Genomic DNA, 57671 nt, shown 5'->3' with positions numbered 1-57671 from the left:
GGCCGGCCACGCGGGACGCCTCGGCGTGGACCCCGCCCACGCCGGCGATCCGCTGCGGATGCTCGACGCGGTCGAGGCCGACCTGCGCGAGGTCTTCGGCGGCGGCAGCCCCGGCCACCCGCTGGTGCGCTCGCTCGCCGCCCCCGCCGAGCGCGGGACCCTGACACTCGCCCCCTTCCTCGACCTGATCGCGGCCAACCGCCAGGACCAGCACATCGGGCGCTACGAGACCCACGACGACCTGGTGGCGTACTGCGCCCTCTCGGCCAACCCCATCGGCCGCCTCGTCCTCGCCATCACCGGCACGGAGACCCCCGAGCGCATCCGCCGCTCGGACGCCGTCTGCACCGCCCTGCAGATCGTCGAGCACATCCAGGACGTCGCCGAGGATCTCCGGCGCGACCGCATCTATCTGCCGATCGAGGACATGAAGCGCTTCCACGTCACCGAGACGGATCTGGCCGCGGCCACCGCAGGCGCGTCGGTGCGCGCATTGGTCGCGTACGAAACGGAACGCGCCCGCTGCCTCCTGAATGAAGGCACCCCCCTGGTGGGTAGCGTCCACGGCAGGCTGAAGCTGCTGCTCGCCGGGTTCGTCGCCGGCGGGAGGGCGACGGTCCGGGCGATCGTCGACGCGGGGTACGACGTACTGCCAGGACCGCCCAAGCCCGCCAAGTCCCGCCTGCTGCGCGAGGCCGGAGCGGTTCTGCGAGGAGAGGGGTGAGCCGGACCGTGGAAACAGACCCGCAGATGTCCGCACCGGTGCTCGCCGCGTACAGCTACTGCGAGACCGTCACCGGACAGCAGGCACGCAACTTCGCCTACGGCATCAGGCTTCTCCCGGCGCCGAAGCGGCGCGCGATGTCCGCGCTCTACGCGCTCTCGCGGCGCGTGGACGACATCGGCGACGGCAACCTCGCGCCGGACGTCAAGGCGGACCGGCTCGACGAGACCCGCAAGCTCCTGACCCGCATCGACGAGGGCGCGGTCGACGAGGACGACACCGACCCGGTCGCGGTCGCCCTCGCCCACGCCGCCGCGCGCTTCCCCATCCCGATGGGCGGCCTCGACGAACTGATCGACGGCGTCCAGATGGACGTACGCGGCGAGACGTACGAGACCTGGGAGGACCTGAAGGTCTACTGCCGCTGTGTGGCCGGTGCCATCGGCCGGCTCTCGCTCGGTGTGTTCGGCACGGAGCGGGGAGCGCTCCACGCCGAGCGGGCGCCGGAGTACGCCGACACCCTCGGTCTCGCGCTCCAGCTCACCAACATCCTGCGCGACGTGCGCGAGGACGCCGGGGACGGGCGTATCTACCTGCCCGCGGAGGACCTCGCCAAGTTCGGCTGCTCCGCCGGTTTCTCCGGCTCCGAGCCGCCCGCGGGCTCCGACTTCGCCGGGCTCGTGCACTTCGAGGTCCGCAGGGCACGCGCCCTGTTCGCCGAGGGCTACCGCCTGCTGCCCATGCTGGACCGGCGCAGCGGCGCCTGCGTCGCGGCCATGGCAGGCATCTACCGCCGCCTGCTCGACCGCATCGAGCGCGAGCCGGAGGCCGTCCTGCGCGGCCGCGTCTCGCTGCCGGGCCGCGAGAAGGCGTACGTCGCCGTACGCGGCCTGTCCGGCCTCGATACGCGGCACGTGTCACGCCGGACTCTCAGGAGGCGCGCGTGAGATGGGTCCCGGGCGTGGAGGAGGCGGCTGTGGCGGTCTCCGCGAAGCGGTGGGCAACCCTCCGCTCCACGACGGCGTCCCAGACTGCGACGGCCGAAGGAGAGGGTGCGTGAACAGCGACGACATGCGGCCCGACGGGTCGCGCGAGAACCTTGGAGGCCGCCCCGACGGGGCGGCCGTAGTGATCGGCGGCGGGCTCGCGGGGGTCACCGCCGCGCTCTCCCTCGCCGACGCCGGACTGCGCGTGACGCTCCTCGAAGGACGGCCGCGGCTCGGCGGGCTCGCCTTCTCCTTCCGGCGCGGCGACCTGACCGTCGACAACGGCCAGCACGTCTACCTCCGCTGCTGCACCGCCTACCGCTGGTTCCTCGACCGCGTCGGCGGCGCACACCTCGCGCCCTTGCAGGAACGTCTCGACGTACCCGTGCTCGACGCCGACCGCAACCGGCTCGGACGGCTGCGCCGCACCGAACTGCCCGTCCCGCTGCACCTGGCGGCGAGCCTCGCCACGTATCCCCACCTCTCGCTGGCCGAGCGCGCCAAGGTCGGGCGTGCCGCGCTCGCCCTCAAGGGCCTCGACCCGGCCGACCCGCTGCTCGACACGCAGGACTTCGGGAGCTGGCTCGCCAGGCACGGCCAGTCGCCGCGCGCCATCGAAGCCCTCTGGGACCTCGTGGGCGTCGCCACGCTCAACGCCGTCGCCGGCGACGCCTCCCTCGGGCTCGCCGCCATGGTGTTCAAGACCGGGCTGCTCTCCGATCCCGGCGCTGCCGACATCGGCTGGTCCCGGGTGCCGCTCGGCGACCTGCACGACACGCTGGCCCGCAGGGCGCTCGACGCCGCGGGGGTCCGCACCGAGGTGAAGGCGCGCGTCACCTCCATCTCCCGTGCCGGTGACGGCGGTTGGCGCGTCGAGGTGCCCGGCGAGACCATCGACGCCGACACCGTCGTGCTCGCCGTGCCGCAGCGCGAGGCCCACGACCTGCTCCCGGACGGGGCGCTCGACCAGCCCGACCGGCTGCTCGACATCGACGACGCGCCGATCCTCAACGTGCACGTCGTGTACGACAGGAAGGTCCTGAAGCGGCCGTTCTTCGCCGCCCTCGGCACGCCCATCCAGTGGGTCTTCGACCGCACCGACGCCTCGGGGCTCACCGAGGGGCAGTACCTCGCGCTCTCGCAGTCCGCCGCGCAGGACGAGATCGACGCGCCCGTCGCCGCGCTGCGCGAGCACTACCTTCCCGAGCTCGAACGGCTGCTGCCCGCCGCGCACGGCGCGAAGGTCCGGGACTTCTTCGTGACCCGCGAGCGCACCGCCACCTTCGCGCCCACCCCGGGCGTCGGACGGCTCAGGCCCGGGGCGCGCACCAGGGCCCGCGGCCTGTACCTCGCGGGCGCGTGGACCGCCACCGGCTGGCCCGCGACCATGGAGAGCGCCGTGCGCAGCGGCATCAGCGCGGCCGAGGCCGCCCTCTTCGCACTCGACCGCCCCCGTGACCATCTCTTCGCATTCGAGGAGGCGGCGGCGTGAAGCTCGACCTCCTGGGGTCAGCTCCCCAGGGAACAAGCACCGGAATCAGAGGAGAAACTGTGCCGACTGTGCCCTCGGCCGAAACGGCTGCCGACACGGTGGACGTGACCTCACTGCTCGAGCGCGGAAGGACCCTGGCCACCCCGGTGCTGCGGGCCGCTGTGGACCGCCTCGCGCCCCCCATGAACACCGTGGCCGCCTACCACTTCGGCTGGATCGACGCCGCGGGCAACCCGTCCGACGGCGACGGCGGCAAGGCCGTGCGTCCCGCGCTCGCGCTGCTCTCCGCGGAGGCCGCGGGCGCGGCCCCCGAGGTCGGCGTGCCCGGCGCGGTCGCCGTGGAGCTCGTGCACAACTTCTCGCTCCTGCACGACGACCTGATGGACGGCGACGAGCAGCGCCGCCACCGCGACACGGTGTGGAAGGTGCACGGCCCCGCGCAGGCCATCCTCGTCGGCGACGCCCTCTTCGCGCTCGCCAACGAGATCCTCCTCGAGATCGGCACCGTCGAGGCGGGCCGCGCCACACGCCGCCTCACCGCGGCCACGCGCGCGCTGATCGACGGCCAGGCGCAGGACATCTCGTACGAGCACCGCGAGCGGGTCACCGTCGAGGAGTGCCTGGAGATGGAGGGCAACAAGACGGGTGCCCTGCTCGCCTGCGCCGTCTCCATCGGCGCCGTGCTCGGCGGCGCTGACGACCGCACCGCCGACGTCCTGGAGAAGTACGGCTACCACCTCGGCCTCGCCTTCCAGGCCGTGGACGACCTGCTCGGCATCTGGGGCGACCCGGAGGCCACCGGCAAGCGGACCTGGAGCGACCTGCGCCAGCGCAAGAAGTCCCTGCCGGTGGTGGCCGCGCTCGCCGCGGGCGGTCCCGCCTCCGAGCAGCTCGGGGAGCTGCTCGCCGCCGATGCCAAGAGCAGCGACTTCGACAGCTTCTCCGAGGAGGAGTTCGCCGTGCGCGCCGCCCTGATCGAAGAGGCGGGCGGACGCCGGTGGACCGCCGAGGAGGCCCGGCGCCAGCACAGTGTCGCCATCGAGGCGCTGGACACCGTATCCATGCCGGACCGGGTGCGGGAGCAGCTCGTCGCACTCGCCGACTTCGTCGTCGTACGAAAGAGATGATCACTATCGGCCGTATATGACTCGCAGTCGCCGGCCGGCGCACCGCGTCGGCCGACGGCGGACCCACAGCAGAGGAAGCACCGCACTGCACGAAGGGGAAGCCATGACAGCGACGACCGACGGAAGCACCGGAGCGGCCCCGCCCCGCGCAGCCTCGGCCAGCCATTCCATCGATACCCGTGCCGCGACGCCACCGACGGCGGGTACCAAGGACGCCGCCACCCGGGCCATACAGCGCTCCACGGACTTCCTGCTCTCCCGGCAGGACACCGAGGGCTGGTGGAAGGGCGACCTCCAGACCAATGTGACCATGGACGCCGAGGATCTCCTCCTGCGGCAGTTCCTCGGCATCAGGGACGAGCGGACCACGCACGCCGCCGCGCTCTTCATCCGCGGCGAGCAGCGCGAGGACGGCACCTGGGCCACCTTCTACGGCGGCCCGGGAGAGCTCTCCACCACCATCGAGGCGTACGTCGCGCTGCGCCTTGCGGGCGACAGCCCCGACGATCCGCACATGGCCAGGGCCGCCGAGTGGATCAGGGACCGGGGCGGCATCGCGGAGAGCAGGGTCTTCACCCGCATCTGGCTCGCCCTCTTCGGCTGGTGGAGCTGGGACGACCTGCCCGAACTCCCGCCGGAACTCATCTACTTCCCCGCGTGGCTCCCGCTCAACATCTACGACTTCGGCTGCTGGGCGCGGCAGACCATCGTGCCGCTCACCGTCGTCTCCGCCAAGCGCCCGGTGCGCCCCGCGCCCTTCGCCCTGGACGAGCTGCACGTCGACGCGCGCGTCCCGCGCCCCGCCAGGCCCCTGGCCCCCGCGACGACCTGGGACGGCGTCTTCGAACGGCTCGACAAGGCACTGCACGTCTACCGCAAGGTCGCACCGCGCCGGCTGCGCAAGGCGGCGATGAACAGCGCCGCCCGCTGGATCATCGAGCGGCAGGAGAACGACGGCTGCTGGGGCGGCATCCAGCCGCCCGCCGTCTACTCGGTCATCGCGCTGCACCTGCTCGGCTACGACCTCGGACACCCGGTCCTGAAGGCCGGACTCGCCTCGCTCGACCGGTTCGCCGTGTGGCGCGAGGACGGCGCCCGGATGATCGAGGCCTGCCAGTCGCCCGTGTGGGACACCTGCCTCGCGACGATCGCGCTCGCGGACGCCGGGCTGCCCGCCGACCACCCGCAGCTCGTCAGGGCGGCGGACTGGATGCTGGGCGAGGAGATCGTGCGCCCCGGCGACTGGGCGGTACGCAGGCCCGGACTGGCGCCCGGCGGCTGGGCTTTCGAGTTCCACAACGACAACTACCCCGACATCGACGACACCGCCGAGGTGGCGCTCGCGCTGCGCAGGGTGGCCCACCCCGACCAGGAGCGGGTGGAGAACGCCATCGAGCGCGGGGCGCGCTGGACCCTCGGCATGCAGTCGAAGAACGGCGCCTGGGCCGCCTTCGACGCCGACAACACCAGTGCCTTCCCCAACCGGCTGCCGTTCTGCGACTTCGGCGAGGTCATCGACCCGCCGTCCGCCGACGTCACCGGGCACGTGGTGGAGATGCTCGCCGTCGAGGGCAGGGCCCACGACCCGCGCACCCGGCGCGGCATCGAGTGGCTGCTCGCCGAACAGGAGGACAACGGCGCCTGGTTCGGCCGCTGGGGCGTCAACTACCTCTACGGCACGGGCTCGGTGGTGCCCGCGCTGATCACGGCCGGGCTTCCCGCGTCGCACGCCGCGATCCGCCGCGCGGTGCGCTGGGTGGAGTCGGTGCAGAACGACGACGGCGGCTGGGGCGAGGACCTGCGCTCCTACCGCGAACGCGGCTGGGTGGGGCACGGCACGTCGACCGCGTCACAGACCGCGTGGGCGCTGCTCACGCTGCTCTCGGCGGGCGAGCGCGAGGCCAGGTCCGTGGAGCGCGGCATCGCCTGGCTCGCCGAGACCCAGCGCCCGGACGGCTCCTGGGACGAGCCGTACTTCACCGGCACCGGCTTCCCCTGGGACTTCTCCATCAACTACCACCTCTACCGCCAGGTGTTCCCGCTGACCGCCCTCGGCAGGTACGTCAACGGCGACCCCTTCCCGGCCGGCTCCGCGCACGCAGGCAAGGGGAGCTGATGGCGGACGCCCCGGCCCGCGGGGCGGGCACCGCACCGCTGCTGATCGCCTGCGCGCTCGGCATCGAGCGGCTCGCCCTGCGCACCGGCGACCGCGGCGGCGCCCCGGACACCATGACCGTGCTGCGCACCGGCATGGGCCCGGACAACGCCGAGCGCGCCGTCGGCGGGGCGCTCGGCACGGAACCCCTGCGTGACGCGGCGGTGGTGGCCACCGGCTTCTGCGCGGGGCTCGCCCCCGGCATGCACCCCGGTGACCTCGTCGTCGCCGACGAGACCAGGGACGTGCACGGCGCCACGCCGTGCACGGGCACCGACCTGCTGGTCAAGGAGCTGGGCCGGGTCCTGCCCGGGCGGGCCGTGCACATCGGCCCGCTCATCGGCTCCGACCATGTCGTCCGCGGCCCCCAACGCGGTGAACTGCTCGCCGCCGGGGGCATCGCGGTGGACATGGAGTCCGCCGCGACACTGCGCAGCGCGCTGCGCGCCGGGCGGCGGCCCGTTGCCGCCGTCCGGGTGGTCGTGGATGCCCCACAGCACGAACTCGTCCGCATCGGCACGGTACGCGGTGGAATATCGGCTTTCCGCGTTCTCCGTGCCGTACTTCCCGCTTTCTTCGAATGGCACCGTATTTCTTTGCTCCCCCGGAGGTGAGCCAGATGGCCATGCCGCTGCGCCAGTCCATCAAGGTCGCTACGTATCTTGCCGAGCAGAAGCTTCGAAAGCGTGACAAGTTTCCACTGATCGTCGAGTTGGAGCCGCTTTTCGCGTGCAACCTCGCGTGCGAGGGATGCGGCAAGATCCAGCACCCGGCCGGGGTGCTCAAGCAGCGCATGCCGGTGGCCCAGGCCGTGGGCGCCGTCCTCGAGTCCGGTGCGCCGATGGTGTCCATCGCCGGCGGCGAACCGCTGATGCACCCTCAGATCGACGAGATCGTGCGGCAGTTGGTGGCGAAGAAGAAGTACGTCTTCCTCTGCACCAACGCCATGCTGATGCGCAAGAAGATGGACAAGTTCACGCCCTCGCCGTACTTCGCGTTCGCCGTGCACATCGACGGCATGCGTGAGCGGCACGACGAGTCGGTCGCCAAGGAGGGGGTGTTCGACGAGGCGGTGGAGGCCATGAAGGAGGCCAAGCGACGGGGCTTCCGCACCACCACCAACTCGACGTTCTTCAACACCGACACCCCGCAGACCATCATCGAGGTCCTCAACTACCTCAACGACGACCTCCAGGTCGACGAGATGATGCTGTCGCCCGCCTACGCCTACGAGAAGGCCCCCGACCAGGAGCACTTCCTGGGCGTCGAACAGACCCGTGAGCTGTTCAAGAAGGCCTTCGCGGGCGGCAACCGCCGGCGCTGGCGGCTGAACCACTCGCCGCTCTTCCTGGACTTCCTCGAGGGCAAGGCGGACTTCCCGTGCACCGCGTGGGCGATCCCCAACTACTCCCTCTTCGGCTGGCAGCGCCCCTGCTATCTGATGAGCGACGGTTACGTCCCCACGTACCGCGAACTCATCGAGGAGACCGACTGGGACAAGTACGGCCGCGGCAAGGACCCGCGCTGCGCCAACTGCATGGCGCACTGCGGCTACGAACCGACCGCCGTCCTCGCCACGATGGGTTCCCTCAAGGAGTCCATCCGCGCCGCCCGCGAGACGATCGCCGGAAACCGCGGGTGACGTCGTGACCCCTGGAGAGCCCGTTTCCCTGGGCCTTCCCGAGCTGCCGGTCCGGCCCGTCTCGCAGCGCCGCGTCTCGCGGCGCGTCGAGGTGGGGCCGGTGGCGGTGGGCGGGGACGCCCCGGTGTCGGTGCAGTCGATGACGACGACGCGGACGTCGGACATCGGTGCGACGTTGCAGCAGATCGCGGAGCTGACCGCCTCGGGCTGCCAGATCGTACGGGTGGCGTGTCCGACGCAGGACGACGCGGACGCGCTGGCCACGATCGCCCGGAAGTCGCAGATCCCGGTGATCGCGGACATCCACTTCCAGCCGAAGTACGTGTTCGCGGCGATCGACGCCGGGTGCGCGGCGGTGCGGGTGAACCCGGGCAACATCAAGCAGTTCGACGGCCGGGTACGGGAGATCGCCAAGGCGGCGTCGGCCGCGGGCACGCCGATCCGGATCGGCGTCAACGCCGGTTCGCTGGACCGGCGGCTCCTGGAGAAGTACGGCAAGGCGACCCCCGAGGCGCTGGTGGAGTCGGCCCTGTGGGAGGCGTCGCTCTTCGAGGAGCACGGCTTCCGGGACATCAAGATCTCGGTCAAGCACAGCGACCCGGTCGTCATGATCAACGCCTATCGGCAGCTCGCCGCGGCCTGCGACTACCCGCTGCACCTGGGGGTGACGGAGGCGGGTCCGGCGTTCCAGGGCACGATCAAGTCGGCGGTGGCGTTCGGCGCGCTGCTGAGCGAGGGCATCGGCGACACGATCCGGGTCTCGCTGTCGGCTCCTCCGGTGGAGGAGGTCAAGGTCGGCATCCAGATCCTGGAGTCGCTGAACCTGCGCCGGCGCCGTCTGGAGATCGTCTCCTGTCCCTCGTGCGGGCGGGCCCAGGTGGATGTCTACAAGCTGGCCGAGGAGGTCACGGCGGGCCTTGAGGGCATGGAGGTCCCGCTGCGGGTCGCGGTCATGGGCTGTGTGGTGAACGGCCCGGGTGAGGCCCGCGAGGCGGACCTGGGCGTGGCCTCGGGCAACGGCAAGGGCCAGATCTTCGTGAAGGGCGAGGTCATCAAGACCGTCCCGGAATCGAAGATCGTGGAGACGCTGATCGACGAGGCGATGAAGATCGCGGAGCAGATGGAGAAGGACGGGATCCCGTCGGGGTCGCCCGACGTCACCGTGAGCTGAGCAGCAGAGCTGGACAGAGCTGAGAACTGGCAGCCGAGAACTGGCAGAGAGGGGGCCCGAGCATGACGATTCTCGACACCATCCGGGGGCCGCGCGATCTCAAGGCGCTGACCGAGGCCGAGCTCGACACACTGTCGGAGGAGGTCCGCGAGTTCCTGGTGCACGCCGTCGCGAGGACCGGCGGCCATCTCGGGCCCAACCTGGGGGTGGTGGAACTCTCGATAGCCCTGCACCGGGTCTTCGAGTCACCCGTGGACCGCATCGTGTGGGACACCGGCCACCAGAGCTACGTGCACAAACTCGTGACGGGCCGGCAGGACTTCTCCAAGCTGCGCGGCAAGGGCGGCCTCTCGGGCTACCCCTCGCGCGAGGAGTCCGAGCACGACATCGTCGAGAACAGCCACGCCTCGACCGCGCTCGGCTGGGCGGACGGCCTCGCCAAGGCGCGCCAGGTCCTCGGCGAGCGGGGCCACGTGGTCGCCGTCATCGGGGACGGCGCGCTCACCGGCGGCATGGCCTGGGAAGCGCTGAACAACATCGCGGCCGCGAAGAACCGGCCGCTGATCATCGTCGTCAACGACAACGAACGCTCCTACGCCCCCACCATAGGCGGCCTCGCCGACCACCTCGCGACGCTGCGCACCACCGACAGCTACGAGCAGGTCCTGGCCTGGGGCAAGGACATCCTCCAGCGCACGCCCCTCGTCGGGCAGACGCTCTACGAGTCCCTGCACGGCGCCAAGAAGGGCTTCAAGGACGCCTTCGCGCCGCAGGGCATGTTCGAGGACCTGGGGCTGAAGTACGTGGGGCCGATCGACGGCCACGACATGGGCGCCGTCGAGTCGGCGCTGCGACGCGCGAAGCGCTTCCACGGCCCGGTCATCGTCCACTGCCTCACCGAGAAGGGCCGGGGCTATGAACCCGCGCTCGCGGACGAGGCCGACCGCTTCCACACCGTCGGCGTCATGGACCCGCTCACCTGCGAGCCGCTCGCCCCCTCCGGCGGGCCCTCCTGGACCTCGGTGTTCGGCGACGAGATCGTCCGCATCGGCGCCGAGCGCGAGGACGTCGTCGCCATCACCGCCGCCATGCCGGGCCCCGTCGGCCTCTCCAAGTTCGCCGAGGCCTACCCCGACCGGGTCTGGGACGTGGGCATCGCCGAGCAGCACGCCACGGTGTCCGCCGCCGGTCTTGCCACGGGCGGCCTCCACCCGGTCGTCGCGGTCTACGCGACCTTCCTCAACCGCGCCTTCGACCAGGTGCTGATGGACGTCGCGCTGCACCGGTGCGGGGTCACCTTCGTGCTCGACCGCGCCGGGGTCACCGGAGTGGACGGGGCCTCGCACAACGGCGTGTGGGACCTGTCGGTCCTCCAGGTCGTGCCGGGCCTGCGGATCGCCGCGCCGCGCGACGCCGACCAGCTCCGCGCCCAGCTCCGGGAGGCCGTCGCGGTGGACGACGCGCCCACCCTCATCCGCTTCCCCAAGGAGTCCGTGGGCCCCGCGATCCCCGCGGTCGACCGGCTCGGCGGCCTGGACGTACTGCTCAGGGACGCCGACGCCGAGGTGCTGCTCGTGGCCGTCGGCGTGATGGCGCCGGTCTGCCTCCAGGCCGCCGAGCTGCTGAGGGAACGCGGCCTTCGCTGCACCGTCGTCGACCCCCGCTGGGTCAAACCGGTCGACCCCGGACTCCCCGGGCTCGCCGCGCGCCACCGCGTCGTGGCCGTCGTGGAGGACAACAGCCGCTCCGCGGGCGTCGGCTCGGCGGTCGCGCTCGCGCTCGGCGATGCCGAAGTCGACGTACCCGTACGGCGGTTCGGCATCCCCGAGCAGTTCCTCGCGCACGCCAAGCGGGGCGAGGTCCTGGCGGACATCGGCCTCACGCCGGTCGAGATCGCGGGCCGGATCAGCGCCACGCTGGTCCGCAAGGACGAGGCAGGGGCCGAAGAGCAGGGTCCGGGCAAGCAGCGCAGCGGCAAGGAGCACCGTGGCAAGGAGTGCGGCGCATGACCAAGGAGTACAGCGCATGACCAAGGAGTTCGACCTCGGCAGGCTCCTCGCCGAGCGGGGCGCCGAACGGTACGAACTGCACGCGAAGCACCTCAACCACCAGCTTCCGCGCATGCTGCGCACCATCGGCTTCGACAAGGTCTACGAGCGGGCCGAGGGCGCGTACTTCTGGGACACCGAGGGCAACGACTACCTCGACATGCTGGCCGGCTTCGGTGTGATGGGCCTCGGCAGGCACCACCCCGTCGTCCGCAAGGCGCTGCACGACGTCCTGGACGCCTCGCTCGCCGACCTCACCCGCTTCGACTGCCAGCCGCTGCCGGGACTGCTCGCCGAGCAGCTCCTCACCCACAGCCCGCACCTGGACCGGGTGTTCTTCGGCAACAGCGGCACGGAGGCCGTCGAGACCGCCCTGAAGTTCGCCCGGTACGCGACGGGGAGACCGAGGGTGCTCTACTGCTTCCACGCCTTCCACGGGCTGACCACCGGCTCGCTCTCCGTCAACGGCGAGAGCGGATTCCGGGACGGCTTCGCGCCGCTGCTGCCCGACACGGCCGTCCCGCTCGGCGACCTCGACGCGCTGGCGCGGGAGCTCAAGAAGGGCGACGTGGCCGGGCTCATCGTCGAGCCCGTCCAGGGCAAGGGCGTCCTGGAGGCACCGCCCGGCTATCTGCGCGCCGCCCAGGAGCTGCTGCACCGCCACAAGGCGCTGCTCATCGCCGACGAGGTGCAGACCGGCCTCGGCAGGACCGGCGCGTTCTACGCCTACCAGCACGAGGAGGGCGTCGAGCCGGACCTGGTCTGTGTCGCCAAGGCACTGTCGGGCGGCTATGTGCCGGTCGGCGCCACGCTCGGCAAGGACTGGATCTTCAAGAAGGTCTACTCGTCCATGGACCGGGTGCTCGTGCACTCGGCGAGCTTCGGCTCCAACGCGCAGGCCATGGCGGCCGGCCTCGCGGTCCTCGCCGTCATGGAGGACGAGCGGACCGTGGAGAACGCCCGCGTGACGGGGGAGCTGCTGAAGTCCCGCCTCGCCGCGCTCGTCGACCGCTACGAGCTGCTCCACGAGGTGCGGGGCCGGGGCCTCATGATCGGCATCGAGTTCGGGCGTCCCAGGTCGCTCAAGCTGCGCGGGCGCTGGACGATGCTCCAGGCCGCGCGCAAGGGCCTCTTCGCGCAGATGGTGGTCGTGCCGCTGCTCCAGAAGCACCGCATCCTCACGCAGGTCTCCGGCGACCATCTGGAGGTCATCAAGCTGATCCCGCCGCTGACCGTGGGGGAGAAGGAGGTGGACCGCTTCGTCGAGGCGTTCACCGCCGTGATGGACGAGGCGCACAGCGGGGGCGGGCTGATGTGGGACTTCGGCAGGACGCTCGTGAAACAGGCGGTCGCGAACCGCTAGGCACCACGTCGGCGCGCCGGCCGCCTTCAGCCTCCGCCGCCGTTTTTGCCTCTCGGGCAATAAAGTTGCCCGGGAGGCAAGGCTCTGGCTCAATCAAGGCATGAGCACTGCCGAGCCCGTCGAGCCGCCGCAGGCGGCCGAGGCGCTGCCCGCCGTCGCGCCGCAACTGCGTGAGCTGCGGCGCCGTGCCTCGCTCACCCTGGAGGCCGCGGCCCGCACCGCCGGGCTCTCGCCCGCCCATCTGTCCCGCCTGGAGACCGGGCAGCGCCAGCCGTCGCTGCCGATGCTGCTCGCGCTCGCACGTATCTACGGTACGACGGTCTCCGAGCTTCTCGGCGAGACCGTCGCCGACCAGGACTCCGTCATCCGCGCGGCGGACATGGAACCGAGCAGGGCAGGCGGCTGGACCTACTGGCAGGCGGGCGGCCGCAGCCGCTCCATGCAGGCCCTGCGCGTCCACGTGCCGCACGGCGCGCAGGGCGACATCGTCCGCGTCCACCCCGGCGAGGAGTGGCTGCACGTCCTGAAGGGGCGGCTGCGGCTGCGCCTGGGCGACGCCACGCACATCCTCGCGCCGGGGGACGGCGCGCACTTCGACTCGCTGACCCCGCACCGGATCGCCGCCGCCGACCAGGACGGCACCGATCTCCTCTTCGTCCACACGCTGCTGCAGAGCCCCGCCACCGCGGTGTGCCTCGGCGGCCCCACTCCGGGAGAGCCGACATGAGTGACATGGAACCGCAGGGATCGCAGCGGCCCGAGCCGCGGGTCAAGGACATGGAGGAGAAGTTCCCCCGTGCCCTCTGGGTCCGCCTGATCGTCTACGTCGCCGTCGGCCACGTCTTCGCGGCCTTCGTCTACATGCTGTTCGAACTCGGCGCGAACAACCAGTAGAAACTGGTCGGGCCCGCCCTAGTCGAGCAGGCGCTCGCGGAGCCGCTCGCGGGTCTCGGGGGAGATCCCGAGGCCCTCGGTGAGGTAGGCGTCCGTGCCGCCCCAGGTCTGCTCGATCGTCTCGAACGCGGCGGCCAGGTACTCGGCGCGGGCGTCGAAGAGGGGGTTGAGCAGCTCCATGACCTCGGGGGACATCGCGCTCGGGGAGTCGCTCGAACGCCGCACCCGGTAGCGCCGGTGGGCCGCGTTCGACTCCAGGTAGTCCGCCTCGATGGCGTCGCGGTCCACCCCGACGGCCAGGAGCGTCACGGCTATGGAGAGGCCGGCGCGGTCCTTGCCCGCCGCGCAGTGCATCAGCGCGGGCACACTGTCCTCGGCGAGCGCGTGCAGCACCCGGCTGTGCTCGGCGGTGCGGTCCTTGATGATGGTCCGGTACGAGGCCGACATCCGCTCGGCGCCCTTGCCGTCGGACAGGATCGAGCGAAGCTGGTCGAGGTCGCCGTCGCGGACCATCTTCCAGAACTCGGCGCCGTCGGCCGGGTCGCTCAGCGGCAGGTTCACGTTCCGCACGCCGGGCAGCGCGACGTCCGGCCCTTCGAGGCGCTGGTCGGCGGCGTTGCGGAAGTCGAAGACCGTGTGCAGGCCCAGTGAGGTCAGGAAGACGGTGTCGGCCTCGGTGGCGTGCGCGAGGTGGCCGCTGCGGAACAGCCGGCCCGTGCGGACCCGGCGGCCGTCCACGGTCGGCAGTCCGCCCACGTCGCGGAAGTTGCGTACCCCGGCAAGCTCGGGCTCTGTCGACGGGACCTGCTGCGTCACAAGCTCTCCTCGGGCTCCGCGGCCGGCGTCGTTCGCCGGCAAACGCGTCTTCGACGATACGACATGGGTTCCCCGGGCAATCACCCCCGCACGGCGGTTGCCCGACGCGCGGCCCGCCCCCGACGATGTGCGCATGCGTGTCTCTCTGTTCGGTTCGCGGCAGGGCTCGGTGGGGGACTGATGGTCGAGGTCGGCGAGGACGGACGCACCTGGCTGCTCTCCGGACCCGCCAGCAGCTACGCACTGCGGCTCACGGACCGCGACGAGCTGCTCCACCTCTACTGGGGCCCGCGCATCGCGCTCCCCGACGCCGAGGCCCTGGCCGCCGAGCCGCCGCCCCCGGAGCGCGGTTTCGAGTCGCCGCTCGACGGGCGCGAGGAGTACCCCGTGGAGGGCGGCCCCCGCTTCGTACGGCCCGCGCTGTCCGTCCGCGACGACACGGTGTGCGGGACGGAGTGGCGGTACACGTCCAGCGCGGTCGACGAGGACGAACTCCAGGTGCACTTCCGCGACACCCTGCACCAGCTCGGGATCAGCCTCACCTACCGGCTGCGCGGCGACGTCGTCGAACGGTTCGTCGTCCTCGTCCACGAGGGCGGCGTCCACGCGCCCGCCCTCGACCTCCTGCGCGCGGACTCCGCGACCTGGACCCTGCCGGCCCGCGACGCCTGGCGCCTCTCCCAGCTCCACGGCCGCTGGGGCGCGGAGTCGAGGCAGGCGCGCTCCGGTCTCACGTACGGCGAGCAGGTCATCGGCAGCAGGCGCGGCCACACCGGGCACCAGCACCTGCCCTGGGTCGCGCTCGACGCCGAAGGGGCGGGCGAGGAACACGGCGAGGTGTTCAGCTGCGCGCTCGCCTGGTCGGGATCCTGGCGCATCGCCGTACACCGGCTGCCCGACGGGGCCGTGCAGATCACCGGAGGCGTGGGCCACGACGACTCCGGGGTCACCGTCCTCGAACCCGGTACCGCCATCGTCACACCCGTGTTCGCCGGGCTGTGGAGCGGCGGCGGCTTCGGCGGCGCCAGCCGGGCCTGGCACGCCTACCAGCGCGAACACGTCATCCCCGACGCGGAGACCGTGCGGCCCGTCCTCTACAACTCCTGGGAGGCCACCGGGTTCGACATCTGCGAGGAACAGCAGCGGACCCTGGCGCACAAGGCCGCGGGGCTCGGCGTCGAGCTGTTCGTCGTCGACGACGCGTGGTTCGGCGGCCGGGTCGACGACCGGACGGGCCTCGGCGACTGGACGCCGAACCCCGACCGCTTCCCCGAGGGGCTCAAGCCGCTCGCCGACGAGGTGCACGGCCTCGGCATGCGCTTCGGGATCTGGGTGGAGCCCGAGATGGTCAACCCCGACAGCGACCTCTACCGCGCCCACCCCGACTGGGTGCGGCACCAACCGGGCCGTACGCGTACGGAGTTCCGCAACCAGCTCGTCCTCGACCTCTCCCGCGAGGACGTGCGCGCACACCTGTACCGGCGACTGCACCACCTGCTCGACAGCGCCCCCATCGACTACGTGAAGTGGGATTTCAACCGCAGCTTCACCGACGCGGGACGGCCCGGCGCGGACGACCCTTCGTGGGGCCATGTCCACCACCTGTACGGCCTGCTCGACCGGCTGCGCGCCGCGCATCCCGCCGTGGCCTTCGAGTCCTGCTCGGGCGGCGGCGGCCGTGTCGACCTCGGCATCCTCTCCCGTACCGACCAGGTGTGGACCTCCGACAACACCGACCCGCTCGACCGGCTCGCCATCCAGCACGGCTTCAGCCAGCTCCACCCGGCGCGCGTGATGGCCGCCTGGGTCACCGACAGTCCCAACACCCAGCTCAACGGCCGCGTCAGCTCGCTGCGGTTCCGGTTCGTGAGCGCGATGGCCGGGGTGCTCGGCATCGGCGGCGACCTCACCCGGTGGAGCGGGAGCGAGCTCGCCGAGGCCCGTGACTGGGTCGGTCTCTACAAGGAGATCAGACCCGTCGTGCAGCTCGGCGACCTCTACCGGCTGCGCCCGCCGGAGGGCGGACTCAGCGCCGTACAGTACGTGCGCGGCGACGACTCCGTGGTCCTCACCTGGCTGCCGTCCCAGGCGTACGGAGAGGAACAGGCGCCGCTGCGGCTGCGCGGGCTCGACCCGCAGGCGTCGTACGTCTGCCGGGACACGGGGGAGACCCACCGGGGAGCGGTGCTGCTGCACCGGGGGCTGCGGACCGGGCTGAGGGGCGATCTGGACGCGGCGGTGTTCCGGCTGCGGCGGCTCTGACCAGCAGGCGTTTATTCCGGCTTTGGGTGAATCTTGACCGGTGGCTTATCTCACGCCCCGTCAACCCCTCCCTACGGTGGCGTAGGACACTTAGCAAGGTGAAGTATGTGACTCCGTGAGCGCAGAGTCGACAACCTTCATCCACCAGCCCGTCCACCACAACGTATTCACCTCCTACGCGGCCGTCGGCGACAGCTTCACCGAAGGCGTGGGCGACCCCGGCCCCGACGGCACGTTCGTCGGGTGGGCCGACCGCCTCGCGGTCCTGCTCGACGACCGGGTGCCCGAGCACACCTTCCGGTACGCCAACCTCGCCGTGCGCGGGAAGCTCCTCGACCAGATCGTCGAGGACCAGCTGCCCCGCGCCAAGGAGCTCTCGCCCGACCTGGTGACCTTCTGCGCGGGCGGCAACGACATCATCCGCCCCGGCACCGACCCCGACGAGGTCGCCGAGCGCTTCGAGCGGGCCGTCGCCGACCTCACGTCGGCCGTCGGCACGGTCATGGTGACGACCGGCTTCGACACCCGCGGCGTCGCGGTCCTCAAGCATCTGCGCGGCAAGATCGCCACGTACAACATGCACGTCCGGGCGATCGCCGACCGCTACGGCTGCCCCGTGCTCGACCTGTGGTCCCTCAAGACCGTCCAGGACCGCCGCGCCTGGGACGGCGACCGGCTGCACCTCTCGGCCGAGGGGCACACGCGCGTGGCGCTGCGGGCCGGTCAGGTGCTCGGCCTCGAGGTGCCAGCCGACCCCGACCAGGTGTGGCCGCCGCTGCCGCCGCGCGGCACGCTGGATCTGCGGCGCGACGACGTCCACTGGGCGCGGGAGTACCTCGTGCCGTGGATCGGCCGGCGCATCCGCGGCGAGAGCTCCGGCGACCACGTGGCCGCCAAGCGCCCCGACCTGCTGCCCCTGTAGCCACGGGCTCGCGTCGCGCCGCCGGAACCCGGGAAGCGGGGGCTCGGGCGACGTGGCGGCGCGGCCGGTGGACATAATGGGAAGGTCCATCCACCCCCTTCAGGAGGTCCCGTGTCCCGGTCCCTGATTCCCGGGCTCCGCTCACTGCGGACCCTCGCCTTCGGTGCGGATCCGGCGGGCGCGCGGCTGGCGCGGATCCGCCGGTCGCCGAACTTCTCCGTGGCCGAGGGGTCCTTCCAGAACCCCATGGGGGCGCGGACCAGGCCGTCCGGTTCCACCCTGGAGTTCGCGAAGATCTACTTCCGCAAGGAGGAGCGGGTCCGCCGCGGCCCCGCGGGCACGGTGCCCGTGCACCCCACCACGCTCGCCGACCTCGCCGAGCCGCCCGCCGACGGGCTGCGGATCACCTGGATGGGGCATTCGAGCGTGCTCGCCGAGATCGACGGCAGGCGCGTCCTCTTCGACCCGGTGTGGGGCGAGCGGTGCTCACCGTTCTCCTTCGCGGGGCCCAAGCGCCTGCACCCCGCACCGGTGCCCCTCGACGCGCTCGGCCCGGTCGACGTGGTGGTCATCTCGCACGACCACTACGACCACCTGGACCTGCCCACGATCAAGGCTCTGGTCGGCACGGGCACGGTCTTCGCGGTGCCGCTCGGCGTCGGCGCCCACCTGGAGCGCTGGGGCGTGCCCGCGGACCGGCTCCGCGAGCTGGACTGGCACGAGTCGGCGGAGGTGGCCGGGCTGACCCTGACGGCCACGCCCGCGCGCCACTTCTGCGGCCGCGGCCTGCGCAACCAGCAGCACACGCTCTGGGCGTCCTGGGTGGTCGCGGGGCCCGAGCACCGCGTGTTCCACAGCGGGGACACGGGCTACTTCTCCGGCTTCCGCGACATCGGCGCCGAGCACGGCCCCTTCGACGTCACGATGATCCAGATCGGCGCCTACTCGAAGTTCTGGCCCGACATCCACATGACCCCCGAGGAGGGCCTGCGGGCCCACCTGGACCTCCAGGGCGGGCAGCCGCACGGCGTGCTGCTCCCGATCCACTGGGCGACGTTCAACCTCGCGCCGCACCCGTGGTCGGAGCCGGGCGAGGGCACGCTCGCGGCGGCGCGCCGCGCGGGCGCCGAGATCGCTCTTCCCTGCCCCGGCCGGCCCTTCGAGCCCGGGTCGCGGACGGTGCCGGACACGCCCTGGTGGCGCGGCGTCGCCGCCGTACCGCCCGGCGGCTGGACCGAGGCGCCCCCTGCGGCCGAGCCGCGGGCCACAGCCGTGGACAGCGGGGACGCGCAGGCCGGGGAGGCAGAGGCCGCGCCGGTCGCCTGACGCGTGGCGTGGCGGGCCCGTAGCCCTGCCGACCGCTTGTGCAGCGCTGTCCGCTCCTTCGGGAGCGGGCAGCGCTTCTCTGTGTCCGGGTCCGGCGGTGCGCTGCCTCCCGCCGCTTCGTGGCCGCGGGGCGCTGCTCGCGCTTCCGGGGAACTGGCGTACGACCCGGATTCGGACCCGCGTACGACCCGACTCGGACCCCTGTACGAGGCGTCATACCAGAGCGGGACGCTGCCCCGCTGTCTTTGCCAACTGCCCACCGGACCGGCCGCCTTGCCGACTACCGTGTGTGGCCGTCGGGCGACGCAGGGATCACGGGGCGGGGATGGCCTCGGGCCGCCCGCCGGACCCCCGTCGCAACGTACCGAGGACGCAGATGTCGCACCTACGCGCACCGGCCACCCGCGCAGACCGCCGTGAGGGCGGGCGGCACGGCAAGCCGGCCGGCCGTACCGCCACCGCACTCCCCGAGGCCCACATACGGCCCCAGCTCCTGCGGATCGCGGTGCTGCCCGCCGTGGCCGTGGGCCTCAGCGCCTGCGCGGCCGTGCTGTTCACGCTGCGCTCGGCCGGCACCGCCCCCGGCCCCGTCCTGGTCGCCGTACTCGCCGCCGCGGCGCTCGTCGGGCTCAGCGGCATCGTGGTCGCCGCCGTGGCCGCCGACCGCGCCGCGAAGGCCGTACGGGACCGGGTCGGCGCGCTGCGCCGCGCCACCGCGAAGAGCCAGAGCGAGCTGCGGGGAGTCGTCGAGAAGCTGCGCCGGGGCGAGCCGCCGCCCGCGCGCGGCACGCCGCCGAGGACCCGTACCGGCGGCGACGAGTTCGACCTGCTCGCCGACGAGCTGAGCCGCGCGCAGGACGTCGCGGTCACCGCCGTGGTGCAGGCCTCCCAGCTGTCGAGCCACGCGGGCAGCGAACAGAAGGTCGAGGTCTTCGTGAACCTCGCGCGGCGCCTGCAGTCGCTCGTGCACCGCGAGATCTCGCTGCTCGACGAGTTGGAGAACCAGGTCGAGGACCCGGAGCTGCTCAAGGGCCTCTTCCACGTCGACCACCTCGCCACCCGCATCCGCAGGCACGCCGAGAACCTCGCCGTGCTCGGCGGCGCCGTCTCGCGCCGCCAGTGGAGCCACCCCGTCACGACGACCGAGGTGATGCGCTCGGCCATCGCCGAGGTCGAGCAGTACTCCCGCGTCAAACTGGTGCCGCCCATCGACGGCACCCTGCGCGGGCACGCCGTCGCCGACGTCATCCACCTGCTCGCCGAACTCGTCGAGAACGCCACGGTGTTCTCCGCCCCGCACACCCAGGTCCTGCTGCGCGCCAACCTCGTGACGGCGGGCCTCGCCGTGGAGGTCGAGGACCGGGGGCTCGGCATGCCCCTCACCGAGCAGAACAAGATGAACCGCCTGCTCGCCGACCCCGACCAGGTGAACGTGGCGAGCCTGCTGCAGGACGGCCGCATCGGGCTCTTCGTGGTCTCCGCGCTCGCCCGCAGGCACGGCGTTGCCGTCCGGCTCCAGACCAACATCTACGGCGGCGTCCAGGCCGTGGTGATCGTGCCGCAGGAACTCCTCGGCGAGGAACAGGGCACGGCCCCGGCCAAGCGACGCCCGGCCACCGGGGCGGCAGCGCTGGGGGCAGCCCCGAATGGCACACCGGCCCCGGACAGCGCACCGGCCGCGAATGGCACCCCGGCTCCGGATGGCACCCCGGCTCCGGATGGCGCACCGGCCGGGGAACCCGCCGCCCCCGTCCCCGCCGGGCAGCCCCGCCAGGACGTGGTGCCCGTACCGCTCAAGGCGCGGGGCGAGCCGCCCGCGCCCCTGCCCGTGCGCGGCGCCCACCGGGAGCGGCCCACGCCCGCCGAGGCCGTGCCCGGCATCCGCCCCGAGGACCGGCAGGCGGCGGCCCAGCACGCGGGCATGCCCCCCACACCGCTGAACGGAGCCGTGCGCGGGCGGGTCGGCAGGCCCCAACTGCCCAAGCGGCGTGCGCAGGAACACATCGCGCCCCAGCTGCGGGACTCCCCGGCGCCGCGTCCCGACAGCGACGTCGTCGGCCACGACCCCGGCCTCATGGCCGCGTTCCAGCGCGGCATCGGTCTCGCGCAGGCGCAGGACGCGCACGACCCCCCCCCGCGGGAGTACGAGGCCGGCCTCCCGCCCGACGGGAGCGGACAAGACGGCTGACCGACCAGCACCTCACGCCCGATGCCCCGTCACCTCTGCCTCCACCCACCTCTGCCTCCATCCACCTCTGCCCCGGCAGACCTCCGTACGTCCGTACCCCAAGGAGTCGATCCACCATGGCGAGCGATGCGCCGACCGGCGGCCATGTATCCGATCTCGACTGGCTGATGAGTGGCCTCGTGCAGCGTGTGCCGCACACCCACAGCGCCGTCCTGCTCTCCTCCGACGGTCTCGTGAAGTCCGTGCACGGCCTCGACCCCGACAGCGCCGACCACATGGCCGCCCTCGCCTCGGGCCTCTACTCGCTCGGGCGCAGCGCGGGCATCCGCTTCGGCGACGGCGGTGACGTCCGGCAGGTCGTCGTGGAACTGGACTCCACGCTCCTGTTCGTCTCCACCGCGGGCTCCGGCACCTGTCTCGCCGTACTCGCGGGCAGAGACGCCGACGCGGCCGTCCTCGGCTACGAGATGGCGATGCTGGTCAAGAGCGTGCGCCCGTATCTGGTCACCGCGCCCCGGCAGCCGGTCGGCGAACCCGCGCCGATGAGGCACTGACCATGGCGGCCCCGCATGACGGGCCCTGGCTCGACGACGCGGCGGGACGGCTCGTCCGCCCCTACACCGTCAGCAACGGACGGACAAGACCGACCACCCAACTCGACCTGCTCTCCCAGGTCATGGCCACCGGGGCGACCCCCCTCGGCTACCTCGGACCAGAGCATTCCGCGGCCCTCGGCCAGTGCGAGGCACCCACCTCCGTCGCCGAGATCGCGGCCCAGCTGAAGCTGCCCGCGGTCGTCACCAAAGTGATCCTCAGCGATCTCCTCGACTGCGGGGCCCTCACCACGAAGGCCCCGGACTTCTACCACAACCCCACTGACCGTTCCCTGTTGGAGGCAGTGCTCGATGGATTACGACGACAGCTCTGACCCCTTCCCCACCGCGCTGAAGATCTTGGTCGCAGGGGGATTCGGGGTCGGCAAGACCACTTTCGTGGGCGCGGTCAGCGAGATCGCCCCGCTGAGCACCGAGGAGCTGCTCACCACGGTCAGCGAAGGCACCGACGACCTGTCCGGTGTGGAGAACAAGACCACGACGACCGTCGCCATGGACTTCGGACGCATCACGCTCGACCCCGAACACGTGCTGTATCTCTTCGGCACCCCGGGCCAGGAACGGTTCTGGTTCATGTGGGACGAGCTCTCCGAAGGCGCGCTCGGCGCGGTGGTGCTCGCCGACACCCGCCGCCTGCAGGACTGCTTCGCCGCCGTGGACTTCTTCGAACAGCGCGGCATGGGCTTCATCGTCGCCATCAACGAATTCGACGGCGCCCACCGCTACGAACCCGACGAGGTGCGCTCCGCGATCGACCTGGACCCCCGGGTGCCGGTGGTGCGCTGCGACGCGCGGATCTCCAGCTCCGGCATCCAGACGCTCCTCACGCTCGTCAAACACCTGCTCGCCCACGCCCCGGCACCGAGCTACGGAGCCCATACGTGATGCACGACCCGACCGGGCGTCTGCTGCTCACCCCCGTCGACAAGGAGGCCCCCGCGCGCGTGCGCAGACTGCGGGAACTGGACATCGGCCAACGGGCCGATCCGGCCCTCGACGCCTTCGCGGGCCGGCTCGCCGAGCTGACCGGAGCGCCGTACGCGATGGTCAACTTCATCGACGAGGAGCGGCAGTTCTTCGCGGGCCTGCACACCGCCGACGGGCGGGCGATCGGCTCGGTGGGCCGCTACATGGCCCGCGACCACGGCTACTGCCCACACGTGGTGGTGCGCCGCAAGGCCCTCGTCCTGGAGGACGTCCGCGACTTCCCGCGCTTCGCGGGCAACCCCGTGGTCGATGAGATCGGCATCCGCTCCTACCTCGGCGCGCCCCTCGTCGACCGTACGGGGATGGCGCTCGGCACCGTCTGCGTCGTCGACGTCGAGCCGCGCCGCTGGGGCAGGGCGGGCCTCGACACCATCAAGACGCTGGCCGCGGAACTGGTCGGGCAGATCCACCGGAGGGAGGACGGCGGGATCTGACCCCGGCCCGACGGTACGGTCCGGGCTTCGGGCGGCGTCACAGGCGCAGCTCCACCCCGTCGGGGAACCGGACACGGACGCCGCCGTCCTCGTCCACCGCACAGGTGACGGACTCGCGCAGCGCCCGCGGCTGGACGGCGTCCCGTGCCAGGGCGACCAGCGTGACATGGACGCCGCCGCCGTCCGCGGGACCGGTGGACGTCAGGAACGGGGTCGCGGAGTGCGGGCCGTACGCGTTGGCGGCGACCTCGCGGGCCACGTCGGCCTCCTCGTCCCAGCCGTGCAGCGCGACCACCGCGCTGGTGAGCCCCGATGCCGTACGGGCGAGCGCCCAGCCGGGGCCGCGCTCGGCGTGCGGGCGCGCCTCGTCGGCCACCGCGTAGCCGCCTTCGCGCAGGGCCGTGCCGTGCGGGGCGCGCAGGCGGTGCGCCCGGATCTCCCAGGGTCCGTGCAGGGCGCTCGTCGTCTCGACCGGGATGTCGCTGTCCGTGCCGGGCAGTCGGGCGTCGTGCCGGGAGGAGGCGGTGCGGCCCTCGCAGCTCAGCGGGTGGATGCGCAGGCGGCGCGAGGGGGTGCCGTCCGGGGCGAGCAGCGCCAGGTGGCCGTCGACGGAACGCTCCCACGCGCGCGTGGCGGTCTCCGGGGCGGTGGCCGTGGAGTAGGCGAACTTCGCGTAGTGCGGGTCGTCCTGGGCCGGGCCTTCGAGGGGGTTGTGGTCGCTGCCGTGGTTGACCAGGCGCACGATGCCGTCGTGCCGGGTGCCGTGCAGGAGCCAGCCGGGCTCGGGGAGCGCGGTGTACTGGTCGGCCTCCTCGACGGGCAGCGGGACCTCGCGCTCGGTCCACACCGGGTGTCCCGCGGGGAGCAGCAGGCCGAGGAAGCCCTTGCTCGCCCAGTACGGCGAAGCCGGGCCCGAGTAGGCCTGCGTGGCGGGCAGGAACGTGCCGTACCAGCCGAGCGGCAGCAGCCCCCGCTCGTCGGGGACGCCGCGCTCCACGAAGTGCCGTGCGGTGCCGGAGGCGAGGCGCCGCGTCAGGCCGGGGGCCAGCGGGGTGCAGTCCGCCAGGGCGCCGAGCCAGACGGGCGCGGTGGCGGCGAAGCGGTAGGTGAGGGAGCGGCCCTGGTGGACGGGGGCGCCGTCGGCGCCGAAGAAGTGCGGGTAGGTGGTGAGGAACTGGGCCAGGCGCTCCCGGTAGACTTTCGCGCGCCCTCCGTCGCCGTCCGGGCCCGCCATCCGGGCCCACAGCAGCGGGTACAGGTGCATCGCCCAGCCGATGTAGTAGTCGAAGTTGCGCCCGTCGCCGTCGCTGTACCAGCCGTCGCCGCGGTACCAGTCCTCGATCCTGTCCAGGCCGCCGTCGATGTCCGCTTGGCGGTACGGGGCGCCGACCGAGGCGAGGAACTGCTCGGACACCACCTGGAAGAGCCGCCAGTTGTTGTCCCAGGTCCTGCTTCCGACGAAGCCGGAGAGCCAGTCGACCACCCGCTCCTGGACCCGGGCGTCGAGCTTGTCCCAGAGCCAGGGGCGGGTCTCGTGCAGGCCGACCGCGATCGACGCGGCCTCCACCATCTGCTGGGAGCAGTCCGTGAGTTGTGGCCAGGCCTCGCCGCTGCCGCGGTCGGTGCCCGTTGTCAGACCCTCCGCGTAGCGTTCCAGGAGTCGGGGGTCCACCTCGCCGCCCGCCCCCGCGATCCGGAAGGAGGCCAGGAGGAATGACCGCGCGTAGCCTTCGAGGCCGTCCGAGACGATGCCCGACCAACTGCCCCGCCCCGGCAGGCGGTATTGGGCGAAGCCCGGCGTCGCGTAAGGGACGAGCGCTTCGAGCTGCCGGTCGGCGAGCGCCTCCCAGTGTGCCCTGGTCCAGCCGGTGAGCGGGGACAGGACGCGGTCGGTGGGCGGCAGGGTCAGATGCGGTGCGGGCATGGCTTCCGTGCTCCTCGGTGGGCTGGTCGGGCGGCCCCGTGCTCCGGGCGTCGGCGTCACAGCAGTTCGGCGGTATGGGTATGCCCGCGGGAGCCGCCGACATGAACGGTGACGACCGGGCGGCGCCCCGGAGTGACGGTCACCGTGTCATCGGCCCTGACCACTGTCCGTACGGCGAACGGCAGTTCCACGCTGAGGCTGCTCCCCGTGCGGCCCGGGTCGGCGACGGCCACCGAGACGCCCCGCGGCCCGCGGCGCACCAGGACCGTGCCGGGTCCTGACACCGTGAGGCCCGCCGCGGTGCCGGGCCGCCAGAAGTGCGCGGCGAGCAGGCCGGAGCGGCGCGCCTCGACGGCCTGGGCGGTCGCGTCGTTGGCCACGATCCGCACGGGCCTGGCGTGCGCCCACACCGCGGTCGCCGCCGCGCTCGCGCCGGGCAGCAGGACATAGGCGTACGACGCGTTCACCGGGGAGGTGCCGTGGTCCAGCCACAGGGTGAGATAGCGGCGGGTGACCGGTGTCGTGCTGCCGCCGGTGTCGGCGCCCGTGTTGACCTCGCGCCAGGTGCCGGTGCGCTCCTCGCGCAGGGCGTGCAGGCCGAGGTCCGCCGGGGGCCCCGGACGCGTGGGGAAGACATAGCCGCCGGTGCCTTCGAGGTGCGCCCACCGCGCCTCGTCGAACCGCGCGGACCAGCCCTGGCGGTCCGGCTGTCGGTGGCCGTCCACCGTCAGCCGCCGTGCGGGCCCGGTGGCGTGCAGGTTGCGGTTCTCGACGACGGTCTCGACCGGGCGGCCGTCGCTCGCGTCGATGCCGGCGCCGAGCGCGACGACCACGTTGTCGAGGCAGAACCACGCCTTGCGGGCGCGCAGGGTGCTGCCGTCGGCGATCAGCTCCATGGCGGCGGCGCCGTACCGGCCGTCCAGGACAGCGCCGCCCGCCACGGCGTTCTTCGGGCGGTAGGTGCTGGTGCCGCCGCCCGAGCCGATGTCCGCGCGCCTGCGGGTGTCGACGGTCGTGCCCGGCAGGCGGTACGGATCGACGGTGGCCCAGAAACCGTCACCGAACTGCCCGAGGTCGTCGCCGTCGTACAGGTAGGCCATGCCGTCGCCGGTGTACCAGCCGTGCAGGTTCTCGCCGTTGCCCGCCTCGTACGCGGCGATCCGCTTCGACGAGAGCGCGAGGGCCAGGGCCCAGCCGGGGCGGCGGTGCACCACCCGGTCCATGTCGGCGAAGACATGGTGTCCGGTGAGCCGGTCGGCGGCCGGGACGGACGGGTCGTCGAGGACCGCCTTGGCGCGGGCCAGGGCCGGGATGCCGACCAGGCCCGTGTACGGGGTGGTGCGGTTGCGGCGGATCCAGCCCTTGGTGAGCGCCCGCCAGCGCCGGGCGTACGGCTCGGGGGCGCCGGACGCGAGCTGGAGGATGTGGGAGGCCGTCGCCGCCCCGTCGTTGTGGTCGCGCGCCTTCTCCCGGGATATCGCCCGGCCGCGCACGGCGTCCATCATCAGCCCGTCGAGGACCACGGGGGCGAACGTCCGGTCCACCGCCTCGTACAGCACGGACGTCCTCGGGTCGGTGACCGCCCACGGCGAGTCCGCGAGCAGCGCGATGAGCCGGCCGACGCCGCCGAGCAGAACGCTGCCGTACGTGCCGGTGTACGCGACGGAGCCGTGCTGCACGAACGAACCGTCCTCGTAGAAGCCGTCCCCCGAGGTGACGTACCGGAAGAGGCTGTTCCGGCCGTCGTCCCGCAGGTCGGACAGGCCGTCCCGCGCGAGCGCCACGGTGGCCGCCTCCCTGGCCAGGAGTCCGCGCAGGGCCACGATCACGGCCTTGTCCGCGCGGTTGGCGCCGGTCTCCGCGAGTGAGGGGGAGTTGGTGCGGCGGTCCGGGTCGGGGCAGAACCTCGCCACCGTCCTGACGTACGCGGCCAGGTCGTCGGCGGGCATCCGCTCGCGCAGCAGCACGCAGGTGTCCATGAGGGCCTGGGGCGACCCGATCTCCCAGAACCACCAGTTGCCGGACTCGGGGCGGTCGGGGCGGTAGCCGGTGGTGTGCAGGAACCGCAGCGCGTCCAGCACGGCGTCGGCGGCCTCCGCGCCGCCGCTCAGCGAGGTGCCCGGCGTGGCCCAGGCCGTGGCGAGGGTGCGCAGCCGGGTGTAGCTCTGGCCGAAGTTGCCGGGTTCCGAGGCGGGGGAGAGGTCGGACCACAGCGCGGTCCTGCCGGTCGTGCGGTCCAGCCGCTCCCACCAGGTGGCCGCTTGGGCGTCGAGAGCCTTCAGCGCCCCGGCGAAGTCGGGGTCCCCGGCGTCGAACGAGCCGCCGGTCAGTTGCGTCTCGGCACGGGCGAGCAGGGCGTCGAAGCCGGCCTCGGCGGAGGCCGCCGGGGCGGCGCTTTCCGGGCCCTCCGCGCCTTCCGCGGCCCGCGCGGTGCCGCCACCGGCCGACGCCGCGAGGGCGGTGGCCGCGCCGGTGGCGAGAAGCGTGCGGCGGCGGGGGCCGCAGGGGCCGCGGTCGGGGGCAGGCTCGGGCGTCGGCTCGGGCGTTGGCATGCGAACTCCTGGACGTCAGGGCATCGGAGTGGCGGCGCGAGGGCGAGGTGCGGGTGGTGCGCGGCGTACGGGTGCTGATGGGGCGACAGCATGTAAGCGGTTTCTAGAGCGCGCAAGAGGGCGGGGAATCTTTCTACGTTCTTTCTGCGCATCGGCAGTGCACCGGTAGCGCATCGGCAGTGCACCGGCGGGATGGCGCGGGGAAAGCCCAAGCGCCGCAATCAGGCAAGGCTGTTGACGGCGGCAGTAAGCGATTACTACGTTGCCGCCCCATGGCTGAGAAAAGGACCCGAACCACTCGTGCCGTCATCGCGACGGCGGCCGCGGCCGCCACCCTCGCGCTCGCCGCTCCCGCCCCCGCCCAGGCGAACCCCTTCCACCCGACGCCCGGCGCGGACGGCGTGGGAGACCCGCTGTTCCCCACGCTCGGCAACGGCGGCTACGACGTCCGCCACTACGACCTCTCCTTCGACTTCACGCCGGTGACCTACGACTTCGCCGCCACCATGAGGATCCGGGCGAGAGCCACCCAGGACCTCTCCTCGTTCAACCTCGACGTCGACTCGCTCGCCATCGACTCCATCGAGGTCGACGGCGCGGCGGCCACCTGGACCGTCGTCCCCGGCAGGACGGGGCAGGAGCTCGTGGTCACCCCGGCCCGCGCCCTGCGTGACCACCGCGCCTTCGAGGTGGCGGTGGCGTACCACGGCAACGGGAAGACGAAGCCGGCCGGGCTCCCCGGCTGGCGTCACATGTCCGACGGCGGCTTCGCCTCGGCCGCCCAGGCCTCGCGCGCCGACACCTTCGCACCGGTCAACGACCACCCCTCCGACAAGGCGACCTGGACCTTCCACCTCACCGCTCCCAAGGGCTGGACCCCCGCGGCCAACGGCAATCTCAACGGTCGGCGCGAGGCCTCGGACAACCGGCGGACCTGGGACTTCTCCCTGAAGTCACCCATGGCGCCGGAGCTCCTCGGCATCTCCGTCAACAAGCAGAGCTACGTCTACGGACGCGGCCCGCACGGCGTGACGCTGCGCCACGTCATTCCCGAGGACCAGCAGGCGAGGTACCGCCCGATCGTCGAGGAGACCGGCGGGCAACTGGCGTGGCTGGAGCGGACGCTCGGCGTGCGCTACCCCTTCGACACGTACGGCGTGCAGATCGTGCGGGACGGCTACGGCGACGCGCTGGAGAACCAGACCCTCTCCCTCTTCGGCCCGGGCTGGTTCGACCGCCCCACCTACTCCACGACCATGGTCCACGAGCTGACCCACCAGTGGTTCGGCGACTCGGTCACCCCCGTCACCTGGCAGGACGCCTGGCTGAACGAAGGCCCTGCTGTGTACTACGCGGCGCTGTGGGCGGACCAGAAGGGCTTCCAGCCCATCGAGGAGAAGATGAGGGCCGCCTACGCGAAGCTCGACGCGGTCCGCAAGAGCGACGGGCCGCCCGGAAAGCCCACCGGGCTCGGCGGCTTCAACATCTACGACGGCGCGGCGGTCTCGCTGTACGCCCTGAAGCAGCGGATCGGGCAGGGCGACTTCGACGCCGTGATGAAGGCGTGGCTGACCGGCTACCGGCACAAGAACGCCTCCACCGAGGACTTCATCGACAACGCGGTCGAGGTCACGGGGGACGCCTCGGTCGGCACCTTCCTGCGGCACTGGCTCTTCGACCTCGACAATCCGCCGATGCCCGGACACCCGGACTGGGAGGTCACTCGATGAGACGGCTCTCCGCTCTCGCGACGACCGCCGTCGCGCTGACGCTCGCCACCGTGGTCACCCCGCAGAGCGCGGCGGGCGCGATGGGCGCGGCGGGCGCGGGGCCGAAGCAGGCCGCGCCCCGCGTGCTGCACGTGGCGCCGCACGGCGGCGGTGACACCTGTACCGCCGCCCGCCCCTGCACCCCGACCACCGCACGGGACGCGGCCCGCGCGATCGACGGGCGGGACATCCGTATCGAACTGGCGGGCGGCACCTACCGGTTGGCCGAGCCGCTGAAGCTCGGCGCCGCCGACTCCGGGCGCGGCGGGCACACCGTCACCTGGGCCGCCGCCCCCGGTGCGAAGCCGGTGCTGTCCGGCGGCCGCCCGGTCGAGGGCTGGAAGGCGAACGCGGACGGCACCTGGACCGCCACCGCCCCCGCGGGCGTCACCCCGCGCCAGTTGTTCGTGGACGGACGGCGTGCCGTGCGCGCCCGGGGCGCGGCCTGCCCCGCCGCCACCTGTGACGCCACCAAGACCGGCATGACGGGCGCCGAGGCCACCGGCATCGCGCAGTGGCGGCGGCCGACCGGCGCCGAAGCCGTCATCAAGGTGCGCTGGCGCACCTACCGCTGCCGGATCAGCGGCGTCGAGGGCGACCGCCTCACCTTCGCGCGGCCGTGCTGGACCAACGCGGCGAGCGGTACGGACCGCACCGGCCCGGCCTGGGACTCCACCACCGTCGACTCCGCCCGCTACCGCGGCGTCGCCCACTTCGAGAACGCCCGCGAACTCCTCGACGAGCCAGGGGAGTTCGTGTGGGACGCCGGGGACCGTACCGTCACCTACCTCCCGCGCCCGGGTGAGAATCCGCGCCACGCGCGCGTGGTCACCCCCGCGACCGAGCGGCTCATGGTCATCGACGGCGCCCGAGACCTCCGCGTCGACGGCATCGGCTTCGCCCACGCCGCCTACCTCCAGCCGGACACCGACGAAGGCTACGCGGGCACCCAGGCGGGCCTCACCCTCACCGGAGCCACCGGGCCCGTCGACCACGCGGGCCGGTACTACACCAAGCCGGCCGCGGCCCTCACCGTGCGCGGCGGCCGCCATGTGGCGGTAAGCCGCGCGGATTTCAGCCACCTGGGCGGTGCGGGCGTCGTCCTCGAGGCGGGCACCAAGGACTCCTCGGTCACCCGGTCCCGCTTCACGGACCTCTCATCGGGCGCCGCGTACATCGGCGACACCGAACCGAACCCGCGGCCGGAGCTTGCGGGGGAGCGGAACACCGTCGCCTACAACACCGTGCGCCGCAGCGGAGTGGAGTACACCGACTCGGTGGGCATCTGGGCGGGGTACGAGGCCGGGCTGGACATCGACCACAACACCCTGAGCGAACTGCCCTACTCGGCGATCTCCGTCGGCTGGGGCTGGAACCAGCCCGAGGCCAGGCAGTCCGTCCTGCGCGACAACCGCGTCACCGCCAACCGCATCACGGACGTCATGCGGGTCGAGGACGACCAGCACGACGGCGGCGCGATCTACACCCAGGGAGCACAGCCCGGCTCGGTCATCTCGGGGAACTACATCAACCGCTCGGCGTACGGCAACACCGAGCGCGACGGCAACGGCATCTACCTGGACGAACAGTCCTCCTTCCTCCGCGTCGAGGGCAATGTCATCACCCGCGTCGGCTACAAGTGGGTCTCCAACTGGGCCGACTACGGCGTCCACAACCACGCCACCGGCAACTGGACCGACACCGACGCGCCCGCCCTCACCGGCACCGGCTCGACGATGGAAGGCAACCACACGAAGCTCGACAGGCTCCCCGCCGAGGCGCTCGCCGTGGCGGCGGACGCGGGCGCGCACCGGCAGCGGGCCGAGCGGCTCCGCCCCGACCTGGCCCGCGCGGGCACGGCCTCGCAGTCCACGACGGACGGCACGGCCCCGGCCTCGTACGCGATCGACGGCGACACCTCGACGGACAGCCGTACGCTCGCCGGTCCCGGCGCATGGTGGCAGGTGGACCTGGGGCGGGTCCGCCGCGTGGGGCAGGTCGAGGTCTGGAACGACGCCTCGATGACCACGGCGGACTTCGACGTCCAGCTCTCGCGGACGGCGGACTTCACCGGCGCCACGACCACGACCCGGCACGTCACGGGCAAGGCGCTGCGTCCCACCCTCCTGGAGTTCGGAAAGGGCGACGATGCCCGGTACGTACGGGTCAGAGCCACCGGCCCCGGACGCATCGGCCTCGCCCACGTACTCGTCCACCCCTAGGGGCTTTCGGCACCTCGACACGGGCGGCCACCGCCGGATACACAAGGGATCAAGCCCACGGCGACACCGGCACAGACGACCCGTACGGGTGCCACCGGCACTAGCAACACCGGCACTAGCAACACCGGCACAAGCGAAGGAAGTTCCATGACCGACCTCCGTCTCGGCGTTCTCGGCTTCGGACTGCGCGGCTCGCTCGCCCGCACCGCCCACCGGCCGGGAGCCGGCTCGCGCGTCACCGCGCTGGCCGAGCACGACGCCACCGCCCGCGCCGAGGCGGCGGTCGCCTTCCCCGGCGCGCTGATATCGAGCGACCACCGCAAGGTGGTCCAGGACCCGGACGTCGACGCGATCGTGGTCCTCACCCCCGACCACACCCACGCGGCACTGGCCCGCGAGGCGCTGCGCGAGGGCAAGCCCGTCTTCGTCGAGAAGCCTCTGGAGATCGGCATCGAGGCGTGCGACGAGATCCTGCGGACGGCGTACGAGACGGGTACGCGGCTGTACGTCGGGCACAACATGCGCCACATGCCCGTGGTCCGGCTGATGCGCGACATCATCGAGCGCGGCGAGATCGGCCGGGTCAAGACGGTGTGGGTACGGCACTTCGTGGGCTACGGCGGCGACTGGTACTTCAAGGACTGGCACGCCGAGCGGCAGTACACCACCGGTCTGCTGCTCCAGAAGGCCGCCCACGACATCGACGTACTGCACTGGCTCGCGAACGGCTACGCACGGCACGTCCAGGCCCTCGGTGACCTGATGGTCTACGGGGACAACACGCACCGCCGCGCGCCGGGCGAGCCGAAGACCGACGACTGGTACACGGAGGACGGCCACTGGCCGCCGCACACCCAGCGCGGCCTCAACCCGGTCATCGACGTCGAGGACGTCTCCCTGGTCAACATGCGCCTCGACAACGGCGTGCTCGCCGCCTACCAGCAGTGCCACTTCACCCCCGACTACTGGCGCAACTACACCGTGATCGGCGACGCGGGCCGCCTGGAGAACTTCGGTGACGGGCCCGGCGCCGAGGTCAAGGTGTGGAACTCCCGCCGCTCCGGCTACCGAGGCGAGGCGGACGCCACGTACCCGGTGCCCGACGACGTCCAGGACGACGGCGGGCACGGCGGCGCCGACCCGCTGCTGATCGACGAGTTCGTCCGCTTCGCCCGCGAGGGAGGGCTCACCGACACCTCGCCCGTCGCGGCGCGCATGGCGGTCGCCGCCGGTGTGCGGGCGACGCAGTCGCTGCGGGACGGCGGCACGCCCCGCGAGGTGCCCGGGCTGGACCCCGCCCTGATCGCCTATTTCGAGGGCGGACAGGTCCGCTGACCGGCGAGGCCTGAAGGAAAGCTGCGGCGGCGCTTAAGAAAGTCTCGATGGACCGGGGCGCCGCCGTAGGGAAGATTCCTGTGACGTCGGGGGAAGAAGCGACGTACGACAGGAGCCGTTGCGTTGAAGGCGCTGGTCAAGGAGAAAGCGGAGCCGGGTCTCCGGCTGATGGACGTACCGGAGCCGGTCATCGGCCACGGGGACGTCCTCATCAAGGTGCTCCGCACCGGGATCTGCGGGACCGATCTGCACATCCGGGCCTGGGACGGCTGGGCGCAGCAGGCGATCAGCGCGCCGCTGGTGGTCGGGCACGAGTTCGTCGGCGAGGTCGTCGAGGTGGGCCGTGACGTCGCCGACATCACGGCGGGCGACCGGGTCAGCGGCGAGGGCCACCTGGTCTGCGGCAAGTGCCGCAACTGCCTGGCCGGGCGGCGCCACCTGTGCCGCGCCACGGTCGGTCTCGGCGTCGGACGTGACGGCGCCTTCGCCGAGTATGTCGCGCTGCCCGCGGCGAACGTGTGGGTGCACCGGACCCCGGTGGACCTCGACGTGGCCGCGATCTTCGACCCGTTCGGCAACGCCGTGCACACCGCTCTGTCCTTCCCGCTGGTCGGCGAGGACGTGCTGATCACCGGGGCGGGCCCGATCGGCCTCATGGCGGCCGCCGTGGCGCGGCACGCCGGCGCCCGCAACGTCGTGGTCACCGACGTCAGCGAGGAGCGCCTCGACCTGGCCCGCAAGGTCGGCGTCAGCCTCGCCCTGAACGTGGCGGACTCGACGATCGCCGAAGGCCAGCGCACGCTGGGCCTGCGCGAGGGCTTCGACGTGGGCCTGGAGATGTCCGGCAACCCGCGCGCGATGCGCGACATGGTCGCCAACATGACCCACGGCGGCAGGATAGCCATGCTCGGTCTGCCGGCCGAGGAGTTCGCCGTCGACTGGGCCAGGATCGTCACCTCGATGATCACGATCAAGGGCATCTACGGCCGCGAGATGTTCGAGACCTGGTACGCGATGTCCGTCCTGCTCGAAGGCGGCCTCGACCTGGCCCCGGTGATCACGGGCCGCTACGGCCACCGCGACTTCGAGGCGGCCTTCGACGACGCGGCGAGCGGCCGCGGCGGCAAGGTCATCCTCGACTGGACCTCCTGACCCGCCACGGTCCCACCCCGGCCCGACCCCGGCCCCCGGCTCGACCCCGGTCCGATTCCTGACCCTTAAGGATTCACGCATGTTCGACTCCGTACGCGAAGACCTCCAGGCCACCCTCGACGAGATCCGCGCCGCGGGCCTGCACAAGCCCGAGCGCGTCATCGGCACCCCGCAGTCCGCCACGGTCGCCGTCACCTCCGGAGGCCGCCCCGGCGAGGTCCTCAACTTCTGCGCCAACAACTACCTCGGCCTCGCCGACCACCCCGAGGTCGTCGCCGCCGCCCACGAGGCCCTGGACCGCTGGGGCTACGGCATGGCCTCCGTCCGCTTCATCTGCGGCACGCAGGAGGTGCACAAGGAGCTGGAGGGGCGGCTCTCCGCCTTCCTCGGCCAGGAGGACACGATCCTCTACTCCTCCTGCTTCGACGCCAACGGCGGTGTCTTCGAGACGCTGCTCGGCCCGGAGGACGCGGTGATCTCCGACGCGCTCAACCACGCGTCGATCATCGACGGCATCCGCCTGTGCAAGGCCCGCCGCTTCCGCTACGCCAACCGCGACCTCGCGGACCTGGAGCAGCAGCTCAAGGAGGCCTCCGAGGGCGGCGCCCGCCGGAAGCTGATCGTCACCGACGGCGTCTTCTCCATGGACGGCTACGTCGCCCCGCTGGCGGAGATCTGCGACCTCGCCGACCGTTACGACGCCATGGTCATGGTCGACGACTCGCACGCCGTCGGCTTCGTGGGACCCGGCGGCCGCGGCACCCCCGAGCTGCACGGCGTCATGGACCGCGTCGACATCATCACCGGTACGTTGGGCAAGGCGCTCGGCGGCGCCTCCGGCGGCTACGTCGCGGCCCGCGCCGAGATCGTCGCCCTGCTGCGCCAGCGCTCGCGCCCGTACCTCTTCTCCAACACGCTCGCCCCGGTGATCGCCGCGGCCTCGCTGAAGGTCCTGGACCTCCTGGAGTCGGCGGGCGACCTGCGTGAGCGGCTCGCCGCGAACACCGCGCTGTTCCGCTCGCGGATGACCGAGGAGGGCTTCGACATCCTCCCCGGCGACCACGCCATCGCCCCCGTCATGATCGGTGACGCCTCCGTGGCGGGCCGCATGGCCGAGCTCCTCCTGGAGCGCGGCGTCTACGTGATCGGCTTCTCGTACCCCGTGGTGCCGCAGGGCGCGGCCCGCATCCGCGTGCAGCTGTCGGCCGCGCACTCCACGGAGGACGTGAACCGGGCCGTCGACGCGTTCGTCGCGGCGCGCGCCGAGCTGGCCTGAGGCCCGCCCTGGGGTGAGGGACAATTGTTCGCATGATTGAAGCGCGGCGGCTGCACATCCTCCGGGCGGTGGCCGACCACCGCACGGTCACGGCCGCTGCCGCCGCGCTGTACCTCACCCCGTCAGCGGTGTCCCAGCAGCTCACGGCGCTGGAGCAGGAGACGGGGCACCGCCTGGTCGAACGCTCCGCCCGCGGTGTGCGCCTGACGTCCGCCGGTGAGATTTTGCTGACGCACACCAACGCGGTCCTTGCCCAGCTCGAACGCGCCGAGGCCGAGCTCGCCGCGTACAGCTCCGGCGAGGCGGGGACGGTGACCGTCGCCTCCTTCGCCACCGGCATAGCCCTCGTCGTCGGCCCGGCCCTGGCCCGCCTCGCCACGTCCGCGCCCGGCATCAGACTGCGGGTGCAGGACGCCGAGGGGGACGCGAGCCTGCCGATGGTCCTCGACCGGCAGGTCGACGTGGCGGTGGCCGTGGAGTACCGGGGCGCGCCCGGTGCCGACGACCCCCGGCTGACCCGCGTGCCCCTCTACGCCGAGCCCTTCGACGCGGTGCTGCCCCTCGGCCACCGGCTCGCCGACGCGGAGCGCGTGCCGCTCGCGGAGCTGGCCAAGGACGCCTGGATCGGCCCGTTCGCCGGGAACCCCTGCCACGACGTCGTGGTCCTGGCCTGCGAGCAGGCCGGCTTCCAGCCCCTGCTCGAACACTGGTCCGACGACTTCCGGGCGGTGGTGGCGCTCGCCTCGGCCGGCGCGGGCGTCGCCCTCGTGCCGCGTTCGGCGCTGCGCGGCATGGACGTCTCGGGGGCCGTGGTGCGCCCCGTCGAGGGCGCCGCCCCGACGCGCCGGGTGTTCGCGGCCGTGCGGTGCGGGGCGGAGGGGCATCCGCTGATCCGCCCGGTCCTCGCGGCGCTGGGCGAGGCGGCGGACTGAGACCCGCCACGACCGGTCCGCGCGCGACCGCCGCCGGACCCGCCCCGGACCTCTGGCGCCCCACGAAACTCAGGTCCGGCCCCTTGACCCTGTGCTCAGCCAGTCATTAGCGTGACCGGCAAGCTGCCAGAAAGCGCTTTCTGGCCGCGACGATTTCCCGGCACTCCGCACCGCTCTCTTCGAATGGCACGGAACATCAGGGGAGTTCATCGTGAAGAGCGCACTGTCCACGCCAACTCCCGTGAAGACGGCCGGAGTCGCGCTGCGGCAACGCCCGAGCCTCGGGAAGCGTACGGCCGACCTCGCCGAGAAGAGCTGGCGCCCGCTGGCGCTCCTGCTCGTCTGCTTCGGCGTCTGGTGGCTGATCGCCGCCACCGAGATGGTCGAGGCCTACCTCGTGCCCTCGCCCGGCGCGACCCTCGACGTCATCCTCGACAAGCCCGGCTACCTCTGGCAGCACAGCTGGGTCACCACGTACGAGACCCTCATCGGGTTCGTCGTCGCGGTCGCCGTCGGCATCGTCGCCGCCGTCCTCATGGTCGCCTCGTCGACGGTCGAGAAGACCCTCTACCCCGTCCTCCTCTTCGCCCAGGTCGTGCCGAAGATCGCCATCGCCCCGCTGTTCGTGGTCTGGCTCGGCTTCGGGGTGACGCCGAAGATCCTCATCGCCGTCCTGATCGCCTTCTTCCCCGTCGTGATCTCCATGGTGACCGGGCTCAAGGCCGTGGACCCCGAGATGCTCCAGCTCTCCGCGACCATGGGCGCGAGGCCCTGGCAGACCTTCCTCAAGATCCGCTTCCCCGCGTCGCTGCCGCACCTCTTCTCCGGCCTCAAGGTGGCCGTCACGCTCGCCGTCACGGGCGCGGTCGTGGGGGAGTTCGTCGGCGCCAACGAAGGCCTCGGCTACGTCATCCTCCAGGCCAACGGCAACCTCGACACCCCCATGCTCTTCGCGGGGCTGCTCGTGATGTCCCTGATCGGCGTGGTGCTCTTCGTGCTCGTCGAGATCGCAGAGAAGCTGCTGCTGCCCTGGCACGCGGGGCGCAGGGACCCGGCCGCCACGTACTGAACCCCACCACGCCACAGCCCAGCCATGTCCCGCCGTACGCGAGAAGGGCCGTCCCCATGCACGCGCGCAGACTCCTCACCGGCCTCGTCCCCCTGGCGCTCGTCGCGACGGCCGCCACGGCCTGTGGCGGCGACGAGAAGACAAGCGTCAGCGACTCCGGCGAGAAGCTGGACAAGGTGACACTGACGCTCAACTGGTACCCCTACGGCGAGCACGCGCCGTTCTACTACGGCGAGCAGCGGAAGATCTTCGAGAAGCACGGCATCGACCTGGAGATCAGGGCGGGCCAGGGCTCGCAGAAGACCGTGCAGGCCACCGCCGCAGGGCAGACCGACTTCGGCTGGGCCGACACCCCGGCCGTGCTCGCCGGCGTCGACCAGGGGGTGAAGGTCAAGAGCCTCGGAGTGTTCCTCCAGACCACCCCGGCGTCCGTGCAGTCCTTCACGTCCGAGGGCGTCGAGTCGCCGGACGACCTGAAGGGCAGGACGATCGCGGGCACGGCCGGTGACGCGCTCACCAAGACCTTCCCGATCTTCCTCCAGAAGAACGGCATGGACGCCTCCGACGTCGAGATCCAGAACACCGACCCGGCGGGCAAGATCGCCGCGGTGATCTCCGGCAGGACGGACGCCCTGCTCGGCTACGCGAGCGACCAGGGGCCGACCATGCGGAACAAGGCCAAGAAGGACGTGTCGTACCTGCGCTTCTCCGAGCACGGCCTGAACTTCTACTCCAACGGCCTCATCGCGGGCGGCAAGACCCTCCAGGGCAGGGGCGACCTGGCGAAACGGATGACCGCCGCGGTGAGCGAGGCGTGGGCAGCGGCGGAGAAGAACCCGGGGCCCGCGGTGGCCGCCATGGAGGGCGCCTCCGAGCAACTGCCGCCGAAGGACGTGCTGGCCGAGCAGTTCAGGACGACCCTCACCCTGCTGCACACCAAAGCCACCGAGGGGAAGGCGCCGGGCGTCAACACGGAGGCGGACTGGAAGCAGACCATCGAGGTCTTCTCGGAGGCGGGCATGGTCAAGAACCCCAGGCCCGTGCACGAGTACTGGGATTCGGCCAAGGGGATCAAGGGGTGAGCATGCCTGAGGACGCGGCGCTCAAGGACGGGGCGGCACTGCGGAAGGGGGCCATGGTCACCTCGGCGGCCGTGCCCGCCGTGCGGGTGGACGGGGCCGGCGTCCGCTTCCGTACGAAGAAGAAGGACGTCACCGCGTTGAGCGAGGTCTCGCTCGACATCCCCGCGGGTGAGTTCGTGGCGATCGCCGGCCCCTCGGGCTGCGGCAAGTCCACGCTCCTCAAGCTGGTCGCGGGGCTGCTCGCGCCGTCGTCGGGCGAGGTGCTCCTCGGCGGCGAACGGGTGCGCGGACCCCGGCGCGACATCGGATACGTCTTCCAGCGTGCCGCCCTCCTCGACTGGCGCTCGGCCCGGCGCAACATCCTCCTCCAGGCGGAGATGCGGAAGATCCCGGGGGAGCGGGCACGCGCGCGTGCCGACGAGCTGATCCGCATGACCGGACTCGGCGGCTTCGAGGACGCCTATCCGCACGAGCTGTCCGGCGGCATGCAGCAGCGCGTGGCGCTCTGCCGGGCGCTGTTGCACGAGCCGCCCGTCCTGCTCATGGACGAACCGTTCGGCGCCCTCGACGCGCTGACGCGCGAGCAGATGAACGTCGAGCTGAACCGCATCTGGCGGGAGACCGGCACCACGGTGATCCTGGTGACGCACTCGATCGCCGAGGCCGCCTACCTCGCGGACCGCGTCGTGGTGATGAGCCCGCGCCCCGGCACCATCACGGAGATCGTCGACGTCGGCCTGCCCGCCGAGCGCGACTACGCGGCCACCCTCGCGTCGCCCGAGTTCCGCGCGGCGACGGGGCGGATCAGGGAGCTCCTGGGAGCGGTCTCGGCGCACGACTGAGCCCGCCGAGAGGTGGATCACGCTTGCCGACATCCCAGATGCGGGATATCGTCCCGAATATGGACGCCCCGAATGCGAATGCACTCTCCGGAGAACACGAAGGAGCCGACGCACGCCTCGCCGCCCGGCTGGCCGAGCTGCGCGCCGAACACGGCTGGTCCCTGGGTGAGTTGTCCGAGCTCAGCGGGATCAGCCGCTCCACGCTGTCCCGCGCCGAGCGCGCGGAGATCAGCCCCACCGCGGCCCTCCTCAACCGGCTCTGCGCCGTCTACAAGAGCACCATGTCGCAGCTCCTGAGCGAGGTGGAGGCGGAGCCCGCGAATCTCGTGCGCGCCGTCGACCAGGCGGTCTGGACGGACGACGACGCCGGCTTCATGCGCTGGTCGGTCTCGCCGCCGCACCTCGGGATGCGCGGCGAGCTGGTCGAGGGCCGGCTCCAGCCGGGCGCCGACATCGCGTACGACCGGCCGCCCGTGCCGGGTCTCGAACAGCACATCTGGGTGCTCGAAGGCGCCCTGGAGGTCACGGTCCAGGGCGAGCCACACGCCCTGCGCACCGGCGACTGCCTGCGCTACCGGGTATGGGGCGCGTCACGCTTCCGCTGCCTCGGCGAGGAGGCCGTGCGGTACGCACTGGTGGTGGTGAAGCCGTGACGGCACCGCCTGCGGGAGCCGACGCGACGGCTGCGGCCGGGCTGGGCGCCGCTGGGATGGGCGCTACGGGTCCGGCCGTCGCCGGAAGCGGCATCGCGAGTCCGGCCGTCGCCGGGACCGGCATTGCGCGGCTCGATGTCGGGGGGCTTCTCGGGTACGTCGGCGGTCTTGGGGAGCTGCTCGTCGAGACCGTGCGGGGTGGTGCCTCGCTCGGTTTCCTCGCGGATCTGGACGGCGCCACCGCCGCCGACTGGTGGCGTGGGCTCGCCGGTGCGGTCGGGGCGGGTGACCTCGCCGTATGGGTCGCGCTCGACGCCGGACGGGTCACGGGAACCGTCGGCGTCGCCTTCACCGACAAGCCCAACGGCCGCCACCGCGCCGACATCACCAAGCTGATGGTCCACCCGTCCGCGCGCGGGCAAGGCCTCGCCCGCGCGCTCCTGGCCACCGCCGAAGCCGCCGCGGCCGACGCGGGCGTGACCTTGCTCGTCCTGGACACCGAGACCGGCAGCCCCGCGGAGACGTTCTACGGCAGGGCCGGGTGGACCCAGGCCGGGTCGATCCCCGACTACGCGACCGACCCGGCCGGGGTCCTCCGTGCGACGACGCTCTTCTACAAGCGGCTCGCCGCACGGCCCGGAGCGACGGCTCAGTAGCGCAGCGCCGCCAGGTAGGCGTAACTGTTCCGCGCCGTCGCGAACGGATCGGCCGGGGAGTCGTGCTCGACCAGCCACTGCCGGACGCCGCCCACGCGCGCGTGGGCGAACATCGCGGCGAAGTCGAGCGTCCCCGAACCGACGTCGGCGAACCCGCCGTCGGCCGCCATGTCCTTCACGTGCAGCGCGGGGAAGCGGCGCGGATGGCACCGGAAGTACGCCCCGGGCCCGGTGCCGCCACCCTTCGCCGCCCAGTACACGTCCAGCTCGAAGGCGACCAGATGCGGATCGGTCTCCGCCAGGAGGATGTCGTACAGGCTCCGGCCGTCCACCACCACATGGTCCGACCCGTGGTTGTGGAACAGGACAGGACCGAGCCCCGCATCGCGCGAGGCGCGGCCGATGCGGTTGAACTGCCGCGCCGCCTCCCGGAAGCCGTCCGGGGTGTGCATGGCCCCCGGCAGGCTCGGCACCACGGGCCACTCGGCGCCCAGGGTGTGCAGGTCGTCGAGCGCCCGTGGCAGATCGGCACCGGTGAGGGTGGGATACGCGACGTGCTCAAGGACGGCCCGCAGGCCCACCGCGTCCAGCATCCGCCGGATCGCGACGGCGTCGTACCCGTGCCGCCCGCTGACGCCCACCGTCGCGTACCCGATCTCCGCGAGCTGTTCCAGCGTGCCCGCGAAGTCCCGCGCGAGCGCGTCGCGCATCGTGTACAGGTGCATGCCGATGCCGCCGCGCGGAATGCGCCGGCGCTTCCCGCGCCCCTCACCGGCCCACGCGGGCAGCGCCCCGCCGACGGCCGCCGCGAGCCCCACCGACGTACCGATGGACGTACCGATGGACGTACGGAGAAAGGCACGCCGCGTGCCGCCGGCCGAACCGTCCGGGCTCATCACTGTCCCTCCTTCGCCGTGATCCGGACCGCGCCGGTCGTCGTGTCGCCCTTGTCGTCGGTCACCGTCAGATGGGCGGTGTACGTCCCCACGCGCGTGTACGTGTGCTTCGCGGCCGGGCCCTCGGTGCCGCCGGCCGGTGCGGAGTTGTCGCCGTAGTCCCAGTGGTAGGAGGCGGCGGTACGCCCCGCGGGCAGCTTCACCGTGCCGGTGAGGTCGACGGCCAGTGGAGGCGCGCCGCTCGCCGGGGCCGCGGTGACCTCCACCTTCGCGCCGGACCGCTTCTCGACCCCGGGGCCGTTGAAGCGCAGCCAGTCCACCGACAGGAGGTCCGGCTTCCCGGCCGACCACTCGGGGTTGGTGAAGACGGCGTACAGCTTCGTCGTGCCGTCGTGCTCGGCGAGCCGCGTGGTCGGCGAGACGAAGTGGGACCAGCCGCCGGTGTTCGGCACGGTCACCTTGCCGAGCAGTTTGCCCGTGGGTGACCCGGCCCGGAACTCGACGTCGCCGCCGAGGCCGCCGGACGAGGCACCCACCGTCACCGAGTCGACGCCCTTGAGGTGGACGGGGTCGAAGGAGACCCAGTCCTTGTCCTCGACCTCGATGAGCCGTTTGCCGCCCGAGGCGTCCGCCCTGGCACCGGTGTCCACGCCGCCGTGCGCGCCGCCCGTGGCGGTGCGGTGCTCGGCCTCGCGGAAGGAGGTGCGCAGGGTCAGCGAGGCGGACCCGGTCAGCGCGGGCACGTCACCGGCGCCCTTGTCCTCGTACTGGGCGGTGATGCCGTAGTACAGGTTCTGGCCGGGACCGTGGCTGTCACCGGCGTCCGTCACGATCTCGCCCGCGCAGCCCGTGTAGTTGTCCAGGGGGTGCAGATGCGAGTCGTGCCCGAGCTGGGACTGCACGACGACCCGGTCGCAGTCGATCCGCCCGTCCTCGCGGTCCTTGACCTTGACGGTGAACGGGATGGTGTCACCGAAGGCGAACATCCCGCCGTTCGGCGGCTTCTGGATCGTGACCGTCGGCCGGGTGTTGCCGACCGTGATCTCCCGCACGGCCAGGCCGTCGAGGCCGCCGGGCCCCGCCACCTTCAGACGGGCCGTGAACTGCCCTTCCTTGGTGTAGGTGTGGGTCGGGTTCGCCTCGGTGGAGTCGGTCGTGCCGTTCCCGTCGAAGTCCCACGCGTACGTGACCGGCTTGTCGTCAGGGAGCCCTGATCCCTCGCTGGAGAACTCGACGGTCAGTGGCGCGCGTCCGCTGTCGGGAGTGGCCGCCGCACGGGCATCGGGGAGGCGCCCGTCCGCCACGTAGTCGATGCGGTAGATGCCGGAGCCTTCGTTGCTGCCGCCGCGTCCTGTGCCGCTGCCGAGGCCGAAGTCGATGACGTACAGCGCCCCGTCGGGCCCGAAATCGGCGTCGAAAGGCTGATTCCACTTCATGTCGGAGAAGACGGAGTTGATGGACTGAAGATCACCGGCCTTGGCGGGCTCGAACCGCGGATCGGTAAACGTCTGGTCCTTCTCCTGGATCGAGAACGTCTTGAACCACTGCCGGGTCAGCTCGTAGTTGAACCACTTTCCCTCGAAGTACTCGGGGAACTTGGTCTTGTACGGGTTGTCGGCGTCGTAGTCGTAGACGGGGCCGCTCATCGGGCCGCCGCCGCCCGCGCCGAGTTCGGGGAACTCCTTCGACTCGGAGTAGGCGTACCAGACGTTCGCGGGCTTCGCGGGCGGCAGTTCACGCAGACCCGTGTTGTTGGGCGAGTCGTTCACGATCTTCGCGCAGTCGAATTTCCCCTTCGAGGTCTTCGTCGCGAAGTCGTAGTCATTGAACGGGGTGTTGTCGCCGATGCAGTAGGGCCAGCCGTAGTTTCCCGCCTCGGTGATCCGGTCGAACTCGACCGTCCCCTCGGGGCCCCGGTCGGCGACCGCCTGCCTGGCGTCGGGGCCGTAGTCGGCCACCAGGAGCGCGCCGCTGAGCGGGTCCGTGGTGATCCGGAAGGGATTGCGCAGCCCCATGGCATATACCTCGGGGCGCGTCTTGCCGGTGCCGGCCGGGAAGAGATTCCCCTCGGGCACCGCATAGGTTCCGTCGTCCTTCGGAGTGATCCGCAGAATCTTTCCGCGCAGATCATTCGTATTGCCGGAAGTGCCCTGCGCGTCCCAGGCGCGGCGGCCCTCGCGCTCGTCGATCGGCGCGAACCCGTCCGAGGCGAACGGGTCGGTGTTGTCACCCGTGGCGATATACAGCTCACCCTTCTTGTCGAAGGCGATCGAGCCCGCCATGTGGGAATTGGCCCGGCCCTCGCCGCGCAGCGTCGGAATGGTCAGCAGCCGTTTCTCCGACGCAGCGTCGACCTTTCCGCCCGCCTCGGTGAAGCGGGAGAGGTTGATGCGGTTCTCCGTCTTGTCGGAGTGGAGCAGGTAGAGCCAGTGGTTGTCCTTGAAATCCGGGTCGAGCGCGAGCCCGAGCAGCCCGTCCGACTGGCTCGTCATCTCCGGCGTGTACGCGAGATCGAGCGCGGTGGAGACCTTGAGCGTCTCCTGGTCGATGATCTTCAGCTTGCCGGTGCGCTGGACGAAGAACACCCGGCGGTCCGGCGCGACCGCCAGCTCGAAGGGGTCGGCCAGGTCCGCGGTGGCCAGCGGCGTCCGCTGGAAGCTGCCGGTCTTCGTGGCGGTGCAGTCACCCGGCTTGTCGCCCGCGGCCCACTGGATGCCGCCGAGGAGGTGCCCGAGGAACCCCTTCTCCTGAAAGGCCGCCTTGGCGTGGCCGCCCGCGGTGTACCAGGACCGGCCGCCGTCGTAGTTCTGGCACCAGGACCAGGGCTGGTCGACGCCCTCGTCCAGCCCCGAGACCCCGTCACGCACCTTCACCTGGGCGAGGGTGTGCACCTTCCCCGTGGGGTTGGCGCGCCAGTTGTACCACTCCTCGGTACGTTCCCAGAGCTCCGGAAGCCCCTTGGTGGACGGGTGCGCGTGGTCGAGCACCTTGACCCGCCCCGTCTGCACCTCCGGATGCTTGTCGAAGATCGCGCCGACCAGTCCCTCGTACCAGTCCCAGTCACGCTCGCTCGCCGACGCCGCGTGCAGCCCGACGTAGCCGCCGCCCGCGCGCACGTACTTCTGGAAGGCCGCGCGCTGACCGGCGTCGAGCAGGTCGCCCTTCTCCGGCGTCGAGTTGGTGTTGTTGAAGACGATCGCCTGGAAGCGGGAGAGGTTGCCGTCGGTGAACGCCGAGGCGTCGTCGGTCGCCTCGACCTCGAAGCCGTGCTCGGCACCGAGCTTCTCGACCGCCTCGATGCCCGCCGGGATCGAGTCGTGGGCGAAGTTCGTGACCTTGGAGAACACCAGGACACGGAAGGCGGGCGCGGCCTCGGCACGCGGCGGATCGGCGAGACCGAGGCCCACGACGAGGGCGAGCAGGGCGATCAGGACGAGTATGGGCCTCGGCGCGTTCCGCCGCCGTCTTGCTGGCCCGCCGCGTGGTGGTGGGCTGGGCGGAGCTGCGCCGCCGGGCGCTGCACTGTTGCTGGCCGTGGAACTCATGGCGCTCCCTGGGCTGGCTTGGCTGGTGGACGGCTGCCGGTCGCCGGGTGTGCGTTGAGTTGCGTCTGCGCTTGAGCGGTGCTGAGCGGGTGGTCCTCGCGGTGCCGCCGTGTGCGCTGGGGCGTACCGCTAGAAAGCGCTTACATCGAGCGGGGTTCAGGGTAGGTTCCGGGCCTGCGGGGGGTCAATGGGTCGGGAGGGGGCGAGGTGGAGGCGGGGTGGCGGCGGGGACGGACCGGCGATGAGTGGACCCCGCCCGGCGAGTGGTCCGCATGGCAGGGCGGACGCGGGGGAGGCTGGGACGGAGGGAAACCGGCCGGGTGCCCGGCAGGGCCCGGCCCCGCACGACAGCCGCACACCGCCGTAATAGGGAGCCCGCTGCGATGCCCGACCGAGTCGACGACGCGACGACCACCACCTCCGCCACGTACACCGCGGGGCTGCTCAACGCGGCGGACGGCGTGCCCGTCGCCACGTACACCTGGCTGCCCGCCGACGGCAGGCCGCGCGCCTACGTGCAGATCGCGCACGGAGCCGCCGAACACGCCCTGCGCTACGACCGCTTCGCCCGGCACCTGACCGCGCACGGCTACGGCGTCGTCGCCTCCGACCACCGGGGCCACGGCGCCACCGCGCAGGCCACCGGCGGCTACGGGGTGACCTCCAAGGGCGGGGGCGCGGACGACGCCGACAGCTGGCGGGCGATCGTCGACGACCTCAAGGCCATCGGCGACCAGGTGCGCACCCTGCACCCCGGGCTCCCGTTCTTCCTCCTGGGGCACAGCCTCGGCTCGATGCTCGCGCGGGACTACGCCCAGGAGTACGCGGACGGCCTCGCGGGCCTGATCCTCTCGGGTACGTTCCGCTCGCTGCCCGGCGCCGATACGCAGGGGGCGATCGAGCGCCTGGAGGGGGAGATCGCCGAGGGCGGGCGCGCCGCGCTCTCCTCGTACGTCCCCGATCTCTTCGCCTCGTTCAACGACCCGTATCCGCACCGTACGGGCTTCGAGTGGCTCTCGCGCGACGAGGCGGAGGTCGACGCGTACGTCGCCGACGAGCGCTGCGGGTTCGCCTTCTCGGCGGGGCTCTCCCTCGACTGGGTGCGTGCCGTGCGCAAGATCAACGATCCGCGCAGCCTCGCGCGCGTCCCGGCCGATCTGCCGGTCCACGTGGCGGTGGGGGAGCAGGACCCGTGCAACCAGGGGATGACGCTGGTCCACGAACTCCTGGAGGACTTCCGGTACGTGGGTGTGGAGGACCTCACGTGGAAGGGCTACCGGGACGCGCGCCACGAGATCCTGAACGAGACCAACCGGGACGAGGTGCAGGAGGACTTGAGGGCGTGGCTGGACGAGCGGGTGCTGTGAGGGGGGTGAGGGGCTGAGGGTGAGGGGTGGTGCGGGTGAGGCCCGCTGACCCCCTGGCTCCGGGCGTGGCCCGCTGACCCCCTGACCCCCTGACCCGCTGGCTCCGGGCGTGGCCCGCCCGGGGGCGTCGGGCGCTGTCAGTGGCGTTGGCTAACGTTCCTGCCATGCCGAAAGCCAGATCCCGGGCCCGCGTCACCTCCGATGACGTGCGCCGCATCACCCTCGCCCTGCCCGACACGGTGGAGAAGCTCGCGTGGGGCATGCCCACGTTCCGCGTGTCCGGAAAGATGTTCGTGACGGTTCCCGACGACGAGACGTCCATCGCGGTGCGCTGCCCGAAGGTGGAGCGCGACGAGCTGGTCCTCGCCGAGCCGAAGAAGTTCTGGGTCGCCGCCCACGAGGCGGCTTCGGCGTGGGTGAGGGTGCGGTTGGCGGAGCTGGACGCGGAGGAGCTGACGGACATCCTGTCGGACTCCTGGCGCCAGGCGGCGCCACCGCGACTTCTGGAGGAGCACCCGGAGTTGGGTGTCCCACCCACGGCATAGATGTCTGCGTGGACATCCACGTAGAGGTCCACGGAAGAACTGAGCGAACGCAGTCTGTGCCGCATGGCATGATCCCGTCACAACTACAGGGGAGGGGTGGCGGGCGTGCCGTCAGAGACCGGGGCGCGGGGCGGGGACACCAGCATCTGGAGCCGGGATTTCGGGCTCTTCTTCGGGGCGCGGGCCGTGGCCAAGCTCGGGGACACCATGCTGCCCGTCGCCCTCGCGGCGGGGCTGCTGCGGCACGGGCACGGCGCTGGGGCAGTCGGCCTCGCCATGGCCGCGACCACCGTCTGCTTCGCGGGGCTCGTGATCTTCGGCGGGGTCTTCGCCGACCGGTTCAGCACGCGGCTGCTCATGATCGGCGCCGACCTGGTCCGCCTCGGCGCCCAGTCCCTCGCGGCGGTCTTCTTCTTCACCGGCCACGTCGTCCTCTGGCAGATCTGTGTGATCGGCGCGGTCAACGGCGCGGCGGCGGCGCTGTTCCAGCCGGGCGTCGCCAGTACGGTCCCGCGCCTCGCCGCCGACGTGCAGAAGGCCAACGGAGCGATACGCGTGGCCGAGTCGACCGCCTCCCTGGCGGGACCGGCCGTGGCCGGCGTCCTGGTCGGCCTGGCCTCACCCGGCGCGGTCTTCGCCGCGCACGCGGCCACGTACGGACTGAGCGCACTGTGCCTCGTCCTGCTCCGCCTCCCGCCCGCGCGCCCGGGCTCGCAGCCGCACAGTGAGGGCTTCCGGGCGGACCTGGTCCAGGGCTGGCGGGAGTTCAGGGCCCGCACCTGGCTGTGGGGCGTCATCGCGGTCTACAGCGCGTTCATGATCACGACCATCGGCCCGACCGTGCCGCTCGTGGCCACCCTGGTCGTGCAGGAGCACGGTTCGGGCGCCTACGGCCTGGTGAACTCCGCCCTCGGCGCGGGCACCGTGGTCGGCGGCCTGATCGCCCTGCGGCTGCGCCCCCGCCGCATGCTCCGCGCCGGAAGCTTCGCGCTCGTCGCGTACTGCGCGTTCCCGACGGCGGTGGGCGCCCAGCTCGACGTCCCGCTGATGGCGGCGGGCGCGGCCGTCGCGGGCGCGGGAGCGTCGTTCTGGGGTGTGATGTGGGCCACGAGCGTCCAGACCCAGGTGCCCCCGGACGTCCTGAACCGCATCCACGCGTACGACGTCGCGGGCTCGCTCGCGATGCTCCCGGTGGGCCAGGCGCTGGCGGGCCCCGCCGCGAGTGCCTTCGGCGCGGAGGCGGTACTGATCACGGGCGGCGCGATGACGGTGGTGGTCTGCCTGGCCCTGCTTTCGGTGCCGGCGATACGCGGCCTGGTCAGGGTCGACGCCCAGACCGGCCCCCGGCGGCCTCCGGCCACGGCGTGGGACGCGGCCCAGCCGGGCGCGCGAGCACCCACGCCGAGGGCGGAAACCTCAAGCAAGGTTGAGTTAAAGGGAGCCCCCGCCCCGAAAGGGGTGAGCGATCACCAGTAGGAGTGCGGTATTGTTTCCGTGCGCGTTCAGCCAGGGGGAAACCCCAGGTCACACGGGCACCGGGACGTGGCGCAGCTTGGTAGCGCACTTGACTGGGGGTCAAGGGGTCGCAGGTTCAAATCCTGTCGTCCCGACTGGAGACAGTCGCAGGTCAGGGCCGGTTTCGGAGAAATCCGAAACCGGCCCTGAGCCGTTCTTGGGGACCAGTTGGGGGACCAGCCTCCTTGACCGGTGTCAGCGGGTCATGACGACCGGGCTCGGCAGGGAGCGGGGTGCGCGGAGCACGCTGAGGTGTGCGGAGAGTGCTGCGCCTGCGGCCGTGATCTTGTGTACGTCCGGGTGGAGGTAGCGCTGGGTGGTGGTCAGCGAGCCGTGGCCGGCAATGCGTCGCAGGACATGGACCTGTACGCCTGCGTTGGCGAACCAGGTCAGTCCTGTGTGCCGGAGGTCGTGGCGGCGCAGGTGCTCGTAGCCGGGCTTGGTGACCACGTCGTCCCAGTGGGTGGCGTAGCGCAGGACGGCGGTGGAGATGCGTCCGCCGGGCGGGCCGGTGAGGAGGCGGGCATCGGGATCGGGGCCGGCGGACTGGACGCGCTGGGCGACGGGGGGGGGGGGGCTCCTCGACGATGGGAACCTTGCGGGCGCGCTTGCCCTTGTGCCCTTGTCGGTCAGTCCGTCGGGTGCGGGTGTGGTCTGGCGCCGCACGGTCCAGATCCACTGGCTGGTGTCGATGTCACCGACGCGGCATCCGGAGACCTCGCCGATCCGTGCGGCGGTGCGCGCGGCGAAGAGGACGACGTCGCCCCAGCCGCGGTAGTGGTCGTGGGAGGCGGCCACGAGTGTGTCGGCCAGCGCGATGAGGGTCTCCCAGTCGGGCAGGGGCCACAGCCCGTGGGTCGAGGAGTTCGTCCTCGGCCTGCTTGTAGAGCTTCTGCCAGCCCGTCACCCGGGCGGGGTTGACCGTGATGATGCCGTTTCGGACTGCCTGCTCCATGACGCGGACCAGGACGGCGATGGTGTTCTTCGCCGTCGAGCGGCTGGGCTCGTCGGCGATCCAGTTCTGCACGGTGCGGTCGACGACGCCGTTGCTGATCATCCGTACCGCGAGGTGGCCGAGGGCGGGGACCACGCGCATCCGCCATCCCGACAGGTAGGGTCCAGCGTCTTCAACTCCAGCCGCGCATGGCGAGATCCATGTTCGCGTCGCCGTACTCGGCGAGCTTCATGGTGGCCAGCGACGGGCTCAGGTCGGCCTGAGCGGCCTCGATGATGGCCTGGAGCCATTCCTGCGCTTCGTCTTCGCTGTCCTTTCCCTCGGACAGTGACTGGCGGTGCTGCTGCTCGGATCGGTCCACCGGACGCGCGCCCGATACGGAGTGGGGCGGTCAGGCCGGTACTCGATATCGGTGGAGAGCCGGACACCGACAGGAACACTGGTCTTATCGGCCATTGAGCCCCTTGGCAGGGACAGTACGTCGGCGGCGCAACCGTTCCTCGACGTCGAGGACGCTGTACATGACGACGCGTTCCGAGATCAGACGAGCGGCGAGGTCACTGGTCGAATACCAGGTGTTGGTCAGGAGAGGCGCCTGGTTATCCCGTGAGACGAAATGAACATGGTTGGGAGGAGCTGCAGGGTAAGCTGCGGCCTCCTTCTCGTGATGTGGTTCGGCGTTGGCGATGGCTGCTACCGGCTCATTGAGCCTCTCCCAACCTGATGACTGTGCATGGTCGTTGGTGGCGGAGGGTTGTACGGAACGACGAAGCTCCTGGTAGACGGGTTCACGACCAAGATCACCCTGTCTGCCAGGAGCTTCGCGTGCTGTCTACCCGTCCGCCATTGATCTGTCCAGCCGCACTTTGCGCTTCCTGAGCAGGCAACTTGCCGCACGGAGAGGCAAGGTCGGTACCTGGTGGCGACGTCTTTCCACCGGGCGGCAGGCCCTGCTCGCCCTGGCCCATCTGCGGTGCGGTGACACCTACGCCCGGCTCGCCACAGGGTTCAACATCGGCATCGCCACGGCCTACCGCTACATACGAGAGGCCATCGATGTACTCGCCGCTCTCGCCCCCACGCTGACCGAGGCCATGGCAACCGCGCGACGCAAAGCCTTCGTCATCCTGGACGGCACCTTGCTGCCGATCGACCGGATCGCCGCCGACCGCCCGTACTACTCGGGGAAACATAAACGTCACGGCATGAACGTGCAGGTGCTGACCGACCCCTTTGGACGTCTCATCTGGGCATCTCCGGCCCTGCCCGGTTCCACCCACGATCTGACCGGCGCTCGCGCTCACGGGCTCGTCGCAGCCCTGGCAGACGCCGACCTGGAGTGCTGGGCCGATCGCGCCTACCAGGGCGCCGGCCGCCACATCCGCGTCCCGATCCGAGGCCGGAAGTTCAAGCGATGGCAGCGACGTCACAACACCACTCACGCCAAGATCCGGTGCGTCGGCGAACAGGCCATGGCCACCCTGAAGTGCTGGCGCATCCTCCGGAAGATCCGATGCAGCACCACGCGGATCACCAGCCTCGTGCGAGCGATACTCGCCCTTCACCTCGCTACTTCAGCATGAGGTTGGAAAAGGCTCAATGCTCGGAAGGAGGAGCATGGGCCGGGCAGTGGCGGGTGGCGGTCGGTCGCAGACGCAGCCTCAGCGCTCAACGACTCTTTGAAGACCGAACTGGAGGAGGCCCATGCGGCGTCCTCGGAATGTGTCGCACTGGATGAGGCCATCAGCGGCAGGGGTCGGAGAAGGCAGAAAGCTCGGCAAGGCCAGCCACAGGGGGCCGAAATCAGCGGGCTCTTGTGGCAGTTTCTGCAATAGGCGGAGGAGCGGCTGACAGCCATCCTGGCTTCGCGCGGAGTGCGCAGCAGGCCGGGCGCGCGGTCGGCGAGCAGGTCGATGACGGCTGCTGTGTAGGCGTGGGCGGTTCCACGAAGATGCCGAAGCCGAGGGCGACCTGGGCGAGGGTGCCGTGTCTGCGCAGGTACACCATGCCGCCCAGGGCATGCTGGTGTGACGGGAGCTTGCAACGGCGGTCACTCTCACGGGTGATGATGAGCATGGTGACCCACTCGACCAGAGCGTGCGGCAGGTCGAGTGCGGCAGGATGGGCGAGCAACGAGGCTGCTGTGCCGGAGAGATGAGGCGACCAAGCCCTCCCCTCCACGGCGCGGAAGCCTCGTGCATTGCTGACATCGACCCCCTCACCCGTTCAGTGGCCACACTGAAAGAGCTGACTGAGCTCTTTCCAACCTCACCCTGATGCGTGCTGAAGGACGAGGACGGCCTTCACCACGTTGGTGATGCGGTTGGTGCTGCAGCGGAGTCTCCGCAAGAGCCGCCAGCCCTTGAGGGTTGCCATGGCCTGCTCACCGACACAGCGGATCTTCGCGTGAGTGGTGTTGTGGCGAGGCTTCCATCGTTTGAGTTGGCGGCCTGAGAACGGGACGCGGGCGGGCCCGCCGGCGCCTTGATACGCCTTATCGGCCCAGCATTTGAGCCCTGCATCGGCCAGGGCGTCGGTGACCCCGTGGTGCCGGGCGGCGGTGAGGTCGTGGGTCGAGCCGGGCAACGCTGGCGAGACCCACAGCAGACGGCCGAACGGATCGGTGAGAATCTGGACGTTCATGCCGTGACGGTTGTGTTTCCCGGAGTAGTACGGGGTGTCGGCGGCGATGGGGTCAATGGGCAGCAGGGTGCCGTCGAGGATGACGAACGCCTTCGCCCGGATGGTCTTCATCGCCTCGGTCAGGGTCGGGCCGAGGGTGGACAGGATCTCGACGGTTTCCCGTATGTAGCGGTAGGCGGTGGACGATGCCGAACCCGGCGGCGAGCTGGGCGTAGGTGTCACCGCACCGCAGATGAGCCAGAGCGAGCAGGGCCTGAGGTGCGGCGGACAGGCGTCGCCACCGCGTCCCGTTCTCCTGCCGTCTCATGGTCAGTTGCCCCGTCTGGAACCGCAGAGTGCGGCTGGACAGATCAATCGAGGATGGATAGACAAGCACGGCAGCTCCTGGCGAACACGGGTGATCTTGGTCGAGAACCCATCTACCAGGAGCTTCGTCCTTGCGCAGGGTTGTCCAACTCGCCCTCAGGTACGCCAGCTTGGAAACGGCTCAGTGAGGCGCGTTGCGGCTGAACGATCTCCGCAATCGTCGGCGTTGACAATCCGCGCTCCGTTATCTCGCACTCCCTCCAGAGCGGACCATCCGATCGGCCTAGCGAATGCCTCGGTCCTGACCTGCGCCAAATGGTGTCATCCTCGTAGGTGCGGCGGCATGCATCCAGCTCGATCGCTTCCATCGGCAGCATCAACGGCTCATCCAAGTTCCGCTCCGCCGATCACCGCCGTCTGGATCCTGTCTGTGCGCACAAATTCCCCCACTCCATCCTGCCAACACTCGTGTCACCCACGGAGTTCATCAACCAGATCGCCCTCTTGGCTCGACTCACGCCGTACGTACCAGCCGCGATGCCCCAGCAGCCCTGTCGATCGCACCGCCCAGCGTCCTGCCTCTTCCGGGCATCACGATCGGCCCGGGCCCGGCGCACCGCCTGGGCACGCGCCGCGGCGGCATCACGACGGCGGTGGACGCGCACCTGCTCAATTGGGGCCGACGCGTCGTCAGGGTCGCTCAGGTGAGGCAGCCCACGGTGGGCCCGCGTCGCGATTTTCGCCCGCCGGGCCCGCCGGAGATGTACCACGTTACCGCAGTTCTCGCACTCCCCGACGGTGGCGGCCCGGGCGGGCATCTGCCGCTAGGCGAGGCGGGAGGGTTCCGTCATCATGGCGCCATGATGACCGCAGGGATCGATCCCGGCGGACTGGAGGCTGGGGCCGTTCGGCTCAGAGCTTGGCGGTGATCACGACGTTGCAGTCATCTCGCGTGCGCTGGACAGCGAGTCCGCTTGCTTTCGCCCCTTCCGGAGCGGCACCAGTAGATTCCTGCCGTACGCCGGAACTCAACCACCCCCCGGCCTCGCCGCTGGACTACCTGGAGGAGAGGGAAGGGGTGGAAATGGCGGTGTAGGCCGCTTCGGCCTGTCGTCCTGCCGGGGTTTGGACGGGGGCGTGGGCAAGGAAGTCGCGGGTGGTTCCAGTGAAGGTGATGAGGCCTTCGGTGAGGACAGTGACGTGGTCGGCTTCTTCGGCGAGGTCGGCAACGTCGTGGGTGGACATCAGCACCTGTACCTCGTCGGTGGCGAGGCGGAGGATCAGATCACGGAAGACACGGCGCTGGGTGGGGTCCATTCCGGCGGTGGGTTCGTCCAGGAGCAGAACGCGGGCGTTGTGCACGAGGGCGGAAGCCACGCCGATCCGCCGCAGCTGACCGCCGGAAAGTTGTTTGGTTCTCATGTCGGCGCGTTCCTTCATCTGTACCCGGTCCAGGGCGATGGCCGCTGCTTCCCAGGCGTCTGCGCGGTTCATGCCTTTGAGCCAGCCCGTGTAGGCGACTTGTTCGCGGGCAGTGAGACCGGTCATCGCGGTGATGGTCTGGGGCATCCAGGCGACCTTGGTGCGGTACTCCCGGGTCGCCGACGACAGGCGGCCCAGACGCACAGCGCCGGTGGCGGGATGGTTGACGCCGGCGGCGAGCTTCAGCAGCGTGGATTTGCCGGCGCCGTTGGGGCCGAGCAGGACCGTGAAGCCGTGCGGGGTGGTGTAGGTCAACTGGTCGAGGATGCGGGGTTTGCTGCGGCCGTAGGCGTAGGACACCGCATTCAGTTCAACGGGCATGGAGGGGACGGCCTTTCATATGGTGCGGCGGGTGCGGGCCTGCGCGACGAGACCGCCGAGGAAGACGAGCAGGCAGACGGTGAGAGCGGGGAGGCTGGTCGGGGCGTGCAGGGTCACGGCCCACGGCCAGGGGCGGTGGTAATCGGAGTATCCGAGGAACATGATGGCGAAGACCCATCCGACCGGTGCCACTGTGGCCGTCTTGCGGTGCACGGCTTCGGCGAGCAGCATGAGGCCCGTGAGGAAGGCGGTGTTGCGGCCGATCGTGGTCGCCTCGTCCGAACCTGCCGTGGCCCCGATGGCCAACCCGGCAACCGCCACGGCAGACACGCATGTCAGGACCGCCCCTATGTCGAGGCGACGCAGGTTCCGGGTGGCCACCACTTCAGCCTCTTCCAAACGCTGGGTGAGGCAGTGGGCCAGGGTGGATGTGATCAGGAGGGGGGTGAGCTGCATGAGGAACACCTGGTTGGCGCCGGCGGTCAGCATGCCGGGCAGCTCGATGGCCTGGTCGTGTGCGAGGGCAACGAGGAGAATGCATGCGGCGGTGCCGGGCACCAGCACGGGGAGCAGGCGGCGGGCCTTGACCCACCAGATCACGACTTGGTCCCCTGGTCGTTGAGGCGGCAAGCCTTGGCCTGCTCCTTGTGGAACCAGGCGGTCTGCTGCCGGGCGGAGAGCTTCAAGGCGTGACCGGCTCGTTGCGTGACCTTGTCCAGGACCTGGCCGGGGTTCTCAAATACGCCGCCGTACTCCCCTTTGCGCCATGCCAGGTAGGGCCGGTCTGCGTCGATGACGGCGGCGGCCCACAACATGGCTGCGTCGTGGTTGACGACGTAGTCGGCCGAGGGCGCGGACTCGAAGGAAGCGGGGAAGGCGCATGGGAAAGTGACGCTGTTGCGCAGGACGGCGTATCGGATGGCGGTCATGCCGCCCTTCGTCTGTCCGGCCTGCCGGGAGAGCGGAAGCCACCAGATGGTGTTCGACGAGGCTTTGCGGTCGCGGCCGTTGAGGAGGCTGTCGGAGACGGTGACGGGCATGCGCACCTGGACTCCCGCGGCACGGAGCTTGGCCGTCGACGTCATGATCTGCTGGCGTACCTGGTCGAGTTTTTCCACCGCGCCGCCGGTCTCGGCCATGCAGACCCGCGGTGCGCTGCCGGTGCAGCGCGCTGCGGCGTGATGAGAGGTGACGGGCCCGTCCGCGATGGCCCAGCCTCCTGCGATGTTGGCACACGTGGCCATGAGCGCCACGGCTGCCACTGCGCCGCCGCCGCGTATCGCCCACCGGCCCTGGGCTGCCGTACGAATCCACCACGCAGCCACTGCCGATGCCAGCGCGGCGATGAAAAGGAACGGGGCAAAGAGCGTGGCGGCACCATACTCCTCGCCGAATCCGAGGGAGGTGTCCGGCTGACCCGACAGGTGCCTGGGCCATGTCGGGTCATCGTACTTCACGGTGTGAACGATCACGTAAAACACGGCGACGGCAGACAACGGCGCGCTGATCACGCGAGGGGTGAGGTGGCCGAGGGCACAGCCGATCACCGCGTACGCGCATACGATGCCCATCGCCATGACCAGCGGCGTCAGTGCGGCCGGTGATGGCACGAGCCGGGTCTCGATCAGACGCATTGCCACCGGCAGCACAACCACCAGCCAGCCCGCGGCCACTACGGGGGCCAGCGTGTGGGCGGCCACGCGATAGCGGGACCGGCCCGGGGCAAGTTGCCATATGCCGTCACGCTTCAACCGCCCGCCCTCCCACACGGCGAGCCCGAGGGTGATGGCGTAGGCGAAGGCGTAGAAGTAGGACAGCGCTGCTTCGACCTGTTCGGGTGCCCACAGCGGGCCGTTGACGACTTCCTGGTAGGAGTCTTCGAAGTGCAGGGCGTAGAAGTAGTAGAAGCCGATGATCCCGAGCCAGATCGGCGCAGTCCACACGGCCGGGGTGGTGCGCAGTCGGGTGCGAAGGTTCAAGGAGACGAGACCGCTCTGTGAAGAAATGGGGGAAGCCGGGAAGCGGCGTGGGCGCTTCCCGGCTCTGCGTCATGCCGCTTCAGCCGCGGCTAGTCTGCCTTTGAGGTATCGACGTAGACCTTCTTAACGTCCAAGGATGTGTGGATGTACTCGGAATCGTTGTGCTTGGGGATGGTGAAGTAGCGGTTGTCGCCGTTGGAGACGTGCGTGTCCCACTCACCCTTCGATGTGTGGCCCGAACCCTTGAAGCACTTGGAGAAGCGCTTGGAGCCCAGGCTCTTGTCCAGGCCGAACGGAATGGCCTGATGCAGCTGCACATGCAACGACTTACCCGGTGCGCCGCTCAGGGAGCAGTTGGTGAACTTGACCTCGGTGTAGTCGTTGTCCGACCAGTGCCTGGATTCGTGATTGCTGGGTTTCCAGTTATTGAGACCGCGGGTCCAGTTCCGAGTCTGGATCTCGCCGTCGTCCGGGGACTGCAGTTCGAACAGGCCATCCTCGTCAAGACTGACCGTACCGGCGTCGTCAGCGATGTCGACGGTGTCACCGGTGGGGTTGGTGTCGTCGGCGGTGGCGGCCGAGGTGAGCAACGTGGTTGCTGCGAGCGCGCTCACGAGAACCGCGGAGGTGCGGGCGAGTGTCCGGCGTCTGGTCGTAGCGGTAGACATGCGGTGAGAAGTCCCCCTCCAGGAAGTGGCCTCGGGCACAACGGAACCCCCGATACCGGTGATGACTCTGTGCCCGTTTGGTGAAGATCACATAATCAGGAGGCGACGTCACCCGCCGTGACGGAGGCCACACTTCCGCGTCACCTGCAAACTATGGCCGATTAGCAGTGGGGCCTGAGCAGTTGTGACCCGCGGCAGCGGTCAGGTCGACTGGCTGTCAGGGCGTGGTCGAGGCGTCCACACCCTCGGCCTGCCCGTGATGATCACGGTGACACCCACCGACACCACCGACCATGACGCCGTTCGCGAACTCCTCTGGCGCCTGTGCCTCATGCAACCGCAGATCACCCAGATCTGGGCCGACTCCGCCTACCCAGGCCAACTGACCGCCTGGTCAGACGGCTTCCTCCACTGACCGTCAAAACCGTCAGTCGGCTCCGCGGCGGAACAAAAGCTTCGTCGTCCTAAGGCGTGTTTGAGGTGTTGATCTTTGTTGTGAGTCTTCTCGGCGAGCCGGGGGAGCGGAAGTCCTGCCTCTGGACACCATCGAAAGACGGCTGGCCAAAGGCTGGCTGGGCGTTCTCATGGCAGGAGCCAGTGACCTGCCCGCAAGCGTGATCGGCCTGGAGGAGCCGGGCAGCAGTCCCGAGCCCGAGGTACCTGATACTCGGCGGCCTGGTGTCGGCGTACAAGTGAACATGCACCACCGCGTACGGATGAAAGTGCACCGTTCTTGATGCGGTGAGGTTGGTGTCGCGCGAGTCTTCTGTCGTCCTGTTCGGGGTCGGTGGAGGGCGGCGAGAGTGGTCTTGGATCCGCATCGCTGGTTGGAGT

The 57671-nt window shown here is 71.1% G+C and carries 48 protein-coding genes, 1 tRNA gene and 2 pseudogenes (1 of these 51 running past the window's edge); 38 read left to right on the top strand and 13 right to left on the bottom strand.

Annotated features, from left to right (window positions below; genetic code table 11):
• From hpnC to ACZ6JY_RS35355, 12 genes are all read left to right on the top strand, one after another.
• Positions 1 to 724, top strand: the 3' portion of a protein-coding gene (gene hpnC / locus ACZ6JY_RS35410; RefSeq protein ID WP_469202731.1) for a squalene synthase HpnC. It extends 176 nt beyond the left edge of the window; 724 of the gene's 900 nt are visible here — the last part of the coding sequence; the start codon falls outside the window, past its left edge; its stop codon occupies positions 722 to 724.
• A complete protein-coding gene (gene hpnD / locus ACZ6JY_RS35405) occupies positions 721 to 1671 on the top strand; it encodes a presqualene diphosphate synthase HpnD (protein WP_469202729.1) in 951 nt (316 codons plus the stop codon). Before hpnC ends, hpnD begins: the two co-directional genes overlap by 4 nt.
• A 124-nt stretch (positions 1672 to 1795) precedes the next feature.
• Positions 1796 to 3202, top strand: coding sequence for a hydroxysqualene dehydroxylase HpnE (hpnE, locus tag ACZ6JY_RS35400; RefSeq protein WP_469202926.1), 1407 nt, complete (start codon positions 1796 to 1798; stop codon positions 3200 to 3202).
• Entirely contained in the window at positions 3199 to 4329 is a 1131-nt protein-coding gene (locus ACZ6JY_RS35395; RefSeq protein ID WP_469202727.1) for a polyprenyl synthetase family protein, read from the top strand. Before hpnE ends, ACZ6JY_RS35395 begins: the two co-directional genes overlap by 4 nt.
• A 103-nt stretch (positions 4330 to 4432) precedes the next feature.
• The gene (shc, locus tag ACZ6JY_RS35390) at positions 4433 to 6445 is read left to right on the top strand and encodes a squalene--hopene cyclase (RefSeq protein ID WP_469202726.1); all 2013 of its coding nucleotides are present in this window, start codon (positions 4433 to 4435) and stop codon (positions 6443 to 6445) included.
• Positions 6445 to 7098 (top strand): phosphorylase family protein, encoded by a 654-nt coding sequence (locus ACZ6JY_RS35385; RefSeq protein ID WP_469202725.1) that lies wholly within the window; start codon positions 6445 to 6447, stop codon positions 7096 to 7098. Before shc ends, ACZ6JY_RS35385 begins: the two co-directional genes overlap by 1 nt.
• Positions 7099 to 7103: 5 nt before the next feature.
• A complete protein-coding gene (hpnH, locus tag ACZ6JY_RS35380) occupies positions 7104 to 8126 on the top strand; it encodes an adenosyl-hopene transferase HpnH (protein WP_469202724.1) in 1023 nt (340 codons plus the stop codon).
• A gap of 4 nt (positions 8127 to 8130) precedes the next feature.
• A complete protein-coding gene (gene ispG / locus ACZ6JY_RS35375) occupies positions 8131 to 9297 on the top strand; it encodes a flavodoxin-dependent (E)-4-hydroxy-3-methylbut-2-enyl-diphosphate synthase (RefSeq protein ID WP_469202723.1) in 1167 nt (388 codons plus the stop codon).
• A gap of 62 nt (positions 9298 to 9359) precedes the next feature.
• Positions 9360 to 11306 (top strand): 1-deoxy-D-xylulose-5-phosphate synthase, encoded by a 1947-nt coding sequence (gene dxs, locus ACZ6JY_RS35370; protein WP_469202722.1) that lies wholly within the window; start codon positions 9360 to 9362, stop codon positions 11304 to 11306.
• Between the two features lie 16 nt (positions 11307 to 11322).
• Positions 11323 to 12708 carry an aspartate aminotransferase family protein gene (locus ACZ6JY_RS35365; protein ID WP_469202720.1) on the top strand — a complete coding sequence of 462 codons (1386 nt, stop codon included), beginning with the start codon at positions 11323 to 11325 and terminating at the stop codon, positions 12706 to 12708.
• Positions 12709 to 12808: 100 nt separating this feature from the next.
• Positions 12809 to 13435, top strand: a complete 627-nt coding sequence (locus ACZ6JY_RS35360) for a helix-turn-helix domain-containing protein (RefSeq protein ID WP_469202718.1) — start codon at positions 12809 to 12811, stop codon at positions 13433 to 13435.
• A gap of 50 nt (positions 13436 to 13485) precedes the next feature.
• Positions 13486 to 13602 (top strand): DUF6126 family protein, encoded by a 117-nt coding sequence (locus ACZ6JY_RS35355; RefSeq protein ID WP_469202924.1) that lies wholly within the window; start codon positions 13486 to 13488, stop codon positions 13600 to 13602.
• Between the two features lie 18 nt (positions 13603 to 13620).
• Here the strand turns inward: ACZ6JY_RS35355 and ACZ6JY_RS35350 are convergent, their stop codons facing one another.
• The gene (locus tag ACZ6JY_RS35350) at positions 13621 to 14418 is read right to left on the bottom strand and encodes a tyrosine-protein phosphatase (RefSeq protein ID WP_469202716.1); all 798 of its coding nucleotides are present in this window, start codon (positions 14416 to 14418) and stop codon (positions 13621 to 13623) included.
• A gap of 180 nt (positions 14419 to 14598) precedes the next feature.
• Between ACZ6JY_RS35350 and ACZ6JY_RS35345 the strand changes: the two genes are divergently transcribed.
• From ACZ6JY_RS35345 to ACZ6JY_RS35310, 8 genes are all read left to right on the top strand, one after another.
• Positions 14599 to 16680 (top strand): alpha-galactosidase, encoded by a 2082-nt coding sequence (locus ACZ6JY_RS35345; RefSeq protein WP_469202714.1) that lies wholly within the window; start codon positions 14599 to 14601, stop codon positions 16678 to 16680.
• 115 nt (positions 16681 to 16795) lie between these two features.
• The gene (locus ACZ6JY_RS35340; RefSeq protein ID WP_469202712.1) at positions 16796 to 17602 is read left to right on the top strand and encodes an SGNH/GDSL hydrolase family protein; all 807 of its coding nucleotides are present in this window, start codon (positions 16796 to 16798) and stop codon (positions 17600 to 17602) included.
• Positions 17603 to 17713: 111 nt separating this feature from the next.
• Complete coding sequence (locus ACZ6JY_RS35335; RefSeq protein WP_469202710.1) at positions 17714 to 18928, top strand: MBL fold metallo-hydrolase; 1215 nt, start codon at positions 17714 to 17716, stop codon at positions 18926 to 18928.
• Between the two features lie 376 nt (positions 18929 to 19304).
• Positions 19305 to 21116: an ATP-binding protein gene (locus ACZ6JY_RS35330; RefSeq protein WP_469202708.1), complete on the top strand. Its 1812-nt coding sequence runs from the start codon at positions 19305 to 19307 to the stop codon at positions 21114 to 21116.
• A gap of 116 nt (positions 21117 to 21232) precedes the next feature.
• Complete coding sequence (locus ACZ6JY_RS35325) at positions 21233 to 21670, top strand: roadblock/LC7 domain-containing protein (protein WP_469202706.1); 438 nt, start codon at positions 21233 to 21235, stop codon at positions 21668 to 21670.
• Between the two features lie 2 nt (positions 21671 to 21672).
• Positions 21673 to 22044 carry a DUF742 domain-containing protein gene (locus tag ACZ6JY_RS35320; RefSeq protein ID WP_447041658.1) on the top strand — a complete coding sequence of 124 codons (372 nt, stop codon included), beginning with the start codon at positions 21673 to 21675 and terminating at the stop codon, positions 22042 to 22044.
• Positions 22022 to 22615 carry a GTP-binding protein gene (locus ACZ6JY_RS35315; RefSeq protein ID WP_469202703.1) on the top strand — a complete coding sequence of 198 codons (594 nt, stop codon included), beginning with the start codon at positions 22022 to 22024 and terminating at the stop codon, positions 22613 to 22615. Before ACZ6JY_RS35320 ends, ACZ6JY_RS35315 begins: the two co-directional genes overlap by 23 nt.
• The gene (locus ACZ6JY_RS35310; RefSeq protein ID WP_469202701.1) at positions 22612 to 23151 is read left to right on the top strand and encodes a GAF domain-containing protein; all 540 of its coding nucleotides are present in this window, start codon (positions 22612 to 22614) and stop codon (positions 23149 to 23151) included. Before ACZ6JY_RS35315 ends, ACZ6JY_RS35310 begins: the two co-directional genes overlap by 4 nt.
• A gap of 37 nt (positions 23152 to 23188) precedes the next feature.
• On the opposite strand, the gene ACZ6JY_RS35305 is transcribed toward ACZ6JY_RS35310, so the two are convergent.
• Both ACZ6JY_RS35305 and ACZ6JY_RS35300 read right to left on the bottom strand, forming a co-directional pair.
• Positions 23189 to 25075, bottom strand: a complete 1887-nt coding sequence (locus tag ACZ6JY_RS35305; RefSeq protein WP_469202699.1) for a DUF2264 domain-containing protein — start codon at positions 25073 to 25075, stop codon at positions 23189 to 23191.
• A gap of 56 nt (positions 25076 to 25131) precedes the next feature.
• Positions 25132 to 27627, bottom strand: a complete 2496-nt coding sequence (locus ACZ6JY_RS35300) for a polysaccharide lyase 8 family protein (RefSeq protein WP_469202697.1) — start codon at positions 27625 to 27627, stop codon at positions 25132 to 25134.
• A gap of 272 nt (positions 27628 to 27899) precedes the next feature.
• Between ACZ6JY_RS35300 and ACZ6JY_RS35295 the strand changes: the two genes are divergently transcribed.
• The 11 genes from ACZ6JY_RS35295 (at position 27900) to ACZ6JY_RS35245 (ending at position 40615) form a co-directional block, all read left to right on the top strand.
• Positions 27900 to 29357, top strand: coding sequence for a M1 family metallopeptidase (locus ACZ6JY_RS35295; RefSeq protein ID WP_469202695.1), 1458 nt, complete (start codon positions 27900 to 27902; stop codon positions 29355 to 29357).
• A complete protein-coding gene (locus ACZ6JY_RS35290; RefSeq protein ID WP_469202693.1) occupies positions 29354 to 31618 on the top strand; it encodes a galactose-binding domain-containing protein in 2265 nt (754 codons plus the stop codon). The genes ACZ6JY_RS35295 and ACZ6JY_RS35290 overlap by 4 nt, the downstream gene beginning before the upstream one ends.
• 147 nt (positions 31619 to 31765) lie before the next feature.
• Entirely contained in the window at positions 31766 to 32953 is a 1188-nt protein-coding gene (locus tag ACZ6JY_RS35285) for a Gfo/Idh/MocA family protein (RefSeq protein ID WP_469202691.1), read from the top strand.
• 123 nt (positions 32954 to 33076) lie between these two features.
• On the top strand, positions 33077 to 34105 hold the full coding sequence (tdh, locus tag ACZ6JY_RS35280) for an L-threonine 3-dehydrogenase (protein ID WP_469202689.1): 1029 nt from the start codon (positions 33077 to 33079) through the stop codon (positions 34103 to 34105).
• A gap of 79 nt (positions 34106 to 34184) precedes the next feature.
• A complete protein-coding gene (locus ACZ6JY_RS35275; protein WP_469202687.1) occupies positions 34185 to 35381 on the top strand; it encodes a glycine C-acetyltransferase in 1197 nt (398 codons plus the stop codon).
• A gap of 32 nt (positions 35382 to 35413) precedes the next feature.
• Positions 35414 to 36313: a LysR family transcriptional regulator gene (locus tag ACZ6JY_RS35270; RefSeq protein WP_469202685.1), complete on the top strand. Its 900-nt coding sequence runs from the start codon at positions 35414 to 35416 to the stop codon at positions 36311 to 36313.
• A 208-nt stretch (positions 36314 to 36521) separates the two neighbouring features.
• Positions 36522 to 37382, top strand: coding sequence for an ABC transporter permease (locus ACZ6JY_RS35265; RefSeq protein WP_469202922.1), 861 nt, complete (start codon positions 36522 to 36524; stop codon positions 37380 to 37382).
• A gap of 56 nt (positions 37383 to 37438) precedes the next feature.
• Positions 37439 to 38464 (top strand): ABC transporter substrate-binding protein, encoded by a 1026-nt coding sequence (locus ACZ6JY_RS35260; RefSeq protein WP_469202683.1) that lies wholly within the window; start codon positions 37439 to 37441, stop codon positions 38462 to 38464.
• A 53-nt stretch (positions 38465 to 38517) separates the two neighbouring features.
• Positions 38518 to 39306 carry an ABC transporter ATP-binding protein gene (locus tag ACZ6JY_RS35255; RefSeq protein WP_469202920.1) on the top strand — a complete coding sequence of 263 codons (789 nt, stop codon included), beginning with the start codon at positions 38518 to 38520 and terminating at the stop codon, positions 39304 to 39306.
• Between the two features lie 59 nt (positions 39307 to 39365).
• The gene (locus ACZ6JY_RS35250; protein ID WP_469202681.1) at positions 39366 to 39959 is read left to right on the top strand and encodes a helix-turn-helix domain-containing protein; all 594 of its coding nucleotides are present in this window, start codon (positions 39366 to 39368) and stop codon (positions 39957 to 39959) included.
• A complete protein-coding gene (locus ACZ6JY_RS35245; protein WP_469202679.1) occupies positions 39956 to 40615 on the top strand; it encodes a GNAT family N-acetyltransferase in 660 nt (219 codons plus the stop codon). The genes ACZ6JY_RS35250 and ACZ6JY_RS35245 overlap by 4 nt, the downstream gene beginning before the upstream one ends.
• On the opposite strand, the gene ACZ6JY_RS35240 is transcribed toward ACZ6JY_RS35245, so the two are convergent.
• Both ACZ6JY_RS35240 and ACZ6JY_RS35235 read right to left on the bottom strand, forming a co-directional pair.
• Positions 40609 to 41511 carry a sugar phosphate isomerase/epimerase family protein gene (locus ACZ6JY_RS35240; protein WP_469202677.1) on the bottom strand — a complete coding sequence of 301 codons (903 nt, stop codon included), beginning with the start codon at positions 41509 to 41511 and terminating at the stop codon, positions 40609 to 40611. The two genes, ACZ6JY_RS35245 and ACZ6JY_RS35240, sit on opposite strands and share 7 nt — an antisense overlap.
• The gene (locus tag ACZ6JY_RS35235; protein ID WP_469202675.1) at positions 41511 to 45056 is read right to left on the bottom strand and encodes a ThuA domain-containing protein; all 3546 of its coding nucleotides are present in this window, start codon (positions 45054 to 45056) and stop codon (positions 41511 to 41513) included. The genes ACZ6JY_RS35240 and ACZ6JY_RS35235 overlap by 1 nt, the downstream gene beginning before the upstream one ends.
• Before the next feature lie 383 nt (positions 45057 to 45439).
• On the opposite strand from ACZ6JY_RS35235, the gene ACZ6JY_RS35230 reads away from it, so the two are divergent.
• The 4 genes from ACZ6JY_RS35230 (at position 45440) to ACZ6JY_RS35215 (ending at position 48578) form a co-directional block, all read left to right on the top strand.
• Complete coding sequence (locus ACZ6JY_RS35230) at positions 45440 to 46423, top strand: alpha/beta fold hydrolase (RefSeq protein ID WP_469202673.1); 984 nt, start codon at positions 45440 to 45442, stop codon at positions 46421 to 46423.
• A 164-nt stretch (positions 46424 to 46587) separates the two neighbouring features.
• Positions 46588 to 46968, top strand: coding sequence for an MmcQ/YjbR family DNA-binding protein (locus ACZ6JY_RS35225; RefSeq protein ID WP_469202671.1), 381 nt, complete (start codon positions 46588 to 46590; stop codon positions 46966 to 46968).
• A gap of 96 nt (positions 46969 to 47064) precedes the next feature.
• A complete protein-coding gene (locus ACZ6JY_RS35220) occupies positions 47065 to 48444 on the top strand; it encodes an MFS transporter (RefSeq protein ID WP_469202669.1) in 1380 nt (459 codons plus the stop codon).
• A gap of 60 nt (positions 48445 to 48504) precedes the next feature.
• A tRNA-Pro gene (locus tag ACZ6JY_RS35215) sits at positions 48505 to 48578 on the top strand.
• A 100-nt stretch (positions 48579 to 48678) separates the two neighbouring features.
• Here ACZ6JY_RS35215 and ACZ6JY_RS35210 read toward each other — a convergent pair.
• Complete coding sequence (locus ACZ6JY_RS35210) at positions 48679 to 49281, bottom strand: site-specific integrase (protein ID WP_469202667.1); 603 nt, start codon at positions 49279 to 49281, stop codon at positions 48679 to 48681.
• A 155-nt stretch (positions 49282 to 49436) separates the two neighbouring features.
• Between ACZ6JY_RS35210 and ACZ6JY_RS35205 the strand changes: the two genes are divergently transcribed.
• Entirely contained in the window at positions 49437 to 49598 is a 162-nt protein-coding gene (locus tag ACZ6JY_RS35205; RefSeq protein WP_469202666.1) for a hypothetical protein, read from the top strand.
• Positions 49599 to 49610: 12 nt separating this feature from the next.
• Here the strand turns inward: ACZ6JY_RS35205 and ACZ6JY_RS35200 are convergent, their stop codons facing one another.
• Positions 49611 to 49799 (bottom strand): hypothetical protein, encoded by a 189-nt coding sequence (locus ACZ6JY_RS35200; protein ID WP_469202664.1) that lies wholly within the window; start codon positions 49797 to 49799, stop codon positions 49611 to 49613.
• Positions 49800 to 50247: 448 nt separating this feature from the next.
• Here ACZ6JY_RS35200 and ACZ6JY_RS35195 point away from each other — a divergent pair, with 448 nt between their 5' ends.
• A complete protein-coding gene (locus tag ACZ6JY_RS35195; RefSeq protein ID WP_469202918.1) occupies positions 50248 to 51021 on the top strand; it encodes a transposase family protein in 774 nt (257 codons plus the stop codon).
• Positions 51022 to 51302: 281 nt separating this feature from the next.
• Here the strand turns inward: ACZ6JY_RS35195 and ACZ6JY_RS35190 are convergent.
• The 6 genes and pseudogenes from ACZ6JY_RS35190 to ACZ6JY_RS35165 all read right to left on the bottom strand — a co-directional run.
• Positions 51303 to 51571, bottom strand: a pseudogene (locus ACZ6JY_RS35190) (helix-turn-helix domain-containing protein); the annotation flags it as partial.
• Between the two features lie 135 nt (positions 51572 to 51706).
• A pseudogene (locus ACZ6JY_RS35185) lies at positions 51707 to 52457 on the bottom strand (transposase family protein).
• Positions 52458 to 53443: 986 nt separating this feature from the next.
• The gene (locus tag ACZ6JY_RS35180) at positions 53444 to 54190 is read right to left on the bottom strand and encodes an ABC transporter ATP-binding protein (RefSeq protein WP_469202662.1); all 747 of its coding nucleotides are present in this window, start codon (positions 54188 to 54190) and stop codon (positions 53444 to 53446) included.
• Positions 54191 to 54205: 15 nt separating this feature from the next.
• The gene (locus ACZ6JY_RS35175; RefSeq protein ID WP_469202661.1) at positions 54206 to 54790 is read right to left on the bottom strand and encodes a hypothetical protein; all 585 of its coding nucleotides are present in this window, start codon (positions 54788 to 54790) and stop codon (positions 54206 to 54208) included.
• The gene (locus ACZ6JY_RS35170; protein ID WP_469202659.1) at positions 54787 to 56169 is read right to left on the bottom strand and encodes a hypothetical protein; all 1383 of its coding nucleotides are present in this window, start codon (positions 56167 to 56169) and stop codon (positions 54787 to 54789) included. Before ACZ6JY_RS35170 ends, ACZ6JY_RS35175 begins: the two co-directional genes overlap by 4 nt.
• Before the next feature lie 89 nt (positions 56170 to 56258).
• On the bottom strand, positions 56259 to 56783 hold the full coding sequence (locus ACZ6JY_RS35165; RefSeq protein ID WP_469202657.1) for a hypothetical protein: 525 nt from the start codon (positions 56781 to 56783) through the stop codon (positions 56259 to 56261).
• Positions 56784 to 57021: 238 nt separating this feature from the next.
• Between ACZ6JY_RS35165 and ACZ6JY_RS35160 the strand changes: the two genes are divergently transcribed.
• Positions 57022 to 57252, top strand: coding sequence for a hypothetical protein (locus ACZ6JY_RS35160; protein ID WP_469202655.1), 231 nt, complete (start codon positions 57022 to 57024; stop codon positions 57250 to 57252).
• Positions 57253 to 57671 lie beyond the last annotated feature (419 nt).

Source organism: Streptomyces sp. NPDC046335, assembly GCF_055587985.1.
This window is presented reverse-complemented; position numbering and strand designations above follow the sequence as displayed.

Bases quoted from the DNA above. Each gene is read 5' to 3' on its own strand.
- hpnE (WP_469202926.1), top strand. From the start codon at position 1,796: ATGCGGCCCGACGGGTCGCGCGAGAACCTTGGAGGCCGCCCCGACGGG.
- shc (WP_469202726.1), top strand. From the start codon at position 4,433: ATGACAGCGACGACCGACGGAAGCACCGGAGCGGCCCCGCCCCGCGCA.
- ACZ6JY_RS35385 (WP_469202725.1), top strand. From the start codon at position 6,445: ATGGCGGACGCCCCGGCCCGCGGGGCGGGCACCGCACCGCTGCTGATC.
- hpnH (WP_469202724.1), top strand. From the start codon at position 7,104: ATGGCCATGCCGCTGCGCCAGTCCATCAAGGTCGCTACGTATCTTGCC.
- dxs (WP_469202722.1), top strand. From the start codon at position 9,360: ATGACGATTCTCGACACCATCCGGGGGCCGCGCGATCTCAAGGCGCTG.
- ACZ6JY_RS35365 (WP_469202720.1), top strand. From the start codon at position 11,323: ATGACCAAGGAGTTCGACCTCGGCAGGCTCCTCGCCGAGCGGGGCGCC.
- ACZ6JY_RS35360 (WP_469202718.1), top strand. From the start codon at position 12,809: ATGAGCACTGCCGAGCCCGTCGAGCCGCCGCAGGCGGCCGAGGCGCTG.
- ACZ6JY_RS35355 (WP_469202924.1), top strand. From the start codon at position 13,486: ATGGAGGAGAAGTTCCCCCGTGCCCTCTGGGTCCGCCTGATCGTCTAC.
- ACZ6JY_RS35345 (WP_469202714.1), top strand. From the start codon at position 14,599: ATGGTCGAGGTCGGCGAGGACGGACGCACCTGGCTGCTCTCCGGACCC.
- ACZ6JY_RS35330 (WP_469202708.1), top strand. From the start codon at position 19,305: ATGTCGCACCTACGCGCACCGGCCACCCGCGCAGACCGCCGTGAGGGC.
- ACZ6JY_RS35325 (WP_469202706.1), top strand. From the start codon at position 21,233: ATGGCGAGCGATGCGCCGACCGGCGGCCATGTATCCGATCTCGACTGG.
- ACZ6JY_RS35320 (WP_447041658.1), top strand. From the start codon at position 21,673: ATGGCGGCCCCGCATGACGGGCCCTGGCTCGACGACGCGGCGGGACGG.
- ACZ6JY_RS35315 (WP_469202703.1), top strand. From the start codon at position 22,022: ATGGATTACGACGACAGCTCTGACCCCTTCCCCACCGCGCTGAAGATC.
- ACZ6JY_RS35305 (WP_469202699.1), bottom strand. From the start codon at position 25,075: ATGCCCGCACCGCATCTGACCCTGCCGCCCACCGACCGCGTCCTGTCC.
- ACZ6JY_RS35300 (WP_469202697.1), bottom strand. From the start codon at position 27,627: ATGCCAACGCCCGAGCCGACGCCCGAGCCTGCCCCCGACCGCGGCCCC.
- ACZ6JY_RS35295 (WP_469202695.1), top strand. From the start codon at position 27,900: ATGGCTGAGAAAAGGACCCGAACCACTCGTGCCGTCATCGCGACGGCG.
- ACZ6JY_RS35290 (WP_469202693.1), top strand. From the start codon at position 29,354: ATGAGACGGCTCTCCGCTCTCGCGACGACCGCCGTCGCGCTGACGCTC.
- ACZ6JY_RS35285 (WP_469202691.1), top strand. From the start codon at position 31,766: ATGACCGACCTCCGTCTCGGCGTTCTCGGCTTCGGACTGCGCGGCTCG.
- ACZ6JY_RS35275 (WP_469202687.1), top strand. From the start codon at position 34,185: ATGTTCGACTCCGTACGCGAAGACCTCCAGGCCACCCTCGACGAGATC.
- ACZ6JY_RS35270 (WP_469202685.1), top strand. From the start codon at position 35,414: ATGATTGAAGCGCGGCGGCTGCACATCCTCCGGGCGGTGGCCGACCAC.
- ACZ6JY_RS35260 (WP_469202683.1), top strand. From the start codon at position 37,439: ATGCACGCGCGCAGACTCCTCACCGGCCTCGTCCCCCTGGCGCTCGTC.
- ACZ6JY_RS35255 (WP_469202920.1), top strand. From the start codon at position 38,518: ATGGTCACCTCGGCGGCCGTGCCCGCCGTGCGGGTGGACGGGGCCGGC.
- ACZ6JY_RS35250 (WP_469202681.1), top strand. From the start codon at position 39,366: ATGGACGCCCCGAATGCGAATGCACTCTCCGGAGAACACGAAGGAGCC.
- ACZ6JY_RS35240 (WP_469202677.1), bottom strand. From the start codon at position 41,511: ATGAGCCCGGACGGTTCGGCCGGCGGCACGCGGCGTGCCTTTCTCCGT.
- ACZ6JY_RS35235 (WP_469202675.1), bottom strand. From the start codon at position 45,056: ATGAGTTCCACGGCCAGCAACAGTGCAGCGCCCGGCGGCGCAGCTCCG.
- ACZ6JY_RS35230 (WP_469202673.1), top strand. From the start codon at position 45,440: ATGCCCGACCGAGTCGACGACGCGACGACCACCACCTCCGCCACGTAC.
- ACZ6JY_RS35225 (WP_469202671.1), top strand. From the start codon at position 46,588: ATGCCGAAAGCCAGATCCCGGGCCCGCGTCACCTCCGATGACGTGCGC.
- ACZ6JY_RS35205 (WP_469202666.1), top strand. From the start codon at position 49,437: ATGACGCGGACCAGGACGGCGATGGTGTTCTTCGCCGTCGAGCGGCTG.
- ACZ6JY_RS35180 (WP_469202662.1), bottom strand. From the start codon at position 54,190: ATGCCCGTTGAACTGAATGCGGTGTCCTACGCCTACGGCCGCAGCAAA.